We start from the raw sequence: 57,671 nt of genomic DNA, 5'->3' as shown, positions 1-57,671 counted from the left end.
CATTCACGCGGTGGATCGGCTCGCGGCCGCCGAGCGACTGGGCCAGCGACCTGACCTGGCAGCGAGTTTGGACGAGACCGACCGCGAATACCTCGCAGCGTGCCGCACGGCCGAGAACGACAGATTGGACGCCGAACAGCGACAGCGCGAAGCCGAGCTCGAAGCGGCCAAGAAATTGGCGGCCGCGGAAAGCAAGCGTGCGGCCGATGCGCAAGCTCACGCAGCGGCCCTGCGCAAGGGGTCCCGCGTGCTGCGTGCCGTGCTCGCATGCACGGTCGTCGTCGCTCTGGTGGCGGTGGGCCTGCTGATCTGGGCGCGCCATCAGCAACTTCTGGCCCAGCGGAACGCCCAGGACGACGTCGCTCAGAAGCTGGTCTCCGACGCACAGGCGATCCTGGCCCGGGCGGGCAACGCCACCACAGCGACCACTGCGAACACCGGTGACGATGTGCGAGCGTTCCAGGAGTTGTTGGCGGCCAACAAGATAGCAACAAAACCGAACGACGAACCCCTGCTGGATGCTCTGGTCAAGAGATGGAGCACCGATCTGATCGCGAACGTCGGCGCTCCGGTGGTCGGCGTGGCGTTCGCCGAGGTCGGCCACCGTTTGGCGGTGGCCGACAGCGATGGCTTGCGCATATGGGACACCAATTCGCCGAATTGGCTGGAAAAACTGCGCAACAGCGCGTGTGCGGCGGGCCCAGTCCAGGCCAAATCCGATTCGGGCTGCCTGTCATTCCCCATGAGGCCAACCCATCTCACCAATGTGGCGATCAGTGCCGACGGTCAAGTGGTCGCCGCGGGCAGCGAAGAAGGGACCGTGCAGGTCTGGAACCTCAACGACCAACCGCCCGTTGCGAAGACCCTCCCGCGACCCCATCAGGGTCGGGTGACCTCCGTTGCATTGAGCCGCGACGGCCAGCGCCTCGTCTCGGCCGGTGTCGACGGGTTCATCGACCTTTCGCGACCGGACGGAAACGACCTGCGCACGATCGCCAACAACCCCGCCGGAGCGATCTTCACGGTGGCCTTCAATCATGCGGGGGACAGGTTGGCGGCCGGCGGAGCCGACGGGGCCATCCGGATCTGGAATCTCAACACTTTGCCGGCCGGTGACAACCCGCCGGCGGACCCCGTCCAACCGGACGCCCACCGCGGCGGCGTCATGAGCGTGACTTTCAGCCCGCACGACGACCTTGTCGCATCCGGCGGCGCGGACAACCTGGTGCGGTTCTGGGACAGCGGAAAGCTGAGCACGGCGGGGCAATTGCCGACGCCGGGAGGTCGGGGCCACACGGCACCGGTGACCAGCGTCGCCTTCAGCGCGGGCGGCACCCGCCTGGTGTCTGGAAGCAATGACAAGACCGTTCAACTGTGGGACGTTGCGCAGCGGCAGCGCATCGGTGACCCCTTGATCGGACACCAGGGCTTGGTACTCAGCGTCGCTATCGTCGATAACGAAATCATCAGTGGCGGAAACGAACACGCGTTGCGATTCTGGAATGCTGTGGTAGGGCAACCTCTTAAAGAGCCCCTGGGTGGCCATCAAGGTCCCGTGACGAGCGTGGCAACGGGTCCGGTGGGGCACCAGATCGCGTCGGGGGGCGTGGACGGGACGGTACGGCTATGGGACTCCTACACCGGAGCACAGACCAGGAGCATGCCCGAACCCGCGGGCGTCGTCACCCGGGTTGCGTTCAACTGGACGGGAGAGGAGGTCGCCTCCGCGAGCACGGACGGCAACGTCCGATTGTGGAACCTGACCACCAATACGGTCAGGAAGATCCCGACGGAACGGCCGGTGACGGCGATCGCGATGAGTCCCGTCGCCGACATCCTGGCCTCAGCGGGCATCGACGGGCAGATCACCCTCTGGGACGTGTCGTCGTCGACCCCACGAGCGACGCCGCTGGAAAACAAGGATCACGCGATCGTTTTCGATCTGTCCTTCAACCCGCACGGTGATCGATTGGCATCGGGCGGCGTGGCCGGGATCGTGCGCTTGTGGGACCTCACCGGCCGGGAGGTGTGGGAGGCCGACGCTGCCGCCAGGCTGCCTAAATCGTTCAGCGGACAATCGCACCTGGCGGCCGGTCGCCCGGCCGAGGTTCTCGGCATCGCCTTCAGCCCCGACGGCCGCCGGCTGGCGTCCGGCAGCACCGACTGGGGCACCGCCAGGCTGAAGTCGGCCGTCGGCGTGATCCAGCGCTGGGATGTCAACACCGGCAACCCTTTAGGGGATCCGGCCGAAATCGGTGACGCAGTGATGGGCCTGGCCTTCAGTTCCCAGTCGACCGACCCATCACAGGATCGCATCGTTGCGGGAAGCTTCGACCCCTACACCGTGCAGCTGTGGAGCGCAGCCAATGGGCGCCAGTACACCTTCACCGGTCACCAAGCCCAAGTCGTCAGCGTCGCGGTCAGCCCCGACCCCACCCTGTTCGTCTCCGGTAGCGTCGATGGAACGATCCGGATCTGGCCGAACCCGCACCCACGTGGGGTTGCCCCCGCGGATGCGGTGTGCGCCAAACTGACTACAACGATGAGCCGCAACAACTGGGCCGCGTGGGTTTCACCACAGATCCGTGCCCGGGAACTGTGCCCGGGACTACCCCCCACCCCCGACGAGCCGCAGAGTTGACCGCGGGCTTTGGCTGTCACGCACCGGGTTTGTTGTACAGGTAAACGACGGCCGCCGCCCCGCCTGTGCACGTGACATAGGCGCCCGAGTTGAAGCAGGCAACTCTGTACCACCTGAAAGTTGCGGGACTGACCACGTCCAATTCGGACGGACCGGAGGTGGGTGTGCTGTGAATCGCATACTCCTTGCGCACTTGCTCGACGAACCCGCAACTGGTCGCCGGCGTGCCACGCGCGCCCGAGTTGAAAGGCTTTTGAACGTCCGTCTGTACCCGTTTGCAAGCCGCCGCGCCCGGCGGCAGGCCGGGGACCTGATCGGGACCGGCCGCGGTGGACAGCGATGTGTTCGGCGATGGATGCGACAGCAGCGCGTCAACACCGAAATAGCCGCTCACTGCGATAGCGGCGAGAACGAGGACCGCGCCGACCCTCCCTATCGGCCGTTTCCACCAGGGCTGCTTGCCGGGGGCGGGTGGCGCCGAATCCCGCCCCGAGGGACCGTCCGCCATGCCTGGGGAATCAGTCACCGTGCATCCCGGTACATCCGGTCAGTATCACCCGGATGGCGGGCCAACCGGTTCGTTTTCACCGGGCTGCGGCCCCCGCCCGTGCGGACAGCGAGCGCTCGGCAACATCACGAGGTGCTCCGATAGCCATTCAGCGATCTGGTCGAGCGCTCGGATGCCGTCGGCGAATGTGCCCGAATCCGGCTGCGCGGCGACCGCGACCGCGCTCGTGCCGGCCAGGGTGCTGATCAGCCCCAACTGCCGCACCAGGTATGCCCGGGCGGGTGACGGGCCCCACCCTCCCTTGAACCGCGTGCCGGCGATGGTGCCCAGGCCCCAGCGCTGGCCGCGCTCGATCTGGCCCATCAGCATCAGAACCGGGGTGTTTCTGCGGTCGCACGCTGCCACGGAGAGGAACCGCACCTGCTCGACCAGGGGCCAGTCCGTCTGCCCGAACGCGCTGAACTCCGGGCGTATTTTTCGGTACTGCACGCGGGTGGGGTCACCCGTTTCCGCCAGCACGGAGTCGACCTTGGCAGCGGCGGTCACCGGATCCCCCAGGCCGGACCAAATCGCTTCGGCCGCAGTATTATCCGATTCGGTGATCGCCGCGGTCATCTGGTCGCTGATGCGGGACGCTTGCGCTTCGCGGAGCGCTGCAATGACCAACGGCACCTTCATCGTTGACCAGGCCGGACCGTTGTGCCACCCGCCCAGGCTGAGCGGTGTTGCCGAGTCACCCACGGGAGCCAGCGCGATTCCGATCGTTGCCTTCACCCTGCGTTGCAGCTGGGCGAAGTCCTTGATGAGCCACGCCGCGTTGGCGGGGCGGAGCTGGATATCGGTCACGATCGTCGCGCACACGACGCAAACCCCGAACACTGCCGACACAAATCGAACGATGCGCGGCCGCTTGCTGGACCCTCGGGATGCCGTCAGCGGCTGGAGGCAGTCGCCGCGTTCACGCGACGTGTCGGATCGCGGCGCGTCTTCCCCATCGGCTATATGTCGCGACATCGGCGGCACGCGCGGAAACTGCTGTGCTGCAACATCAACCGGGCCGGCGGCCCAGTATCGCGCGGGTCATCCTGACGGGTTGTCCCTCGGCCATCTCGACGACCTCCAACCAGCCCCCGGGAGCGACGTAGTGCCGCTCGACGTCCTCGCGGTGCATGTTGATGATCAGCACCCCCGCGTCGGTGACCTCGTAGCTGTCGAAGGCACCGTAGTCGCGCGGTTCGCCGTTGCTGAACACCACCGTGAAGGCCACGGGCAAAGCTTAGCCGTCGAGCGCCAGGTCCTTGCGGAAGCGCTGCATGCCGTCGATCTTGTCGGCCGACGTGGCGTCGGGCCCCTGCGTAGAACATCCACGGCATCGTGATGATGCCGGTGATGCCGGCATCGGCGGCGCGCCGGTAGTCGGCGGTGGTGAAGGCGTCGGTCAGCGGCGTCAGGACGGTGAAATCCTCCATGGAGAGCGCGTTTTCGCCCGCAGTTCGCGCAGCCGGCCCACCGCCTCGATGGCGCGGTCGGTCTTGATCAGGTCGCCGATCCAGCCGTCGGTGCGTTTGCCCCGCGCGCAGGACTGCTCGCCCATCGCGCGAATTCCTCGCGGCACCGGCCCGACGCCAGAGCCGCAGCGGTGTCTGGTCGGCCATCAGCAGGAACCGCTTTCGGTCACTTCTCACGTGCGGCATCAACCGTGTGTCGCCACAGGTGCGATGCGCCAGGATCGCACCGTCGAAGGCTACCGTCGATGATTCGGTGAAACCCTCTTCCGCCGAAGGGAGTTGGCAATCCGGTTCGAAAAGCATGTCGATACCACCGAGGACGCTGGTAGCCGGGCCACCACGAGTGGCTCGCGGATTTGTCGCCGATCTTCGCCACCGAGGTGTGTCCGGGATGTGACCTTTCCGCGACAGCGGCAAAGGACGCTCATCTCATGGCAGCGCTTGCCGTTATCTCGGCGCTCGGGACAGCCCTGTGTCTCGGCTATTACCTGGGGCGGCGCGCCGGCCCGAGGCCGTCGACCTGGAGGCGGCGAACGAGCCGCGTCGCGCTGGGCCGGCTCGCGTTCAACCTGGTCGTATTGATGGCCGCACGCCGCGTCCTGGCGCTCAGAGTCGTTGAACCGCTTGGGCTTTTGCGCGGCGGCGTCGCGCGGCTGCGGTAGGTCAACCCGGCCGGCGGCCCAGGATCCCGCGGGTCATCCTGATGGGTTGTCCCTCGGCCATCTCGACGACCTCCAGCCACCCGGAGCGACCCCCCGGAGCGACGTAGCGCCGCTCGACATTCTTAACGGTGCATTCGGATGATTGGCATGTGGTGTAGCTGTCACCTGCTGAAGGGTCCTCGCCGTGGTGATGCCGGGCGATCGTTGCCGACGTGATTGCTTGCTCTTTGGACTCGATCCTGAATTCGCTCAAACTTCGGGATCTTCGAGTGCCGCGTCCGACGTCATTTACACCGAGCTTGAACCGCGAGGTTCTATTCTCCGAGAGTGGATCATGCAAGTGCGCGCGGCGCCGGGGCCGGTGCGCGCCGACCCGGAGGACCGGGGCTTTCTCGGATCCTGCGGCAAAACACGGCGCAAGCACACCGGGCCGCCGAGGCGGCAATGCGTCTCGACTTCCGCCGCCCCGATGCGTCGGAATACCTGGCCGTGCTCAACGGCTTGCTGATCTTCCACACCGTCGTGGCGGAGTTCAGCCGGGAAACGGTCGCCAGGGAACTCGGGCCGGACGTCACCCTGCTGAACCGGGAGCAGGCGCTGCGCGCAGATATCAGGTCGATGTCGGAGCGCCTGCCGACCGCGGCTGATGACGGCTGCGCTGTTCAGAGCAAGCCCGTCGCGACTCGGCTCCGCGGAGGCCGCGAGGAGCGGATCGGGGCGGCATACGTCGCGGCCGGATCCGTCCTCGGCGGCCGCGTGATCGCCGCCCAGCTCGCCGCTTCCGGGTGCGGTGATTTTCCGCGATCCTTCTTCGCCTCCGACACGCTCGACCTCGGCCGGCTCTGGCGTCATTTCAAGACTGCGTTGGATGCCTTCGGCGAATCCGGAGCGGACTCCGCCCGGGTCGTTGCGGGTGCGCTGACGGCGTTCGCGCTGATCCGCGACATCCTGAGCGGGCCGGACAACTCGCGGGAAGCGATCCGATGACTGCCGGCCCACACCCGAGCGCGCAGGCTCTGACCGATTGCGCGAGTGAACAGCTGCACCTGTCCGGCCGAATCCAAGCCCATGGCGCCCTGGTCGCCGCCGATCTGCACGATCGCCGCATCACGTACGCCAGCGCCAACACTTCCGAGTTCGTCGGGGCAACGCCGGATCAGCTTTTCGATTCTGCGGTGATGAGCATCTTCTCCCCCGATGAACACGAGCGGCTTGAGCATGCGATCGAGCAGACCGGCTACCGGCCTTCGTCGCCCGATCTGTATGGGATGCGCCTGTCAGCTCCGTTCGACGGCAAGGTCGATGTGATTCTGCACCAAGCCGACGGGCAGATCGTCATTGAGCTCGAGCGGGCCCAGGGGGACGATCAGGCCAACCTCGTCCCGGTTCTCTATGCCTCACAGGCGATCGGCGAGGCGACGAGCGCACCCGATGTTGAGGCCGCCATCGCGAGCGCAACGCGCGCGCTGACCGGGTTCGACCGCGCGATGGTCTACCGATTCCATGACGACGAGCACGGAGAGATCGTCGCCGAGGATCGCCTTCCAGGACTGGTCCGCTACCTCGGGCACCATTTCCCGGCGAGCGACGTTCCGCCCCAAGCCCGCCAGATCTACACGCGCAAAGCCTCGCGCTACATACCCGACGTCGACGAAGGCGACGTCGCCTTGATCGCCTCCCCGCGCATGGCCGGCGCGAGCCTCGACCTGAGCCGCGCCGCGTTGCGCAGCGTTTCCCCCTTCCACCTCGAATACATGCGCAATATGAAGACGGCGGCGAGCGTTTCGTTCTCCATGGCCGAGGGAGGACGGCTGACCAGGCTCGTCTCGTGCATTTCCGGAAGCCCTCGATGGCTGTCGCGCTCGATGCGCAGGTCGTGTGAACTGCTCGTCCTGCAGGCGAAACTTCAAGTCTCTGCGGCCGAACAGATCTCCCGACTGAACGATGCGGCGGGCCGTGAATCCATCCGGGCGCGGCTCAGGGCAGCGATGCGGGACGCGCCCGCCATTGCCGAGGGACTGACGTCGGCTTCCGGTGACCTGCTGGAGCTCTGCGGGGCAGACGGCGCGGCCGCATGCGCGGACGGGCAATATCGGTCGGTTGGCGCAGCGGCGTCGGAGGACGTCGTGCGCGGAATCGCTGGCGAAATCCGCGCCGCCCGGTCCGCGGACGCTCCCTGGGCCACCGACCGCTTGCCGGAACCGACTGCTCATGCCCTCGGGGCGGCCGGCTGCTTGTTCGTCTCGCTCGGCGGACCGGATGACTTCGTGATCTGGTTCCGGCAAGACCGCCCGAAGCAGCTCCGCTGGCTGGGGGATCCGCACGTCCCCTCCACCGGATTGATCAATCCGAGGAAGTCGTTCGACACCTGGCTGGAGCAAGTCAGCGGCTCGAGCGCGCCCTGGACAGCTGCCGACCTGCACGCGGCGCAAGTGCTGGCATACGACGTCGAATCGGCCCAGCTCAGCCGAGCCCAGGCCGAACTTGCGTACCTCGGCCTGCACGACTCGCTGACTGGGCTACGAAACCGCCACAATCTGACCAGCGTCATGGCCACGATGCTGGCGCAAGCAACACCCGATGATCCGGTGGCCGCCATCTTCATCGATCTCGACCGCATCAAGGAAGTCAACGATCAGTACGGGCACGAAGCGGGCGACCGCGTGCTGCGCGAGGCCGCCCGGCGCGTCGTCGAGGTAACCCGCGCTCGTCATGACGTGATGGGGCGGGCCGTAGCGGAGCCGCTCGCGGCCAGGCTCGGCGGTGACGAGTTCGTCGTGCTGCTGCCGGGGACGGATGCGCAGGGCGCCGCGCTGGTGGTCGACCGGATCCGTCAGTCTCTGCTCGAGCCGATGGCACTCAGCCCCGACCTCCAGCTGACCATAAGCGCGGCAATGGGAGTGGCGCTGGCGACGGAGCCCGAAGAACCGCACCACTTGCTGAAACGGGCCGACGCGGCCATGTACGAGGACAAGCGGCGGCGCGCGTTGCCCGCCACCGAATTCGAATGACCGGCCAGCTCTTTATCGATCAGCCGTCGAGCGCCAGGTCCTTGCGGAAGCGCTGCATGCCGTCGATCTTGTCGTCCAGCGCGGCGTCGGGCCCCGCGTAGAACATCCACGGCATCGTGATGATGCCGGTGATCCCGGCGTCGGCGGCGCGCCGGTAGTCGGCGGTGGTGAAGGCGTCGGTCAGCGGCGTCAGGATGGTGAAATCGTCCATAGAAAGCCCGTTTTCGGCCCGCAGTTCGCGCAGCCGGCCCACCGCCTCGATGGCGCGGTCGGTCTTGATCAGGTCGCCGATCCAGCCGTTGTTGCGGGCGGCGCGTCGCAGCGCGACGTCGCTGAGCCCGCCGACGTACACCGGTATCGGCGGCGGCGTCGGCTCCATCTCGAGCCGCGGCGCGCGGTAGAACTCGCCTTCGAATTCCGTCCAGCCCGGCCGCCACAGCGCGCGCATCAGGTCGATGATCTCGTCGGTGCGTTTGCCGCGCGCGCCGAACTGCTCGCCCATGAGCGCGAATTCCTCGCGGCACCAGCCGACGCCGATGCCGAGCTCCACCCGGCCCGACGCCAAAACCGCAGCGGTCCCAATGGCTTTCGCCGCCGAGTAGGGGTTGCGCATCGCCGGGATGTAAACGGTGGTGACGAACCGCAGCCGCGTCGTGACCTGGGCGAGCGCGCCGACCAGGACCCACGGGTCGGGCCAGTCGGTGAACGGCTGCCAGCGGCGCTGCCCGTCCTTGGTGTACGGGTACGGGGTCTGCAGGGTCTCCAGGTTGACGACGTGGTCGGGGATGCCGATGCCGTCGTAGCCGAGTTCGTCGGCGGCCTTGGCGATCTCGATGATCTCCCGGGTGTTGAGGAAGGCGCTGCTGACGTAGAACCTCATTGCGCTTCCCGCACCCAGGACGGCTCGATGAAGACGCCGTCGGCCTCGACGGTGACCCCGGAGGCGTCCGAAATGGTGCCGCGCGCAAAGACTTTCACACCCTCTTTGCCCTCGATCCAGGCCTCGGACCGAAGCGGGCCCAGGGGGGTGCCGCGCAGGTACTTCACCGTGATGGTTCCGGTGAACCGCGGCTTGGACAACCCCTCGCTGGCCGCCTCGCCCAGCATGTGGTCGAGCACCAGGGCGCTCACCCCGCCGTGTACGAGCTTGGGTGGACCCTCGTAGGCCAACCCGAGGACGAACTCGCTCCAGCACCGGCCGCCGCCGTCATGGTGGATGATGAGAGGCGGGGCGATCGGATTGCCCAGGCCGATCGCGGCATTTCCCAACGTCAGCGGGCGGCCGCCGTCGACGCGGTAGCTCACCCCGATCGGCCGGGTCCGTTGCCGCAACGACTGGGTGACGGCCTCGATCGCGGACCGCGCGTCGGCGACGACGTCGTCGTCGGCGCCGGTGCGGATGGTGGCGTCGATGAGTTCCCGGACCGCGTCGGCCAGCGGGGTATACCTGGCCGTCGCCCGTTGCGCCTCCTCCGCGCTGAGCACCTCGAAAATGGCATCCAACGCGCCGGCCTCCTGACTCAACTCCCGAACACCTTCCGCACGACCGCCTTCGCGCGTCGCGTCACCCGAAGATAGTTGTCCAGGAATTCGCCGCCGTCGTCGGTCGGCCAGCCCGCGGCGACGGCGACCGCGTTGAGCTGGCGCCCGGGCCCCGGCAGCTGGTCGGTGGGCTTGCCGCGGACCAGCACCAGCGCGTTGCGTGCCCGGGTGGCGGTCAGCCACGCCTGCCGCAGCAGGTCGACCTCCTCGGCGGGCACCAGGTTCGCCGCGGCGATCGCGTCCAGGGATTGCAACGTCGAGGTGTTGTGCAGCGCCGGGACCTCGTGCGCGTGCCGCAGCTGCATCAGTTGCACCGTCCACTCGATGTCGGCCAGCCCCCCGCGGCCCAGCTTTGTGTGGGTGTTGGGGTCGGCGCCGCGCGGCAACCGCTCGGCCTCCACGCGGGCCTTGATGCGGCGGATCTCCCGCACGGCCTCGGCGGACACGCCGTCGGGCGGATAGCGGGTCCGGTCGGCCATCAGCAGAAAACGCTGGCCCAGCTCGGCGTCGCCCGCGACCGCGTGCGCCCGCAGCAGCGCCTGGATCTCCCAGGGCTGCGCCCACTGGTCGTAGTAGGCGGTGTACGAACTCAGCGTGCGGACCAGCGGGCCCTGCCGGCCCTCCGGCCGCAGGTTGGCGTCGACCTCCAGCGGCGGGTCGACACTGGGGGTGCCCAGCAGTGCCCGTATCTGCTCGGCGATCGTCGTCGACCACCGCACCGCCCGGGAATCCTCCACCCCGGGGGCCGGCTCGCAGACGAACATCACGTCGGCGTCCGACCCGTAGCCCAGCTCCGAGCCGCCCAGCCTGCCCATGCCGATGACGGCGATGGCCGCCGGCGCCCGGCCGTCCTCGGGCAGGTTGGCCCTGATCATCGCCTCCAGGGCGGCCTGCAGCACGGCCACCCACACCGACGTCAGCGCCCGGCACACGTCGGTCACCTCGAGGAAGCCGAGCAGGTCGGCGGAACCGACGCGGGCCAGTTCCCGGCGCCGCAGCGTGCGCGCCGCGGCGATCGCGCGCACCGGGTCGGCGTGGCGGCACGCCGACGCGACCAGCGCGCGGGCCACCGTCGCGGGCTCGGTCTCGAGCAGTTTGGGGCCGGCGGTGCCGTCGCTGTAGTCCTGGATCACCCTGGGCGCGCGCAACAACAGGTCCGGCACATAGGCGGAGGTGCCCAGCACGTGCATGAGCCGCCGGGCCACCGCGGGCTTGTCCCGCAGCGTCGACAGGTACCAGTTCTCCCCCGCCAGCGCCTCGGACAGCCGCCGGTAGGCCAGCAGCCCGCCGTCCGGGTCGGGCGCGTAGGACATCCAGTTGAGCAGCCGGGGCAGCAGCACCGACTGCACCCGCCCGCGGCGGCCGCTCTGGTTGACCAGCGCCGACATGTGCTTGAGCGCGGTCTGTGGCCCCTCGTAGCCCAGCGCGGCCAGTTGGCGCTCGGCGCCCTCCGAGGTCATGCCGTGCGCGATCTCCAGGCCGGCCGGCCCGATCGACTCCAGCAGCGGCTGGTAGAAGAGCTTGGCGTGCAGCTCGGACACCCGCACGTTCTGGTGCCGCAGCTCCTCGCGCAGCACCCCCGCCGCGTCGTGCCGGCCGTCGGGCCGGATGTGCGCCGCCCGCGCCAGCCAGCGCACCGCCTCCTCGTCGTCGGCCTCCGGCAGCAGGTGCGTGCGCTTGAGCCGCTGCAGCTGCAGCCGGTGCTCGAGCAGCCGGAGGAACTCGTAGGAGGCGGTCAGGTTCGCCGCGTCCTCGCGCCCGATGTAGCCGCCCTGACCCAGCGCGTCCAGCGCGTCCACCGTGGAGGCCACGTGCAGTGAGTCATCGCTGCGGCCGTGCACCAGCTGCAGCAGCTGCACCGCGAACTCCACGTCCCGCAGGCCGCCGCTGCCGAGTTTGAGCTCGCGGCCGCGGACCTCGGCGGGCACCAGCTGCTCCACCCGGCGCCGCATCGCCTGCACCTCGACGACGAAATCCTCGCGCTCGCAGGCGATCCAGACCATCGGCATCAGCGCGGCCAGGTAGCGTTCGCCGAGTTCGGCGTCGCCGACGGCCGCGCGGGCCTTCAGCAGCGCCTGGAATTCCCACGTCTTGGCCCAGCGCTGGTAGTAGGCGACGTGCGACTCGAGGGTACGCACCAGCTCACCGCTGCGGCCCTCCGGCCGAAGCCCGGCGTCCACCTGAAAGAAGGCCTCTGAGGCCACCTTCATCATTTCGCCGGCCACCCGTGCGCTCTGCGCGTCGGCGCGCTCGGCGACGAAGATGACGTCGACGTCGCTGACGTAGTTCAGTTCGCGGGCACCGCATTTGCCCATCGCGATCACCGCCAGCCGCGGCGGCGTCCGTTCGCCGCACACACTGACCTGGGCCACCCGCAACGCCGCCGCCAGGGCGGCGTCGGCCAAATCCGACAGCTGGGCGGCGACCAGCTTGAACGGCAGCACCGGCTCGTCCTCGACGGTCGCGGCCAGGTCCAGCGCCGCCAGCACCAGCAGCTGGTCGCGGTACAGCACCCGCAGGCGCGACAGCGCCGAGCCCGGGCCGGCCAGCGCCTCGTCGACGCACTCGAGGAACGTCGCGAGCAGCTCATCGCGCGACGGCAGGTGCGCCTTGCCCCGCAACAGCTTCCAGGATTTCGGGTTGGCGGCCAGGTGATCGCCGAGCGCCAGCGACGAGCCGAGCACCGCGAACAGCCGCCCGCGCAGCCCGCGCTCGGTCAGCAGCGCGGCGTTCAGCTCATCCCAGTCGCTGTCGGGGTTCTCCGCCAGCCGGATCAGGACCCGCAGGGCGGCGTCGGGATCCGGCGCGCGCGACAGCGACCACAACCGGTCGACGTAGTCCTGGTCGTCGCGCTCGTACCAACCGAGCTGCGCCAGGCGGTCGCCCGCCGGGGGGTCGACCAACCCGAGCCGGCCCACGCTGGGCAGCCTGGGGCGCTCCGTCGCGGGTTTGGTCACGACCACGACCGTAGCGCAACCGGCCGATCTCTCAGACCGATCGGCGGCCGACGTGAGCTACAGCGACAGGTAGGTGCTCAACTCGTACGGGGTGACGTGGCTGCGGTAGTTGGCCCACTCCGTGCGCTTGTTGCGCAGGAAGAAGTCAAAGACGTGCTCCCCCAACGTTTCCGCGACGAGCTCGGAGGCCTCCATCGCCTTGAGCGCGGCGTCGAGGCTGGTGGGCAGCTCGCGGTAGCCCATCGTGAGCCGTTCCTCGGGCGTGAGGTCCCAGACGTTGTCCTCGGCCTGCGGTCCCAGCACGTAGCCCTTCTCCACCCCGCGCAGCCCGGCGGCCAGCAGCACGGCGAACGCCAGGTACGGGTTGCACGCCGAGTCGGGGCTGCGCACCTCGATGCGCCGCGACGAGGTTTTGTGCGGCGTGTACATCGGCACCCGCACCAATGCCGACCGGTTGGCCGCCCCCCAGGAGGCGGCCGTGGGCGCCTCGCCGCCCTGCACCAGCCGCTTGTAGGAGTTGACCCATTGATTGGTGACCGCGCTGATCTCCGAGGCGTGCTCGAGGATCCCGGCGATGAAGGACTTGCCCACGTCGGACAGCTGCAGCGGGTCGTCGGTGCTGTGGAAGGCATTGACGTCGCCCTCGAACAGGCTCATGTGGGTGTGCATGGCCGAGCCGGGATGCTCGGCGAACGGCTTCGGCATGAACGACGCCCGCGCGCCGTTTTCGATCGCGACTTCCTTGATGACGTAGCGGAACGTCATCACGTTGTCGGCCATCGACAGCGCGTCGGCGAAGCGCAGGTCGATCTCCTGCTGTCCGGGCGCGCCCTCGTGATGGCTGAACTCGACCGAGATGCCCATGAACTCGAGCGACTCGATCGCCATCCGGCGGAAGTTGGACGCCGAGTCGTGCACGGCCTGGTCGAAGTAGCCGGCGCTGTCGATGGGCACGGGCCGCGACCCGTCATCGGCACCGGGCTCCAACAGGAAGAATTCGATTTCGGGGTGCACGTAGCAGGAAAAACCGAGGTCGTTGGCCTTCTGCAGCTGGCGCCGCAACACGTGCCGGGGGTCGGCCCACGACGGCGAGCCGTCGGGCATGGTGATGTCGCAGAACATCCGGGCGGAGTGGTGGTGTCCCGACGAGGTGGCCCAGGGCAGCACCTGGAACGTCGACGGGTCGGGGTTGGCGACCGTGTCGGATTCCGAGACGCGCGCGAAGCCCTCGATCGACGATCCGTCGAAACCGATGCCCTCCTCGAAGGCGCCCTCGAGTTCGGCCGGGGCGATCGCGACCGACTTGAGGTAGCCGAGCACGTCGGTGAACCAGAGCCGAACGAAGCGGATGTCCCGCTCCTCGAGCGTGCGCAGGACGAATTCCTTCTGTCGATCCATGACCCGACAGTATGCGTCCGCTGTTAAATCGGTGTTACCACCGCAGTTCAAAAGGCCGCTCAGGGCCGGCACTGCAGCGACGCGGGCGGCACGGTCCCGGCGACGAAGTAGCGGACCACCGCGGTGTCCACGCACTGGTCGCCGTTGAACACCGCGGTGTGCTGGGTTCCGTCGTAGGTGATCAGCGGGGCGCCCAGTTGGCGGGCCAGGTTCACGCCGGCCTGATACGGGGTGGCCGGGTCGTGCGTCGTGGAGACGACGACGACCTTGCCCGGCGGGGCGGGCGGCGCGGCGTGCGGCCGCGACGTGGCGGGCACCGGCCACAGCGCGCACAGGTCGCGCGGCGCGTTGCCGGTGAACTGCCCGTAGCTCAGGAACGGGGCGAGCTGGCGCATCTTCTGGTCGGCGGCCGCCCACGTCGCCGGGTCCGTCGGCGTCGGCGCGTCGACGCAACGCACGCCGTTGAACGCGTCCTGGTCGTTGGTGTAGTGCCCGTTTTGGTCGCGGCCTTCGTAGTCGTCGGCCAGCAACAGCAGGTCCCCGGCGTCGGTGCCGCGGGCCAGCCCGAGCAGGCCACTGGTCAGGTACTTCCAATGCTGCGGCGTGTACAGCGCGTTGATGGTGCCGGTGGTCGCGTCGGCGTAGCTCAGGCCGCGCGGATCCTTCGTCCGGCCCGGCTTGGCGACCAGCGGGTCGATCAGGGCGTGGTAGCGGTTGACGAACTGGGCCGGATCGGTGCCCAGCGGGCAGCCCGCCGAGCGGGCGCAGTCGGTGGCGTAGTCGTTGAAAGCCGTTTGGAATCCGGCCATTTGGTTGATGTTTTCGGTCACCGGGTCCACGGTCGGGTCGATGGCACCGTCGAGCACCATCGTCCGCACGTGGCTGCCGAACCCCTCGAGGTAGGCGGTGCCGATCTCGGTGCCGTAGCTGTAGCCGAGGTAGTTGATCTGGTCGTCCCCCAGCGCCTGGCGGACCACGTCCATGTCGCGCGCGACGGACGCCGTGCCGACGTTGGCGAGGAACCCGTTGCCCATCCGGCTCGCGCACTCCTGGGCAAGCTGGCGGTAGACCTGCTCGATGTGCGCCACGCCGGCCGGGCTGTAGTCGACCATCGGGTCGCGCCGGAACGCGTCGAATTCGGAGTCGCTGCGGCACCGCAACTGCGGGGTGGAGTGGCCCACCCCGCGCGGGTCGAACCCGATCAGGTCGAAATTGCGGGTGATGTCGCTGTTCGCCAGGTCCGAGGCCATGCCGGCGACCATCTCGACCGCGGACGCGCCGGGGCCGCCCGGGTTGATGAACAGCGCTCCCGCCCGCCGGCCGGTCGCGGGAACCCGGATGACCGCCAGCTTGGCTTGTGCCCCACCCGGATTGGCGTAGTCGATCGGGACCGACACGGTGGTGCACTGGGCGGTGGGAAGGTCGCTGGTGTCGGTCAGGAATTGGCTGCAGCTGCCCCAGTTCTGCGGGCGCACCGCGGCGGCCGGCGGGGCCGGGCTCGGCGTCTGGCCGGCGCCGGGCTCGGGCGTCGCGGCGGCCACCGGCAATGGCAGCTGCGAACCCGCAACCAACAATCCGAACGACAGCAGCGCCGAGCTCAACGGTCTCCGGCGCGACATGGCTGTAGATATTCGCAGCCTCGGATACCCGTCACAGCGCGAAAAGGTCACGCCTTGGTCTCGCCTCCGCGTGTCGCCGCCAGTCCGTCGAGACTGCGCTCAGCGCCAAGAATCCGCCGGATTCTCGCGCTGGGCGCAGTCTCGGCGAAGCCTCACCGCACTAGCACTTGGCGCCGCTCGGCGGCGTGTCGCCACCGATCAGATACTCCGTCACGTAGTTGTCGATGCAACTGTCGCCCTGGAAGACGACCGTGTGCTGGGTTCCGTTGAAGGTCAGCAGGGACCCGCGCAGCTCGTTCGCCAGATCGACCCCGGCCTTGTAGGGCGTCGCGGGGTCGTGCGTGGTCGACACCACCACCGTCGGCGCCAGGCCGGGCGCCGAGATCTCGTGCGGCTTGCTCGTCGGCGGCACCGGCCAGAACGCGCACGTGCCCAGCGGCGCGTCGCCGGTGAACTGCCCGTAGCTCATGAAGGGGGCGATCTCCCGCGACCGGCGGTCTTCGTCGATCACCTTCGTGCGGTCCGTAATCGGCGGCTGGTCAACGCAATTGATGGCGACCCGCGCGTCGGTGGCGTTGGTGTAGTGACCGTGCGGATCGCGCCGCATGTACATGTCGGCCAGCGCAAGCATGGTGTCCCCGCGGTGGTTCACCAACTCGGACAGGCCGTCGGTCAGGTGGTGCCACAGCGACGGCGAGTACAACGCCATGATGGTGCCCACGATCGCGTCGGCGTAGCTCAGCCCGCGCGGGTCCTTCGTCGGGATCGGCCTGCCCACCATCGTGTTGTTCGGGTCGACCATCGGGTCGACGAGGCTGTGGTAGACGTCGACGGCCTTGGCCGGGTCGGTGCCCAGTGGGCAGGTCGGCTGCTTGGCGCAGTCGGCGGCGTAGTCGTTGAACGCGTCCTGAAAACCCTTGGCCTGCCGCAGGTCTGCCTCGATCTGGTCGGCGTTGGGGTCGACGGCGCCGTCGAGGATCATCGCCCGCACCTTGGTCGGGTAGGCCTCGGCGTAGGCGGAGCCGATCCGGGTGCCGTACGAGTAGCCGAGATAGGTCAGCTTGTCGTCGCCCAGCGCCGCGCGGATCGCGTCGAGGTCGCGGGCGACGTTGACCGTGCCCGCGTTGGCCAGGAAGTTCTTGCCCATCTTGTCGACGCAGCGGGCGACGAACTGCTTGGTCTCGTCCTCCATGTGGGCCACCCCGGCGGGGCTGTAGTCGACGTTCGGCTCGGTGCGCAGGCGGTCGTTGTCGGCGTCCGAGTTGCACCAGATCGCCGGCCGCGAGTTGCCCACCCCGCGCGGGTCGAAGCCGACCAGGTCGAACCGTTCCCGGATACGTTTGGGCAGCGACTGAACGACGCTCAACGCGGCCTCGATGCCGGACTCCCCGGGGCCGCCGGGATTGACCACCAGCGAGCCGATCTTGTCACCCGTCGCGGGAAAGCGGATCATGGCCAGGGTCGCGACGTCGCCGTCGAGGTGGTCGTAGTCGACGGGCACGGCCAGCCGGCCGCACATCGCGCCGCTGGGAATCTTGGCCTTGGGGTTGGACGAGCGGCAGGGTGTCCATTCGATCGGCTGGCCGAGCTTGGGCCCCTTCATGAGGGCGCGGCCGTTGACCACGCGGAGGCAGCCAGCCACCGTAAGCGCCACGGCAGCAATCACCGTCCAGATCAGCAGCGTGCGCGCGATCCTGTCGCGGCGAAACACTCTCATGCCCACCTATGCTGCCAGAGCCAACCTGAGATTCAGATGAGCGCCTCGGGCCCCGCCTACCCGGCGGACGCGAGCAGTTCTTCCATCGCGACCGCGAAGTCGTCGGCCATCTCCCAGAGGTCCGGCAGCAAATCCGGGCACGAGATGAGCCCGACGTTCAACGTGCCGCTCAGCGACATCACCGTGACGTTGAGCCCCGAGCCGTGAAAGATCGGCCCCAGCGGATACATCGCCTTGACCTCACACCCCAGCAGGTACAGGGGATCCTGCGGACCCGGGACGTTGGAGACCACCAGGTTGTGCACCGGCATGCTCTCGGTCAACCGCGTCCTAGCGTAGAGCCGCATCGCGACGCCGAACACGGCGGGCCCGGCGAACTGGGACCAGTCCTGCAGCAGGGAGGCCCCGATCGCCGAACTATGTTGCTTGGCAACAGAATTCGCCTCGGCGATGGCCTTCAGGCGCTCGACCGGGTCCGCGATGTCGGTGTGCAGGCTGGAGAACATGGCCGACACCTGATTGCGGCCGGGGCGATCGGACTTGCCGTGCACCGACACCGGCACCGAAGCCACCAGCGGCGCTTCGGGCAAGGAATTGCGCTCGGCCAGGTACTGCCGCAGCACCCCCGACACCAGGGCCATCACCACGTCGTTGACCTTGACGCCGAAGTGGTTCTTCACCGTCTTGACGTCCTCGAGGTCCAACTGTGCGTAGGCGATGTTGCGGCGACCGGTGATGCTGGCGTTGAAGGCGGTCCGCGGCGCGGCGAACGGGCGCGCCATCGCCCGGCCCTCGACGGCCTTGCGCATCGTCGCGACCACCGAGGACACGGTTTGGGGCACGACGTTGGCCAATCGCAGCGGGCGGCCGGCGAAGCGGATCAGGCCGCCCGCGGCGATCTGCCACCCGCTGCCGCCGCCGACGCCGTCCACCGGCTCGGGGGCGGGCGCGTCGGGTTCGGTGGCGCACAGCTGCGACATCAAGTTGGCGCCGGTGACGCCGTCGACGCCGGAGTGGTGCACCTTGGTCATCACCGCCAGCCGATCGGAATTGGCGCCGGCCACCCCTTCGATGACCCACATCTCCCACAGCGGCCGGCCCCGGTCCAGCGGCAGCGACGCGATGTGGCCGCAGATTTCCGACAGCTCGGTGCGCCCGCCGGGCGGCGGCAACCCGATGCGGTGCAGGTGGCGGTCGACGTCGAAGTGCTCGTCGTCCACCCACACCGGGTGGTCGAGGTTCAGCGGGCTGTTGGCGAGCTTCTCGCGGAACTGCGGCATCGCCTTCAGGCGCAGCGACAACGCGTCGCGCAGCCGGTCGAAGGTGTAGCCGCCCGGCATCGTCGAGGTGTCCAACTCCATGATCGAGCAAACATGCATGGGCTGGGAGGCGGTCTCGAGGTACAGGAAACTGGCGTCGAGCCCACTGAGCCGCTGCATGCGGAGAATGGTATGTCTCACATCACACGGGCGGTGCAACCGCGCACCAGAGATGGCAGAATGGCGGGAGTCAGCGAACCCGGGGACCTGAATGGCCACGAGGATCGATCCGACCACTACCAGGGACAATGATGTCTGCGATGCCTGACCAGAACCCTTATGGTGCCAATCCGTCGGCGCAAGCCAAGCCACTGACGCGCATCCGCACCCACCACTTGCAGAAAATGAAGGCCGAGGGCCACAAGTGGGCCATGCTGACGGCCTACGACTATTCGACCGCGCGGGTCTTCGACGAGGCCGGCATCCCGGTGCTGCTGGTCGGCGATTCGGCCGCCAACGTCGTGTACGGCTACGACACCACGGTGCCCGTCTCGATCGACGAACTCATCCCGCTCGTCCGCGGCGTGGTCCGCGGCGCGCAGCACGCGATGGTCGTCGCCGACCTGCCGTTCGGCAGCTACGAGGCAGGCCCGGCAGCGGCGCTGGCCGCCGCCACCCGCTTCATGAAGGAGGGCGGCGCGCACGCCGTGAAGCTCGAGGGCGGTGAGCGGGTGGCCGAGCAGATCGCCTGCCTGACCGCGGCCGGCATCCCGGTGATGGCACACATCGGCTTCACACCGCAAAGCGTGAACAGCCTCGGCGGCTTCCGGGTGCAGGGCCGCGGCGACGCCGCCGAGCAGACGGTCCACGACGCCATCGCCGTCGCCGAAGCGGGGGCGTTCTCGGTCGTGATGGAAATGGTGCCGGCCGAATTGGCCACCCAGATCACCGGCAAGCTCACCATCCCGACCATCGGGATCGGCGCCGGTCCCAACTGCGACGCCCAGGTGCTGGTCTGGCAGGACATGGCCGGCCTGAGCGGCGGCAGGCCCGCCCGCTTCGTCAAGCGGTTCGCCGACATCGGCGGCGAGTTGCGCCGGGCCGCAGTGCAATACGCGGAGGAAGTGGCCGCCGGCGCCTTCCCCGCCGACGAGCACTGCTTCTGACCCCCGCCGCGGTTCCGCCACCACCACTCCCCCGCCGGAGCTTCGCCAACGGCTAGCGGTCGCGGGCTTCTGCGCGCTTGCAAAGTCGATCCGGTCCAGACTGGGTTTTGCTGAAATCCCTTGCGTGGCAGGGCGTGTACGATTTCTTCTGTACACAATGGCGACTCCGCGGGCGGGGGGTTGAACACATAGTCGGCACTTTCGGTGGCTTCGTGCACCGCCGGACGGTCTTGAAGTTGCCGCTGCTTTTGGCAGGAGGCGCCGCCCTGGCCCGCGCACCGCGCGCCGCCGCGCAACCGCCCGTCGGCTCGCCCGACTCAAGTCGATGGTCGCCCGATCGCGCCGACCGCTGGTACCAGGCGCAAGGCTGGCTCCTCGGCGCGAACTTCGTGACGTCGAACGCCATCAACCAGCTGGAGATGTTTCAGGCCGACACCTTCGACCCGCGGCGCATCGACACCGAGCTGGGCTGGGCCCAGCAGCACGGGTTCAACACGGTGCGGGTTTTCCTGCACGATCAGCTCTGGACCCAGGATTCCCGGGGATTCCAGGGCCGCCTCGCCCAGTTCGTCGACATCGCGGCGGCGCACGACATCAAACCGCTGTTCGTCTTTTTCGACTCCTGCTGGGATCCGTTCCCCCGCGCGGGCAAGCAGCGCGATCCCAGGCCCGGTGTGCACAACTCCGGCTGGGTGCAGAGCCCGGGCGCAGACCGCCTGGGCGACGGGGCTTACGGCCGCGTCCTGCGCGGCTACGTCACGGCGGTGCTGACCCAATTCCGCAACGACGACCGCGTTTTGGGCTGGGACCTGTGGAACGAGCCCGACAATCCCTCCCGCTACTACCGCTCTGTCGAGAGGGCCGACAAGCTGAACCTGGTCGCCGAGCTGCTTCCGCAGGTATTCGCCTGGGCTCGCTCGGTCGATCCGCGGCAACCGTTGACGAGCGGCGTGTGGGACGGTGAACCCGAAGAGGACTCCGATCTGCGCAGCACCATCAGGGGCATTCAGCTCGACAACTCCGACGTCATCACGTTCCACAGCTACGGCGGCCCCGCCGACTTCGAGGCCCGCATCGCGGAGCTTGCCCCGCAGGGACGCCCGATCCTGTGCACCGAGTACCTGGCCCGATCGCTCGGCAGCACCGTGGAGGGCGTTTTGCCAATTGCCAAGTCGCACAACGTCGGTGCGATCAACTGGGGCCTGGTCGCCGGGAAGACCCAAACCTACTTCCCCTGGGACTCGTGGGAGCACCCGTACGCGGCGCCGCCCGACGTCTGGTTCCACGATCTGCTCCTCCCCGACGGGCGGCCGTACCGCGACAGCGAAAGCCAGACGATTCGTCGGCTGGCGGGCCTGGCGATGCACCTCAGCCCCTAGGGAGGGGAACGGCCGCGTGACCGCACCCGGCGATGTGGCACCCTATGGGTGCCCGTCCTGCCGCCTCAATGGAGTCGAAAATGCCGGTAAAAGCGCCCAAAACCTCGCGACATCTCGAGGTGGAGCGCAAGTTCGACGTCGTGGAGTCCACGGTGTCGCCGTCGTTCGAAGGCATCGCCGCGGTCGACCACGTCGACAAGTCGCCGACCGAATCGCTGGACGCGACGTACTTCGACACCCCGGCCCATGACCTGGCGCGCAACAAGATCACCCTCCGGCGCCGCACCGGCGGCCACGACGCGGGTTGGCATCTGAAGCTACCGGCCGGCCCCGAAGCCCGCACCGAGGTGCGCGCACCACTGGACGCTGGGGAATCCGGGGACAAAGACACCGTGCCCGACGAGTTGCGCGACATCGTGCTGGCGATCGTGCGCGAAAAGCCGCTCGAACCCGTCGCCCGCATCAGCACCGAACGCGAAACGCAGGTGCTCTACGGCGCCGACGGGGCGGCGTTGGCGGAATTCAGCAACGACCACGTCACCGCGTGGGCGGCCGGGAACTCCGACGCACCACCCGCCGAACAGGAGTGGCGGGAGTGGGAACTCGAGTTGGTCGAGGGCAACGGCGCGGCCGACGCCGAACTGTTGGGCCGGCTGAGCAATCGGCTGCTCGACGCTGGCGCCGCACCCGCCGGTCACGCCTCCAAACTGGCGCGGGTGCTGGGCGCGACGGCCCAGCCGGACGAGACGCGGGAGCCCGCCGACCCGGTGCACCGGGCGGTGGCGGAGCAGGTGGCCGAGCTGCTCGTGTGGGATCGCGCCGTGCGGGCCGACGCCTACGACGCCGTGCACCAGATGCGGGTGACCATCCGGAAGATCCGCAGCCTGCTGGCCGATTCCCAGGACGCGTCCGAATCGTCCGACATCGCCTTCATCCAGGACGAGCTGCGCGAACTCGGCAACGTGCTGGGCGTGGCCCGCGACGCCGAGGTGCTGGCCGAGCGCTACCAGCAGGCGCTGGACAGGCTGCCGCCGGAGCTGGTGCGCGGGCGCATCCGCGAACGCCTCGTCGACGGGGCCCGACGCCGCTACCAGACGGGGCTGCGGCGGTCCCTGATCGCGATGCGCTCGCAACGCTACTTTCGCCTGCTCGACGCCCTCGACGCGTGGGTCGCCGAAGTCCCCGCCGCCGCTGCGGGCCACGAGCCGGAGCCGGTCACGCTCGAAGCCGCCTACCAGAAGGTCCGCAAGGCCGCGAAGGCCGCCGCCGAGGTGCAGCCGGGGGCAGAACACGACCTGGACCTCGCTCTGCATCGAATTCGCAAGCGCGCCAAGCGGCTTCGGTACACCGCCGCGGCCACCGGCGCCACGCGGGTGTCCGAGCAGGCGAAGGTCATCCAGACGCTGCTGGGCGACCACCAGGACAGCGTGGTCAGCCGCGAGCACCTGAGTCACCAGGCCGAGGCCGCGCACACCGCCGGCGAGGACACCTTCAGCTACGGCCTGCTCTACCAGCAGGAGGCCGACCTGGCCGAGCGGTGCCGTCAGCAGCTCGACGAGGCGCTGCGCAAGCTGGCCAAGGCGGTGCGCTGAGCGCGGGCCGTTCCACCCGGGGCGGGGCGGACGAGTTGGCCTGTAAGCCGGATTCTGTTCCCCGCCGCCGCGGCATGGCAACGGCGGCGGGGCGGCGACCATCCATCTGGACACACCGTCACCGGGTGCCTCGAGCGGCCTACCCGCAGGCTCGGGCGAGCAGCCCTCGAACGCCTGCGCGGCCGCACCGGGTGCGGCCTTCTTGGCCTTGCTTCGGGTGGGGTTTGCCTAGCCACTCCGGTCACCCGGAATGCTGGTGCGCTCTTACCGCACCGTTTCACCCTTACCACCGCGAGGGTGGCGGTTTGATTTCTGTGGCACTTTCCCGCGAGTCACCTCGGATTGCCGTTAGCAATCACCCTGCTCTGTGAAGTCCGGACTTTCCTCGAACCGCCTCGCGACGGTCCGCGGCCGCCCGGCCAACTCGTCCGCGACGATCCACGGTACTCGCTCCGCAATCCGCTGACCAGCACCTCGCTAGCGACTTTGACGATTGAGCAACTTACCAATCATTGCTAAATAAGTGTAATGGTGCCACGCTGACCGCATGACAGATACCGAAGGATTTGTCGATCAGTCGGTGACGGGTCTCGCTGAGCCGCAACCGATGTACAAGGCGCTGCGCGAAACGACCCCGGTGTTCCGTTCCCCGCAGGCGGTGGTCCTCACCCGCCTTGCCGACATCGAGATGGCGCTCAAGCGCACCGAACTGTTCTCGTCGAACATGGACGCCGTCGACCTGGGCAACATTCGGCCGATGATCCCTTTGCAGATCGACCCGCCCGAGCACGCGAAGTACCGCCGCATCCTGGACCCGCTGTTCACCCCCCGCGAGATGGCCCGGCGCGAACCCGGCGTCACCGAGCTGGTGAACCGGGCGATCGACCGCTTCGCCGGCCGGGGCGAGTGTGACTTCCACGAGGAGTTCGCGGTGCCCCTGCCCTGCACCGTCTTTCTGCAGTTGCTCGGCCTGCCGCTCGAAGACCTCGAACAGTTCCTGGTGTGGAAGGACCACATCATCCGCCCGGAGGGCGACTCGGGCTTCGACCGCCGCCACGAGACCGGCGCTCCCACAGCGGAACAGATCTACGACTACTTCGACCGCGCCATCGACGACCACATCGCCAGCCCGCGCGATGACGTGCTGTCGGCGATGATCGCGGCCACCATCGAGGGCCAGCCGCTGTCGCGCGAGGAGCTGCTCGACATCTGCTTCCTTTTCCTGATCGCCGGCCTCGACACGGTCACCGACTCGCTGGACTGCTTCTTCGTGTACCTGGCCCGCCATCCCGACCACCGCCACCAGCTCGTCGAGCAGCCCGACATCCTGCCCAGCGCCATCGAGGAGTTGTTGCGCTGGGAGACACCGGTTCCCGGGGTCGCCCGGGTCGCGATGCAGGACACCGAGGTGGGCGGATGCCCCATCAGCAAGGGCGAACGGGTCAGCCCGCTGCTCGGCGCGGCCAACACCGATCCCGCCGAGTTCCCCGACCCGGAGCTCGTCGACTTCCGCCGAAACCCCAACCGGCACCGCGCGTTCGGTGGCGGCCCGCACCGCTGCCTGGGTTCGCACCTGGCGCGGATGGAGTTGCGGGTGGCGCTGCGCGAATTCCACCGGCGCATCCCGGATTACGAGATCAAGCCCGGTACGCAGCTCACCTACACCGCGGCGCTGCGTTCGGTGGAGTCGCTGCCGCTGGTGTTCCCGGTGTCGTGATGCGCATCTCGATCGACGCCGAACGCTGCACCGGCCACGGGCGCTGCTACACCCTGGCGCCCGACGTGTTCGACGCCGACGAGGTCGGTCACTGCGTCGTGCTCGTCGAGGACGTCCCGGGCGACCTCGAGGCGCAGGCCGTCGCCGGCGAGCAGAACTGCCCGGAGCAGGCAATCACGCTGTCACGCTGAGGGTTCCGCGAAGCACACCACGCTGCGCGCCCCGCGGCCCGCCTGCATATCCGCGAACGCCGCCTCGACGTCGTCGATGCCGATCCGCCGCGTCACCAGCGCTTCCAGGTCGAGCTTGCCGCGTTGGGCGAGCTCGGCGAGTACCGGGATGTCGCGGGCGGGGTCGCTGGCGCCGTACACGCTGCCCTGAACCGTCTTGCCGTCGGCCATCAGCGACAGCGCCGGGAACGTCACCTCCTCCGCGATTCCGGCGGCCCCCACCAGGGTGACCTTGCCGCCGCGGCGGGTGGCCTCGTAAGCCAGCCGCATCGTGGCGGGCTTGCCGACCACCTCGATCCCGTGATCGACGCCGGCGCCGCCGGTGAGGTCGCGCACCGCGGCGACGAGGTCGGCCTCGCCGGCGTCGACGGTGTCGGTCGCCCCGTTGGCCGCCGCGGCCGGAAGTTGGCCGGCCACCCGGTCGGCGGCGATGATCCGCGCCGCGCCTGCCAGCCGCGCCCCCTGGATGGCGGCCAAACCGACGCCGCCGCAGCCGATCACGAGCACGCTGTCCCCCGGCCGCACGGCCGCGGTGCGCATCACCGCACCGACGCCGGTGGTGACGCCGCAACCCAGCAGGGCGGCGTGGTCGAGCGGCAGCGACTCGTCGACCGGCACCACGGCCGCGGCCGGCAGCAGCGTCTCCTCGGCCAGCGACCCGACACCCATGCCCGGCCACACCGGGCCGGCGCCGCTCTCGGCGTAAGGACCGCCGTAGGCATGGTCGTAGCCGTGCACGCACAGCTGGGCCTCGCCGCGCAGGCAATGCGGGCAGGACCGGCAGGGCACGTTCCACGTCAGCACGACGTGATCACCCGGGGCAACCGTGGTGACGCCGGCGCCCACCTCGGCGACGATCCCGGCGCCCTCGTGCCCCAGCGTCGACGGCAGCAGGGTCGGGATGGAGCCGTCGCGCAGCGACAGGTCGCTGTGGCACACGCCGCTGGCGCGCAGCCGCACCCGTACCTCGGTGTTGCCGAGGGGCCGCAGCGCGAGCTCCTCCACCGCCGTGGGCTGCCCGACCTCGCGCAGCACGATGGCTTTCATCGGACCAAAAATGTGATCGGCGTCATAGCGACCTACGATGGCTGGACAACCGGACCGGGTCAAGGGAGACGGTGATGACGGGGTCAACGACGATCACGCAGAACAGCCAAACTGCCGATGACGAGCCGATGCTCACGATCGGCGGCAAGCAGCAGGTCGGCGCGGCCGGAAGCTACGCCGTGCACAATCCCGCGCGGCCGGCCGAGGTCGTGGGCCACGCCCCGGCCGCCGACCGCCCCCAGCTCGACGCCGCGGTGTCGGCCGCGAGGCGGGCCGCAGCCGGATGGCGGGCGCTGGGCGTCGCCGAGCGGGTCGCCGCCCTCATGGCCGCGGCGGCGACCGCCGCGGAGGGGCTGGCCGCCCGCGACGGCGCGCGGCTGTACACCCGCGAGCACGGAAAGGTGTTGAGCGAGGCCAACTTCGAGATCAGCACCGGCCCGGGCCTGGCCGCGCTCATCGGGTCGATGGCCGAGGCCGCGGTGGCGCCCGAGCAGGTCGACCCGAATGCGCCCTACCCACGCCTGCATCGGGAGCCGTTCGGCGTGGCCGCGCTGGTGTTGCCGTTCAACTGGCCGCTCGCGCTGACGATGACCAAGCTCGCGTCGGCGCTGAGCGCGGGCAACACCGCCGTCGTCAAGGTGCCGCCCACGTGCCCGCTGGCGGCGCTGCGGCTCGCCGGCGCTTTCGCGGAGGTGCTGCCGACGGGCGTGGTCAACGTGCTCTCGGGCCCCGGCAGCGAGCTCGCCCAGGCGCTGGTCACCCACCCGGGCGTCGACCTGATTTCGCTGACTGGCGGCGTCGCCACCGGGCGCTCCGTCATGGCGGCCGCGGCGGCGCGCCTGACGCCGGTGCTCCTCGAGCTCGGCGGCAACGACGCCGCGATCATCGCCCCCGACATCGAGGTCACCGACGAGCTGGTCGAGCGGCTGGTGACGGCGACCTACACCACCGGCGGCCAGGTCTGCATGGCGATCAAGCGGCTGTACGCGCCCGCGGCGCGGGTCGGCGAGCTGGCCGAGGCGGTGCTCGCGCGCTGCGAGAAGGAGGTGGTCGGCGACGGCCTCGCCGCCGAGACCACGCTCGGCCCGCTGCACACCGCCGCCGGCCGCGACCGGGTCGCCGCGCTGGTCGGCGAGGCCGAGGCCCGGGGCGCGACCGTGCGCACCGGCGGACGCATCCGCGACGAGGACGCCGACTCGGGTGGCTACTTCGCTTTGCCGACCGTCGTCACCGACCTGGCCGCGGACTCGCGGCTGGCCACCGAGGAGCAGTTCGGCCCGGTGCTGCCGATCTTCGGCTACGACGACATCGACGACGCCGTGACCGCCGCCAACGCAACGGAATTCGGCCTCACGGCCTCGGTCTGGACGGGCGACGACGCCCTGGCCGACCGGATCACCGGCGAGCTCGTCGCGGGCACGGTCAGCGTCAACTGCCACGGCCTGGCCGCCCAGGACCCGCGCCTGCCGTTCGGCGGGTGCGGCCAGTCCGGCCTCGGCCGCGAGCTCGGCGTCGACGGCATCCGCGCGTTCACCCAGCCGCGCACGTTCGTCCGGCACCCCGTGCCGAATTAGCGAACCTTCGAGTGTGCACTGACGGCTTTGAATGTGCACTCCGGGCCGAAAATCCGTCGAATCTGCACCCTGGGCTCACACCGAAAGCCCAGAACGCTCACTCGTGACGAAACCCCAGACGGAGTAAGCGTTGCGAAGGCGGCCGCATCCGAACATCTTGGGCCGCACAGCTTTTAAGGGCCGGCGAAATCCCCGACGGCGGTCATTTTGTCGCCGTTCCAGGCGGTGGCGAAGCCGGCCGTGGTGAAGGCACAGTTCAGGATGATCGAGCGGTGTGGGGGACTCCCCATCCACGCGTCGAGCGCGGCGCCCGGGGTTGCGGCGGACCCGGTGCCCCAGTAGACGATCTCACCGGTGTAGCCGGTCCGGGTGTAGCCCGCGTCCGCGATGCGCGCCTGTGGCGACGAGCCGTCCGATCCGATGTGCCCGTTCACACCGTGCGTGAGCATGTCGTCGGCGTGCCGCTGCGCGGCCGAGGTCAGGCGCGGGTCGTCGCCGATCCCGCACGTCGGGCGAAGCCGGTTGACGAAGCTGTACACGGCGGTCGCCGAATCGTCCGGGCCGGCAACAGCGCCGCCGGCCGCGCCGAGAATCGTGATGAGCACAGCGCAGCTCGAGAAGAAGGCGACGATCTTCACTTTCCTCGTCATAGTGCCTCTTACCCACCCGCTCACTTCGCTGTTGCCAGCAAACAAAGCCTAATCAGCTTCGGCGGTGACGGGTTGAGAATCGCGATTCCGGTTGCGAGGTCGACACCGTACGTTCGGCGCCCCTTGACGCTGCCGGATGGCGGTGGCACAACTGGCGGTATGGCTCGCATCGTCGACTCCGACCAGCACCTCTACGAGAGCCGTTCGCTGTGGACCGACCACATCGACCCCGCCGCCCGTGCCGACGCGCTGAACCTGGTCGACGACGAGCTGGGCTACACCTGGCTGAGCTGGCGCGGCGCTCCGCTCGCGCTCGCCGACGTCCACCTGCCCGGCAACACCGCATCCTGCGGCGAGCACCGCAACCGTCGCCGGGCCGCCGAGCCGCCCGCCTATCGGTACGACGAAGCGTTGCCCGCCGCCTACTGGGAGCCGGGGTCGCGGCTTCGCTGGCTCGACGATGCGGGACTCGACGAGGCGGTCCTGTTTCCCAATTTCGGCCTGCTCTGGGAGCGCCACCTGTCGCCGTCCCTTCCGGCGATGACCGCGAACATGGCGGCGTGGAACCGGTGGTGTGCCAACGTGCGAACGGACGGCGATGGGCGGCTGCATCCGGTGGCACATCTGACACTGCGCGATCCGGAGTGGCTCGAGGCCGAGCTGGATGTGTTGGCGCGCTCCGGCATCACGCTGGCCATGGTCGCCGCGGGGCCGGTCGACGGGCGGGAACTTTCCCATCCCGAGCACGACCGGATCTGGTCGGCATTCGTCGACCACGCCGTCACGCCGGTGTTCCACGTCGCGGATCAGGTGCGGGTCTTGGACGATTGCTGGTACCACGACGATCCGGCGCAGGACCTGGTGCCCGCCACCGAAGCCGTATTTCTCTGGGTCCCACCGGCATTGGCGTTGTCCGACCTCATCCTGCACGGGGTCTTCGACCGTCATCCCGGTCTGCGCTTCGGTGTGGTCGAGCTCAGCTCCGCCTGGGTCCCGCAATTTCTGCTGATGTTGGACGGTGCGTTCGACTTCACCACCAAGCTCAACGGCAGGCCCACAACGAACCTGGCGCGGCGACCGAGCCAATACTTCCTCGACCACGTTCGGGTGTCCTCCTTCTCCTACGAGAACCCCAAGCAGCTGGCCGAGCTGACCGGCGACGTGTTCATGTTCTGCAGCGACTATCCGCACTCCGAGGGCACGGCGACGCCGCTGAACGACTACGGGAAGATGGGCTGCCGGGAGCCGGAAATGCCCGGCCTCTTTCACGCCAACGTCGACTCGCTGCTGAACCGATGACGCCCCTATTCCGCCATTCACCTGGGCAGACATTGGTTAAACCGCGGCGACCTGGTTACTCTCACTTCTGTCATGTCAGGCGATGGTGCGGCGGGTTCGCCGACGGGCGGGCCCCGGCATCGCTCGCGCGGCAGGCACCGCATTCCGGGTGGAGTGAAGGTGCTCGCCGCGCTGATATCGACGGCCGTGATTGCCGTCACCGCCATCGGGTGGATCACCTACCGCGCCGCGACGGCCGGCATCACCACGTCCGAGGCGCTGTCCGGTGAACCCGCCTCGGCCGGAAGCGATCAGAACATCCTGATCATGGGGCTGGACAGCCGCCGCGACCAGCACGGCCGGCCGCTGGCGCCCGAACTTTACGATGCGCTGCACGCGGGCAACGAGGACTCCGCCGACGGCGATGCCGACGCGCTGATCGTCGTGCACCTGCCCGCCGGCGGCGCCCCCGCGACGGCGATCTCGATCCCCCGCGACGACTACGTGGATCTGGCCGGATGCCAGGGCTCGGATTGCCGCGGCAAGGTCAAGCAGGCCTACAGCTTCGCGTATCAACGCGTGATGCAATCCGGTTCGTCCTCCACGGCAGGCCAGGACCCCGCGGCGAAGGAACAGGCCGCGAGGGAGGCCGGGCGCAAGGCCGAGATCGGCACGGTCCGGCGCCTGCTGCAGATCCCGATCGACCACTTCATCGAGGTCACCCTGGTCGGGTTTTTTCAGCTCGCCCGCGTCGTCGAACCCATCACGGTGTGCCTGAACGAGGACACCTCGGACCGCTACTACTCGGGCGCGGACTTTCACAAGGGCACCCAGCAGATCAGTGCGTCCCAGGCGATGGCATTCGTGCGCCAACGCCGCGACGCCAACGACGCGGCGTTCACCGACCTCGACCGCAGCCGCCGCCAGCAGGCCTTCCTCGTTTCGGTGGTCAGCGCTCTCCGCCATGGCGGGGTGTTGTCATCCCCTGGCCGGCTGCGCGCCCTGCTCGACGTCGCCAAGCAAAACGTCGCCGTGGACGCCGGTTTCGACCTGGACGAGTTGGTGCGTGACGCTTCGGCATTCCCCGACCGGCCGGTCGCGCTCTACACGCTGCCGGTCACCGAGTTCGGCAAAATCTCCGACGGAGAAGACGTCAACTTCATCGACGTGTCCACCATCCGCTCCATCGTGCACAGCCTGGTGGCCGCCGATTCGCCGGCGACGAGCCCCCTCAACACGGCCGCCGAGACGGCCGAAGCCGGGCAGCCGGCGGTGGGCGGCGTCGTGCTCGACGTGGTCAACGCGTCGGGCCAGCAGGGCGAGGCGGTGCACCTCGAAAAGCTCTTGGCGACAGGGCGATTCGACAAGGGCAACGTCAGCACCGCCGACTCCACGAGCCGAACGAGCAGCATCGCCTACGGGCCCGGTGCGCAGGCGGCCGCCGACGAACTCGGCGACGACTTCGGCATCACCGCGACCCCATCGGACAGCGTCGCCCGCAACACGGTGCAGTTGACCGTCGGCACCGACTACTCCCGGTTCGACAGCCCCAATCGGACGTCGGAATCACCGACCACGACGTCCGCGGTCCCCGTCACCACCGTGCCGGCCACCGGCACCGGCACGCAGGAACCGGCACCCACCAACCTCACGCGCATGGCCGCCGACGGCATTCCGTGCGTCAAATGACAACGCGCTGAAGCATTGAGAGTCCGGAACCCGGAGCTCATGAGCCAGTGACCCGCAGCGTGGGCGACTACACGAACGACAGACCCAGAAGGAGCAGTGCGAGCGCGACTTCGGGCCCGTTGGCCTGTACGTCGGGAATGATGCCGCCGACCTCGAACCCCGTCGGGACGCTGAGCGGCGGGTTCCCACCGGCCGTCACGGTGACCGTGAGGGGCTGAAGGGGAGCCAGCAACCCACCAAAGGGAATGTTGAGCGCCACCGACTGCACGCCCGGAATCGACCCCGGCAACGGTATGGATACCGGGGCCTGGCCATAGAGGATCGCGCTCCCGACGCCGGGGCCGACGTCGGCGAGCGCCGCCATGGCCGCCGCCTGGTCCCCAGCCTGCACGGCATTGACGAATACCGTCGCGCTCTGGCCTAGCGCCCCGGTCGCGGCGACCACCGGGCCCGCCAAATCGAGGGGCAGTTCGATCTCCTGAAGACCGCTGCCCTCGAATGCGGACAGGAATTCGCCGCCGATGGACTGGACGACGCCGCCGGACGCGGCGACAGCCGTGTTGGTGATCTCGGTGCCGAGATACGAAGCCGCGCCGGTTCTCAGCAAGTTCGTGAACTCGGTGTGGAACGCCGCAGCCTGGGCATTGAGCGCCTGATACTCCCGGGCGTGGCTGGAAAACAGCGAGGCGATCCCCGCCGACACCTCGTCGCCCGCGGCAGCCACCAGGTTGGTCGTCGGACGCACCGACGCGGCGTGGGCGGCGGTCAAGGCCGAGCCGATGTTCTCCAGCTGCCCGGCCGCCTGCCCAACAAATTCCGGCACGACCGTCACAAAGGACATAGCCATCTCCTAGCCCGACAGCGATCTCGAGGAAAAGCCTACCGCGGGGCGGGCTTTCGGTCCCGGGTTCCGCGAAAAGGGACCGCCCACATGAGGGTCGACGGCAGCGTGCCCATATCGGCGGTTCGCCTGCGGTGCAAGGCGTTTGCGGTCCCCATGCAAATGGGGAAACCCGGGTACAGTGGTCCGGGTGGCCGTCGCCCCGTCCAATGAGCGGATGATCGCCGGGGTCGCGGCCGCGTCCGTCTCGCTCGGGGTGGCCCAGTTGGTGGGCATCACGTTCGGTGCGCGGGCCGATGCGCGTGCCGCCATCGGCGCGGTCGCGGTCGACCTGACACCGGGACCCGTCAAGGAGTGGGGGATTCAGACCCTCGGTTCCCTGGACAAGCTTTTCGTGGCCGTCGTGGTGCTGGTGGCGATCGCCGCGATCGCCGCGATCGGCGGGACCCTCGAGACCCGCCGCCGACCGCTTGGCAGCGCCGTGATCGCCGCGGCGGGCGTCCTCGGGTGCATTGCGGTGCTGTCGCGGCACGGTGCGACGGCACTCGACACGATCCCCACCGTCGCGGGCGCCGCCTGCGGTGTGGCGACGCTGCGCTGGCTCACCCGCCGGTTCTGGCCCGGCACGGAAGACGAGGGCGAGCCGGATGCCGGCAGGCGCAGGTTGGTCATCTACGGACTGCTCGGGTTCGGAGTGGTGAGTGGCGTCGCGGGCGCGGTCATCACGCGGATGGTGCATTCGGTGGCCGCCGACCGCACCGGCGTCGCGCTTCCCCGGCCGCGCACGCCGGCGCAACCGATACCCGCCGGCGTGCAACCGAACGGCGTTGCGCTGCCACGGTTTATCACCCCCAGCGCCGACTTCTACCGGGTGGACACCGCGCTGGTCGTTCCCCAACTCAGCCACCGCGACTGGCGGCTGCGCATTCACGGCATGGTGGACCACGAAGCCACCTACACCTTCGACGACCTCGGCCGCTTCGACGCCGTCGAAACGGTGACGACGTTGACGTGCGTGTCGAATCCCGTTGGTGGGGACCTGGTTTCGACCGGTGTGTGGACGGGCTACCGGCTGACCGATCTGCTGGCGGCGGCCGGCGTGCACGCGGACGCCGACATGGTGCTCTCGACGTCGATCGACGGGTTCACCGCCGGGACGCCGGTGCAGGCGCTCACCGACGGCCGGGAAGCGGTCCTGGCCGTCGGTCTCAACGGTCAGCCGCTGCCGGTCGAGCACGGCTACCCGGCCCGATTGGTGGTGCCCGGGCTGTACGGGTATGTGTCGGCCACCAAATGGGTCGTCGATTTGGAGCTGACCCGCTTCGACAGGGCCCAGGCGTACTGGACGCGGCAGGGCTGGGCAGCGCGTGCACCCATAAAGACCGAGTCGCGGATCGATGTGCCGAAAGACGGCCAGCAGGTTCCGGTGGGGCCCGTGGTGTTCGGCGGTGTCGCATGGGCGCAGAATCGCGGCGTGCGCGCGGTGGAGGTCCGCATCGACGACGGCGGGTGGCAGCCGGCGCAACCGGGCGCGGCCTATTCCAACGAGACGTGGCGGTTGTGGAGCTTTCCCTGGCAAGCGAAAAGCATTGGGAAACACACCATTACGGTGCGCGCCATCGACAACACCGAAGCCACGCAGACGGCGGATCGGGTTGGTCCCGTGCCCGACGGCGCCACCGGTTGGCACACGGTGCAGTTCACCGTGCAGGCGTGAGGCACTACCGCAGGGTTATTTCGCCGAGAGCTTCCGCCAGCTGAATGCCGCGATCCCGATGCCGATCAGCGCCGTGATCGGGCCGATGATGGACCAGGTCGTGGTGTTGCTCATCGGGCTACCCCCGAGGACGCCGAATCCCTGCAGCGCCCAGATCAGGCCGAACAGCGCGATGATCAACCCGAACGCGAGCGTGACGACGAATGTCCTTTTCATGAGGCGATGCTAGGCGCCCTGACTATCGCGCGGTACGGATGACAAAGGAGTCGGTGTTCTCGTCGTATTCGACGGTTTCGTCCACGAACAGCTCGCCGACGGTGTGGCCGTCTTCGGCGACCGCGAGGAAGGTCGCCTCCTCCGCGTCGTAGGTCACCGATCCCTGCACGAACATCGCCGCGACCTGGTGCCCGTCGGCCCCGAAGACGACCAGCTTCAGGCCGCCGGCGTCCTTGACGTACTGCGCCGCCTCGGCACGTGTGATGACCATCGCTGGAATTCCTTTCTGATGCTTTCGTTGCAGCGCAGTATTCCGGAGGGGCGAAGCCAGTGCGCTCGGGACGGGCCCAAACCGGTCGTCGGCTATGCCTGCCGGCGTCACGCCACCGGTCGCATTCGATCTGGAGCATCAGGGCATCTCCTGGGCGCATTTGATGTGGCCCGCGAAGCCCAGGCAGATAGCCATGGCCCGGTAGCGGTCTCGGTGGTCGCGGTAGACCGCCTCGTCGTCGCGGGCACGCGCGACCAGTGCCCGCATGCGCAGCAACGACAATTCGTTGAGGACGAATCCCGGCTCGACCGACACGGCTGCCAGCCGGTCGATTGCCGCCTGCGCCTCGTCGACGTCGGTGTCGTTGCCGCGCAAGGACAGCGCGGCCACCAGCGCAGCATCGGCGGCACCGCGTAGGAGCATCTCACCGGATTCGGTCAGCTCGTTCGCGGTGGCCCGGGCGATCTCGATGGCCTCCGCTACGTCTCCGGCCTCAGCCTTCAATTCAGCGAGGCGAATGTCTGCGGTTGCCGCGTCGAGCAAGTTGCGCTGCCGCAGCAGAGCTGCGCGCGCCTCGGAAATCAACTTCGACCCGGTTTGAGAAGCCGCGGGGTCGACGTGAGTCAACAGAAGCCCATGTGCTACCTGGGCGAGCGCCAAAGCGACATCGTCGCCTGACTTCTCGGCATCTTCAAGCACCTCGGCCGTCTCGGAAAGCGCGGCTGAATCCGGCAAGAGCAAGCCGTTCGTGGCGGCGATGGTGTAACCGTAGGTGACCACGATCACCACACCGGAGGGCCCGCGCAGGTCTTGCTGGATAGCGATAGCGCGCTTGAAATCGGTGCGCCACGATCGGTCACCGAGAGCAGCGCGCGCGTGTGCGCGGTACAGGAGGCCAACTGCCAAAGGAGATCCGAGACCGGAGACGTTGCCTTTCGAGCCGTCGTCACCCAGCAGATCAACCACCTTCTGCGCCACGCGCAGCGCCTCGGCAACCTCCCCGACATGCAGCTTGGCGAACATCGCCGCGGACATGACCGCGAAGACAGTCATCGGATCAACGGAATCGAACAGGGCTATCTGCTCGGAAGCCAGGCGGGCTGATTCGCGATGGCGATTGGCCATGCTCAACGACAACATCGCGCCCGATAACCCAGCCGCCAGTAACACGTGGTTACCGGATGCGGTGCACAGGTCACGCAGATCCTCGAGGCCGGTGTCGTCGGCGCTGCCGCCCACCCGCCAAGTGGTGAAGCACAACATCGCCCTGGGATGAATGCGCAACCCGGTGCGGTCCGGGAACTCGATGGGCAACGCGTCGGCCATCTGCCGGGCGCGTTCCCAACTTCGGCGGGCGGCAACGATGTCCCTTGTCATCAACCAAAAACCGGCCCGCAAGTATTGTGCGTATGCACCGGGCAAGTCCCCGGCAGCCTCCAGATGTTGGGCGATCAACGCGGCGTTCTCGTCCGCCGATGCGGGGTCACGTTGTTCGATCGCTACGCCCAACCGACGGTGCAGCGCGGCGCGGTCCGCCTTCAACTGTGATTCGTAAGCCACCGCACGGATTAGCGGGTGGCGAAACGCGTACTCGCCGCGGGGGCTGGCCGCCAGTTGCTCGATGAAGTCGGCCTCGATCAGCGGTGCCACCTGCGCAGCGTCCACAACCCGGGCCAAGAGTTCGGCGTCGAGGCGGGATCCGATCACGGCCGCCGCGTTCAGGGTCTGCTTCGCCGCGGCGCTGAGCCGGTCGATGCGGGCGGCCAGCGCGGCGTGCAGGGTCGCCGGCACCGTCACTTCGGCGACGTCGGTGGTGCATCGGTAGCTGCCGCGCTCGCCGTCGAGCGCGCCCCGCTCAGCCAGGTCACGAACCATCTCCTGCGCGAAAAACGGGTTGCCGCCGGCGTGTCCCAAGATGAGCGCCGTAATGCCTCTGAGGGACGGATGGGACCCCAATAGGTGGTTGAGCAGCGCCGCGGTTTCTGCATCACTCAGCCCGGCGAGTGAAATAGTTTGCGCTCCAACCACATTCGTCAGTGATCCCGTGTACTCGGGTCGGTAGGTGATCACAACCGCGGAACGCGTTGCGGGAATGACCGTCAGAAGCTCACTGAACATCGACTCACTGACGGAGTCGATCCAGTGTGCATCCTCGATGATGCACAGCGCCGGCGTGGTCTGGGCGAGCCACAGCGAGTGGATCAGGGCGATCAACCGTCGCCGGCGAGCATCGGGGGCGATGTCCGGCAAGACTGCCTCGGGGTGCCGAACGCCCAACAGGTCATCGAGCAGCAGCAGATCTTCGGGGTTGCCGTGGGGCATGCGAGCACGGACGCGCTCCCGCGCGGCGCCGCCGTCGAGATCGTTGAGTCCCAGCTGGGCCCGCAGCAACCCCGTCACCGCGTGAAACGGCACATCGCTCGTATGGGATTCGCAGTAGGTGGTGAACACCTCCGCACCGCGGTTGCCGGCCAGTTTGGCCGACTCCCGAGCGATGCGGCTCTTCCCGATACCCGGGGCGCCAACGACACCGATCACACCGCCGGCGCCGCCGCAGGCCTCATCGAGTATCCCGGCGATGGCGTTCAACTGGGATGTCCGCCCTACCAGGGTCGGGTCATGGTGCTTGCTGCGCCGACGTGGAGGAATGCTGATCAACCGAAATCCGGCCACCGGGTCGTTCGAGCCCTTGACGTGCACCATTTCCGGTGCGCTCAGCGCCACGACGTTCTCGACCAGCCGAGCAGTGGACGAGCTCAGCATGACGCCGCCCGGAGGCGCCACCGATTCCATCCGCTGGGCCATGCCGACCTGTTCACCGATCGCCGTGTAACCGAAGGCGCTCGAACCGATCGCGCCCGCGATGACCTGGCCGGAGTTGAGGCCCACCCGCAGCCTCAAATTCACACCGTCGCGACGGCTGACCGCCACGGCGAGTTGTGCGGCCGCGTCCTGGATACCCAGTGCGGCAACACATGCACGAAACGCGTGGTCCTCCAACGCCACTGGGGCACCGAACAGCGCCATGATGCCGTCGCCGGTGAACTTGTCCACTGTGCCGCCGTAGCGCCGCACCACTCCTGCTGCACGGGTCACCAGCTCAGTCATGACCTCTCGCAGCCGCTCTGGACCGACGGTCGCTGCGATGTCCATCGAGTGGACCACGTCGGCGAAGAGGACCGTGACCTGCTTGTACTCCGGGCGGATAGTCGGGTCGTTTACCGGTGAGCCGCAACTGTGGCAAAACCGCGCATCCTGCAGAGGTTCGGTGCCGCACCTGCTGCAGGCCGTTACGGCCGTCATCCGACCCTCCGCTTATCCCGGCTTCCAGCATTGTCGTGGTCCCCAAAGGATAGGCCTCGACATGATTGCGGACATACAGGTTGTCGCTCATAGGTGGAGAACGAGCCGGGTGCCTCCCGGCCCGGGGCCAATGGTGCCGATGTGACCGGAGATGATGATGGGGTCGCCAGCCCCGATCTTTGCATTGATTGCATAGATAGCATTGACACGGCAGGAAATCCGACCATAGTCGAAAGGTATGGCGCTGCTGCCAGACCCTGATCCCCGGCAGCGGCAGCACGTCGTGATCTCGGTCGACGACCACGTCATCGAGCCGCCCGACCTGTTCGTGGGGCGGCTGCCGGCCGCGCTGGCCGAGCGCGCACCGAGGGTCGTCGAGACCGACGACGGGCGGCAGGTATGGCGCTACGAGGGCCGCGAGTACCCCAACATCGGCCTCAACGCCGTGATCGGCCGGCCGCGCGAGGAGTGGAGCATGGAAGCCGCCCGCTTCGACGAAATGCGGCGCGGCTGTTGGGATATCGACGCGCGAATCGACGACATGGACCTCGCCGGCATCTGGGCATCGGTCAACTTCCCGTCGCTGATCGCCGGGTTCGCCGGCACCGTGTTCTGGAAAAGCGACGACCTCGAGCTGGGCCTGGCCACCTTGCGGGCCTGGAACGACTGGCACCTCGAGGTGTGGGCCGGCAGCTACCCGGACCGCATCATCCCGCTGCAGCTGCCCTGGCTCGCCGACCCGCGGCTCGCCCCCGACGAGGTACGCCGCAACGCCGCGCGCGGATTCAAGGCGGTCAGCTTCCCCGAGCTGCCCGCGCAATGCGGGCTGCCGAGCCTGCACAGCGGTGCCTGGGAGCCGTTCTTCGCCGCCTGCGAGGACACCGGGACGGTGGTGTGCTTGCACACCGGCTCTGCGCAGTGGGCGCCAATCCCCGCCCCGGACACGCCATTCGAGACCATCACCACCCTGTTTCCGGTGAACGGCCTGGTCGCCTGCGCCGACATGCTCTGGTCGGGCATCCCGGTGCGGTACCCGAAGCTGAAAATCACCCTGGCCGAGGGCGGCCTGGGTTGGGCGGCCATGCTCGGCGACCGCGCCGATTACGTTCTGGCGCACTCGGCTTCGGGCCACGAGGGCGGCGCGTGGAAGAGTGACCTGCTGCCCAGCGAGGTGCTGCGGCGCAACTTCTGGTTCTGTTCGATCGACGACCCGCACGCGTTCGGCGCCCTCGACGCGATCGGCGCCGACCGCATCCTCGTCGAAAGCGACTACCCGCACGCCGATTCGACCTGGCCCGACACCCAAGAGGTGGTGGCCCGCAACGTCGCGGGTCTGCCGGCGGACGACGTGGCGCGGATCACCCACCTCAACGCGGCTCAGCTGTTCCGCCACCCGTTGCCGGACGAAAGCTGGCTGGCCACAGCGTAGGAGGCCTGAAATGCTCGACCTGCTCATCCGCGACGCCCAGATCGTCGACGGCACCGGCGCGCCCGCCCGCCACGGCGACGTCGGCGTCACCAACGGCCGCATCGTCGCGGTCGGCCAGGTCGACGACCCGGCCTCGAAAACCGTTGACGCCCATGGCCGGACGCTGGCCCCGGGCTTCGTCGACCTGCACACCCACTACGACGCGCAACTGTTCTGGGACCCGACCGCGAGCCCGTCGGTGCAGCACGGCGTCACCACGGTCTTCGGCGGCAACTGCGGCTTCACGCTGGCGCCGGCGGCCGCCGAGCAGCACGACTACCTCACCCGGATGCTGGCGCGGGTGGAAGGGATGCCGCTCGACGCGCTGCGGGCCGGACTCGACTGGGGCTGGGCGTCGTTCGGCGAGTGGCTGGGCCGCCTCGACGGCCGCATCGCCGTGAATGCCGGTTTTCTGGTGGGTCATTCGGCGCTGCGACTGGCCGCGATGGGCGGCGACGCCGTCGGCGGCGAGGCCACCGCCGAACAGGTCGACAAGATGGTCGCGGTGCTGCACGACGCGCTGGCCGCCGGCGCGCTCGGGTTGTCGACGAGCCAGTCCCCGACCCACAACGACGGCTCCGGCCAGCCGGTCCCGTCACGCAGCGCGACAAAGCAAGAACTCGTCGCGCTGGCGGGCGCTCTCCGCGACCACCCCGGCACCACCCTGGAGGGGATCATCGCCGGCTGCCTGTCCGGCTTCACCGACGAGGACATCGCGCTGCTCACCGACATGTCCGTGGCCGCCGACCGGCCGCTGAACTGGAACCTGCTGGGCGTCTCGGCGGCCAACCCCGCCGGGCACGAACGACAGCTGCGCGCCTACGACGCCTCGGCGCGACGCGGCGGCCGGGTGGTGGCGCTCACCTTGCCGCAAGCCATGAAGATCCGGCTGTCGTTCCTGTCCGGCTTCGTCCTCGACGGGCTGCCGGGCTGGCGCGACACGATGCACCTGCCGGTGCCGGAACGCCTTACCGCACTGGCCGATCCGCAAGTTCGCCGGCGCCTTGCCGAGGGCGCCGCCGCCAAAGAAGCGGGCATGCTGCGCGGCCTGGCGCAGTGGGACCGCCTGGTCATCGTCGAGACGTTCGCCCCCGAGAACGCCGACGCGACGGGCCGCAGCGTCGGCGAGGTCGCCGCCGCCCGCGGTAGCCAGCCGTTCGACACCCTGCTGGACGTCGTCATCGCCGACGAGTTGCGCACCGGCCTCTCCCCTCCGCTGACGGGCGACGACGCGGCCGACTGGAAGATGCGCGCGGAGGTGTGGCGGCACCCGGGGGCGGTGATCGGCGGCTCCGACGCGGGCGCCCACCTCGACATGATGTGCGGCGCGATCTACACGACTGCGCTGCTCAGCAAGGGCGTGCGCGAGCACCGGGTCGTCACGCTCGAGGAAGCCGTCCGGCTGATCACCGACGTGCCGGCCCGGTTCTACGGCCTGACCGAACGCGGCCGCATCACACCCGGCTGGCACGCCGATCTGGTGCTGTTCGACCCCGCGACCGTCGGCCACGGGCCGGAGCGCACCCGCTACGACCTGCCGTCGGGCGCGCCCCGGTTGGTCGCCGACGCCTACGGGATCGGCTCGGTGTGGGTCGGCGGCGTCGAGGTCTGCCGCGACGGCGCCGCCACCGGCGCCCTGCCCGGCAGGGTGCTGCGGTCGGGCCGCGACACCCAGACGGTGCCGGCCTCGTGACGGTCGACGGATTCGACCCCGCCGAGCTGCAGAGTGGCCTGCTCATGCAGGTCGAAAACGTGCACGAGCGGCTGCGCGAGGCGCGGGCCCGCCACCGGGTGATGGTCGGGAACCCTTTCGCCGAGGTCAGCTCCGGGCAGGTCGGCGACCTCGGGGTGACCGTGCTCGGATACGACGAGTGCCAAACGGTGCTCACCCACCCGGACGCGTTCTCGTCGTCGATCTACGACCAGATCATGGGCCCCGTGATGGGCCGCACCCTGCTCGAACTCGAGGGCGCCGAGCACCGGGCCGGCCGGGCCCTGGTGTCCCCGTCGTTCCGCACGGCGCTGCTGGAGCGCTGGCGCGCCGAGCTGGTGGAGGTGGTGGTCCACGAGCTCATCGACCGGTTCGCGCCGCGCGGGCGCGCCGAGCTGGCCCGCGAGTTCACCTTCGCGTTCCCGGTCCAGGTCATCGCGCGGATCATGGGCCTCCCACGCCGGGATTACCCGCGCTTCCAGCGGCTGTCGATCGAGTTGCTCAACGTGGTCTACGACTGGGACCGCGGCATCGCGGCGTCCCGGGAGCTGAAGAGCTACCTCGCGGAGATCCTGGCCCAACGGCGGCGTCGCCCCCAGGACGACCTGATCAGCACGCTGGCCGAGTCGGAGATCGACGGCGCGCGCCTGACCGACGACGCGATCTTCGCGTTTTTGCTGCTGATCCTGCCCGCCGGCGTCGAGACGACCTACCGCGCGTCGGGCAACCTGCTGGTCGCCCTGCTGTGCGAGCCCGGGCTGGTCGAGGCGCTGCGCTCCGATCGCGGCCTGGTGCGCGGCGCCTTCGAGGAGGCGCTGCGCTGGGAACCGCCGATCACCACGGTGGTGCGGCGGGCGGTCCGCGACTGCGAGCTCGGCGGCGTCGCGATCCCGGCCGGCACCAACGTCAGCGTCAGCGTCGCGGCGGCCAACCGCGACCCGGCGCGCTACCCCGACCCGGACCGCTTCGACCCCACCCGCAAGAACATCGCGCACCTGACCTTCGGCGGTGGCCCACACCTGTGCCTGGGCATGCACTTGGCGCGGATGGAGGGAACGGTGGCCATCAACGCGCTGCTCGACCGGCTGGGCGACCTGCGGCTCGACCCGAGCGCCCCGGCACCGCACGTCGTCGGTGTGGCGTTCCGCTCGCCGGCGGCGCTGCCGGTCGAGTTCGCCGCGACCTGAGGTCGGCTATTTTCGCGCCAGCGCGTGCCATGCCATATCGGCTACCGCCTCGCAATAGCGGTCGTCGACCGGGACATCGGAGTAGAGGGCGCGAACGTTCAACGGCGCCAGGACGATCTGCACGGCGGCCAGGGTGTTGACGCCGTCACGCAGATCGCCACGCTTCCTGGCCCGGTCAACGACCTCGCGCACGACGGCAAAACGAGCCTCCCACACCATCATTCGCGCCTCTTCGTCGTGTGGTCCGCGACGGTCCATGACCAGCGCCCGCATGAACGCGCGGCCCGCCTTGCTGTTGATCCGATCGGACAGCTTCCGGGTCAACGCCAGCAGGTCGCCGCGCAACGAGCCGGTGTCGGCTATCGAGCTGTAGGCCTCCGCATCGGCCAGGGCCGCGGCAACGATGAGTTGCTGCCGGCTGCCCCAGAAACGGTAGATCATCTCGCGGTCGAGATTGTGGCGCTCCGCCAGGGCCTCGATGCTGAACCGCTCGACACCCCAGAGGGTCAGCTCATCGAGCGCCGCCGCCATCACCCGCGCCCGGATGTCCGCGGGAACAGCTTCAACGGGTGGCTGAGACGGCTGCATCGGTGCCCCCTTATACCCGCCTAAAGATAACCCGTCTGGTTCACCAGCCGCACCGACGATGCTCCGTCCGAATAAAACTCTGCGATGCTCAACGATGCCAGATCAAGATGCAATCGGTACAGGATCCCCGGGCCGGCGTCCAGCGCGAGCCGCAACAGCATCTTGATCGGGGTCACATGTGACACCACCAGCACCGTGGCGCCCCGGTGCGCGGCGATCACCCGCTCGCGCACCCTGAGCACCCGATCGAGCACCGCATCGAAGCTTTCACCGCCCGGCGGGGCGGTGCTGGTGTCGCGCAGCCAGCGCCGGTGCAGTTCCGGATCTCGTTCGGCCGCTTCGGCAAACGTCAACCCCTCCCACGCCCCGAAGTCGGTCTCGATCAAGTCCTCGTCCACGGTCACGTCCAGCCCGAGCGCCTTGGCGGCGGTGGCCGCGGTGTCGTAGGCGCGCTGCAGCGGCGACGAGATCACCGCGGCGATCCCGCCCCGCTGCGCCATGTAGCGCGCCGCGGCCCCCGCCTGTTGGCGCCCGGCGTCGGTCAGCGCCGGGTTGCCGCGCCCCGAGTAGCGGCGCTGCGCCGACAGCTCGGTCTGCCCGTGCCGCAGCAACAGCAGCCGGGTCGGGGTGCCGCGCGCGCCGGTCCAGCCGGGCGACGTCTTGGCCTCCACCGCTGCGGTTTTCTCCGGCTCGACGACCGGCGGATCGGATTGCGCCACCGGCTCGGCGGCGCCGGCGGCGGCGTCCATCGCCTCGTTGGCCAGCCGATCGGCGTGCGAGTTGCGGTCGCGCGGAACCCACCGGTAGCCGATCCGGTCGAACCGCGATGCCAGCTCGCGCGCCTGGGCGTGGAGCTTGATGAGGTCGGGATGTTTGACCTTCCACCGCCCGGACATCTGCTCGACCAACAGCTTGGAATCCAGGAAGACCTCGGCCTCGGTGGCGCCCGCCCGCAGGGCGTCGTCCAAACCGGCTATCAGCCCGCGGTATTCGGCGACGTTGTTGGTCGCGATGCCGATGGCCTGCTTGGCCTCGGCCAGCACGGTCTCGCGGTCCGCGCTGCGCACCACCGCGCCGTACCCGGCCGGCCCGGGGTTGCCGCGCGAGCCGCCGTCGGCCTCGATGACGACCTTCACTTGTCGAATCCCTTGACCCGCAGCAGGATTGCTCCGCATTCCGGGCAACGCACCAGCTCGTCCTCGGGGGCGGCGGAAATGCGGGACAGTTCACCGCGGCCGATCTCGATCCGGCAGGCCCCGCACCGATGCCCGAGCAACGGCCCGGCGCCCGGGCCGCCGCCGGCGCGCTGGCGCTCGTACAGGGCGGACAGGGCGGGATCCAGCGCCGCGGACAGCGCGTCGCGCCGCGACGAGTGCTGCTGGCGGGCCTCGTCGATTTCGGCGGCCGCGGCGTCGAGGGCCCGCTGGGCGTCGGCCAGCTCGGACTGCAGCGCCTCGACCGCCGCCTCGTCGGCGGCCAGCCGGGCCTGCAGCTCCTCGCGGCGCTCCATCACCTCCAGCAGGGAGTCCTCCAGGCTGGTCTGACGCCGCAGCAGGGTCTCCAGCTCGTGCTGAAGGTCCGCCAGCTGCTTGGCATCCGTGGCGCCCGATTGAAGCATCGCGCGGTCCCGGTCCTCACGCTGCCGCACCGCCTCGATCTCCGCCTCGAAGCGTGACACCTGGGCGTCCAAGTCTTCCAGGGCGATTCGCACCGCGCCCAGCCGGTCGGCGGCGGCGTTGTGGTCGGCGCGGATCCGATCGACCGCCTCTTGCTGCGGCAGGTGGGCGGCCCGGTGCTCGATGCGCGACAGCTCCGCGTCCAGCTTCGACAATTCGAGCAGCGAAAGTTGCTGTGTCACCTCGGCTTTCATGGCGGTCCTCCCCCGTCGTCGTAACCCAGATGCCCGACATTCCAAGGGTCGGTGCGGATGGTGCACACGTGCACGGGCAGCGCCGACCCGAAACGCGACCGCAGCACGCCGGCGGCCTGCTCGCACCAGGGGAATTCGCTTGCCCAGTGCGCCACGTCGACCAGGGCCACACTCGAGGCCCGGCGGTGCTCGTCGGCCGGATGGTGGCGCAGATCGGCGGTGACGTAGGCCTGCACGTCCGCGGCGGCCGCGGCGGCCAGCAGCGAGTCCCCGGCGCCGCCGCACACGGCGACCCGCGACACCGGCAGGTCGGGGTCCCCCGCCGCGCGCACGCCCCACGAGGTCCGCGGCAACGCGGCCCCGACGCGGGAGACGAAGTCGCGCAGCGGCTCCGGCCGCGGCAGCCTGCCGACGCGGCCGAGCCCGGCGTCGCTTGGCGGGGGCACCAGCGCGAAGATGTCGAACGCGGGCTCCTCGTAGGGATGGGCGGCGCGCATCGCCGCCAGCACCGCGCGCCGGGCGCGGGCGGGAGCGACGACCTCGAAGCGGTCCTCGGCCACCCGCTCGACGCTGCCGACGCTGCCGATCGCGGGAGAGGCACCCTCGTGCGGCAGGAACTGCCCGATGCCGCTGACGGTCCAGCTGCAGTGCGAGTAATCGCCGATGTGGCCGGCGCCGGCCTCGAACACGGCGTCCTGCACCGCCGCGGCGTTCTCGCGCGGCACGTAGACGACCCACTTCTCGAGATCGGCTGCGGCCGAGACCGGTTCGAGGGCGGCCTCGACGGTGAGGCCGAGGGCGTCGGCGAGCGCGTCGGACACACCCGGCGACGCGGAGTCGGCGTTGGTGTGCGCGGTGAACAGCGAACGCCGCGTTCGGATCAGGCGGTGCACCAGCGCGCCCTTCGGCGTGCTGGCGGCCACGGTGTCGACCCCGCGCAGCAGCAGCGGGTGATGGGCCAGCAGCAGGCCGGCTTCGGGCACCTCGTCGACGACGGCCGGGGTCGCGTCGACCGCGACGGTCACCGAGTCCACCGCGTCGTCGGGGTCGCCGCACACCAGCCCGACCGAATCCCACGACTGGGCCAGGCGCGGCGGGTACGCCTCGTCGAGCACGGCGATCACGTCGGCCAGCGGCACGGTCACCGCGACACCCCGGCGATCGCGTCGACCAGCAGCGGCCACTCGGGGCGCACCGCGGCCCGCAGGTACCTCTCGTCGAGGCCGACGAAGGTGTCGCACCGGCGCACGGCAATCCCCTTGCGCTCCAAATTGTTTCGCAGCGAGGCGGCGTCCGGATGCCGGAACAGGACGAACGGCGCCCGCCCGTCGACCACGTCTGCGCCCACCGACGCCAGGCCGGCCACCATCTCGGCACGCAACCGCGTCAACCGCAGCGCACCGGCCGCCGCCTCCGCCACGGCCCACGGCTCGCAGCAGGCCGCGATGGCGGTCAGCTGCAGCGTCCCCACCGGCCAGTGGGCGCGCCGCGCCGTCAACCGCGCCAGCACCTCCGGCGCGCCCAGCGCATAACCCACCCGCAGGCCGGCCAACGCCCACGTCTTGGTCAGGCTGCGCAGCACCAGCACGTCGGGCAGGGAGTCGCCGGCCAGCGACGCCGGCTCGCCGGGAACCGAATCGGCGAACGCCTCGTCGACCACCAGGATCCGGCCGGGCCGGCGCAGCGCGATCAGCTGCTCCCTGGTGTGCAGAACCGAGGTGGGGTTGGTCGGGTTGCCGACCACCACCAGGTCGGCGTCGTCGGGCACCCGCGCGCCGTCGAGGCGAAACGGCGGCTCGAGCACGACATGCTCGACGGGAACCCCGGCCGCGCCCAGCGCCACGGCCGGTTCGGTGAACGACGGCGCGACGAGCGCCGCGCGCGCCGGGCGCAGGTTGGGCAGCAGCCCGAACCCCTCGGCCGCCCCGGCCAGCGGCAGCACCTCGTCGCGGGCGCGGCCGTGTCGCGCGGCGGCCGCGTCCTGGGCCCTGTGCACGTCGCGCAGGCTCGGGTAGCTCGCCAGGTCTCCCAGCCGCTCGGCCAGTCGCCGCGTCAGCCACTCCGGCGGCCGCGGCTGCCGGACGTTGACGGCGAAATCGAGCATCCCGGGCGCGACCGCCTGATCACCGTGATAGCGGTCCGCCGCAGGCGGGCTCGGGTTCAGAGTCGCCATCCGAGAAACACTAGTGGGCCCCCGCGAGCGCGTGGCGGGAACGCCGTCGCACCAGGAAACCGGCCATCGAGGACAATAGTGAGGTGACAGGCACAGCCGCCCATTGCCCGCCTCCAGCTCACCGCGCCGCGCGTCGCGCTCCGTCGGGCGGCGCCCAGGTGGCGGACCTGGTGATCTTCGATCTCGACGGCACACTGACCGACTCGGCGGAAGGGATCGTCGCCAGCTTCCTGCACGCGCTGGGCCACATCGGGGCGGCGGTGCCCGAGGGCGATCTGGCCGCTCAGATCGTCGGCCCGCCGATGGACGACACCTTCCGCTCTCTGCTGGGCGACTCGGCCGAGGAGGCGATCGCGGCCTTTCGGGCCGAGTACGGCGCCCGCGGCTGGGCGATGAACACGCTGTTCGACGGGATCGAGCAGCTGCTGGCCGACCTGCGCGCCGCCGGCGTGCGGCTGGCGGTGGCCACCTCCAAGCTGGAGCCGACCGCCCGGCGCATCCTCGCCCATTTCGGGCTGGACCGATATTTCGAGGTCATCGCGGGCGCGGCGCCCGACGGCTCGCGCAAGAGCAAGGAAGAGGTGCTGGCCCACGCGCTGGCACAGCTGCGGCCGCTGCCCGAGCGGGTGCTCATGGTCGGCGACCGCAGTCACGACGTGCACGGCGCGGCCGCGCACGGCATCGACACCGTGGTGGTCGGCTGGGGCTACGGGCGCGACGACTTCGGCGACGCGAACAGCGCCGGGATCACGCACGCCGCGACGATCGACGACCTGCGGAGGGCCCTGGGTGTCTGAAACTCTGCACGTTACCTTCGTCTGCACCGGCAACATCTGCCGCTCCCCGATGGCCGAGAAGATGTTCGCCGACCAGCTGCAGCGGCGCGGCCTGGGTGACGCGGTGCGGGTGACCAGCGCCGGCACCGGCAATTGGCACGTCGGCAGCTGCGCCGACGACAGGGCCGCCCGGGTGCTGCGCGCCCACGGCTATTCCACCGCCCACTGCGCCGCCCAGCTCAACGATGACCACCTCGCGGCCGACCTGGTGGTGGCCTTGGGGCGCAACCACGTTCGGATGTTGCGCCAGCTCGGCGTCGACGAGGAGCGGATCCGGATGCTGCGGTCGTTCGACCCACGCTCGGGCGCCCACGCCCCCGACGTCGAGGACCCCTACTACGGCGACCCCGAGGACTTCGAGGAGGTGCTGGCCGTCATCGAGGCCGCGCTGCCCGGCCTGCACGACTGGGTCGACGAACGGCTCGCGGAGAACGGGCACGGCTGATGCGCCGCTGGGCATTTCTGCTGCGGCCGGGCTGGATAGCGCTGGCCCTGGTGGTCGTCGCCTTCACCTACCTGTGCTTCATGGTGCTCGCGCCGTGGCAGCTGGGGAAGAACACCAGGACCTCCCGGGAGAACCGCCAGATCGAGTACTCCCTCAACACCGCGCCTGTTCCCCTGAAAACGCTGCTGCCCCAGCAGGATTCGTCGGCGCCGGGCGCACAGTGGCGCCGGGTCACGGCGACCGGCCATTACCTGCCCGACGTTCAAGTCCTGGCCCGACTGCGGGTCGTCGAGGGTGACCCGGCGTTCGAAGTGCTGGCGCCGTTCGTCGTCGACGGCGGGCCCACCGTGCTGGTGGACCGCGGGTACGTGCGGCCCCAGCAGGGCTCACACGTGCCCCCGATCGCCCGCCCGCCGGCGGAGCCGGTCACCCTGACGGCCCGGCTGCGTGACTCGGAGCCCACCGCGCCGGGCAAGGATCCCTTCGTCGCAGACGGCGTGCGACAGGTGTATTCGATCAACACCGAGCAGGTCGCGGCGCTGACCAGGGTGCCGCTGGCCGGGTCGTATCTGCAGTTGGTCGAGAACCAGCCCGGCGGGCTGGGCGTGATCGGCATCCCGCACCTCGACGCCGGACCGTTCCTGTCGTACGGCATCCAGTGGATTTCGTTCGGCATCCTGGCGCCGATCGGGTTGGGCTACTTCATTTACTCCGAGATCCGCGTCCGCCGCCGGGAGAAGCACGCGGCGCCGGAGGCCCCGACGACGGTCGAGGAGAAACTCGCCGACCGCTACGGCCGCCGGCGATAGCGACGATCAGTGTGCGCTGAGGGCTTTCAGTGTGCGCTGAGGGCGCGAAAATTGCGATGATCCCGCCCTACACGCACTCTCAACGCCATCGATGCACACTCAACGCCCCGAAAAGCCCGATCAACAGCGCCGCGGCCGCCTGCACCGCCCGCGACAAGGCCACCGCGCGGCGCAGGTCGGCCACCTCGGGCTGCCGGCCGTCTCCGAGCGTCGGCCGGATCTGCAGCTCGTGGTGATACTGGGTGGGACCGCCGAGCCGGACGCCCAGCGCCCCGGCGAAGGCCGCCTCGACCACACCGGCGTTGGGGCTGGGATGCCGGGCCGCGTCGCGGCGCCAGGCGCGCAGCGCGGCCGCCGGGGATCCGTCGACGACGGGCGCGCAGAGCACCACCAGCGCCGCGGTCGCGCGCGCCGCGACATAGTTGGCCGTGTCGTCCAATCGCGCTGCGGCCCAACCGAATCGGAGATAACGTGGAGACCGGTGGCCGATCATCGAGTCCAGCGTGTTGATCGCGCGGTAGGCCAGCACCGCGGGCGCCCCGCCGGCCGCCGCCCACAGCAGCGGCGCCACCTGGGCGTCGGAGGTGTTCTCCGCGACCGATTCCAGCGCCGCGCGGGTCAGGCCGGCGGCGTCCAGCCGCGCCGGGTCGCGCCCACACAGCGACGGCAGCAGCCGTCGCGCGGCCGCGACGTCGTCCCGCTCGAGCAGCCGCGACATCTCCAGTCCCGTGCGCGCCAATGAAGTTCCGCCCAGGCATATCCACGTGGCCGCGCCGGTGGCGGCGGCGGACCGGCGGGCGACGGCCGCGGCCGGCACCGTCACCGCGCCGACCAGCAGGCCCGCGTGCAGCGCGCCGGCGGCCTTGCCGTCGCGGTAGGTGACGCGCTCGAGCGCCGCGGCCGCGCGGCCGAACAGGGCGACCGGATGGCCGCGTTGCGGGTCGCCCAGGGCGAGGTCGCCCAGGTACCCGGCCAGCACGCCCGCGATCCGGGGCCGCGTCGCAGACACCCCGGCAGCGTCTCACACGCGCCGCGGCGTCGGCCGCGCTAGATGGCCAGTACGGCGGCCACGATCACGACAATGATCAGCAGGCCCACCACCCACCACAGCAAGGCGTCGGGGTCGGCCGTCGGTGCCAGGTTAGGCGGGCGGGCGAGTGGCCGCGGGTTACCGGGTTGAGTACTCATCGTCCTCGACTGCCCATTTTCCGGCGGAAATAACGCCCTGCCGTGGTGTACTCGACGCCATGAGGGGTAATCCGCGATGATGCGGCCGGCGACCCGGATCGCCGATTTGCTGAACCCGGCGGCGGTGTTGTTGCCCGCCGCGAACGTGATCATGCAGCTGTCCTTGCCCGGCGTGGGTTACGGCGTGCTGGAAAGCCCGGTGGACAGCGGCAACGTCTACAAGCATCCGTTCAAGCGGGCCCGCACCACCGGGACCTACCTGGCGGTGGCGGCCATCGGGACCGAGTCCGACCGGGCGTTGATCCGCGGCGCCGTGGACGTCGCGCACCGGCAGGTCCGCTCGACATCGTCAAGTCCGGTGTCCTACAACGCCTTCGACCCGAAGTTGCAGCTGTGGGTGGCGTCGTGCCTGTACCGCTACTTCGTGGATCAGCACGAGTTCTTGCACGGTCCACTCGACGACTCCACCGCCGACACGGTCTACCGCGACGCCAAGCGGTTGGGGACCACGCTGCAGGTGCCCGAGCGCATGTGGCCGCCGAACCGCGCCGCGTTCGACGAGTACTGGAAGCGCTCCCTCGACGAGCTGCGCATCGACCCGCCGGTGCGCGAGCACCTGCGCGGGGTGGCCTCGCTGGCCTTTCTGCCGTGGCCGCTGCGGGCCCTGGGGCCGTTCAACATGTTCGCGACGACGGGCTTCCTGGCCCCCGAGTTCCGGGCGATGATGCGGCTGGACTGGTCCGAGGGACAGCAGCGCCGCTTCGAGTGGCTGCTGGCCGCCTTGAGGCTGGCCGACCGGCTCATCCCGCGCCGTGCGTGGATCTTCAGCTATCAGATTTACCTGTGGGACATGCGCTTTCGGGCCCGCAGGGGCTGGCGGATCGTCTAGCGCACCGTCGCGAAGAACGCGCGCACGTCGTCGACGAACAGCTCCGGCCGCTCGAACGCGGCGAAGTGCCCGCCCCGCGGCATGTCCGTCCAGTGGGTGATGTTGTACACCGGCTCACACCAGCTCCGCGGCGCCTTGAGCAGCTCGCCCGGGAAAGCGCTGACGCCGGTGGGCAATTCGACCCGGCCCAGCTGACCAAAGACCCGGAAGCTTTCCCAGTACAGCCGGGCCGACGATGCTCCGGTCGCGGTCACCCAGTACACCATCACGTTGTCCAGCAGCTCGTCGCGGCTGAACACGTTCTCGGGGTGCCCGTCGCAATCGGACCACGCCCAGAACTTCTCGACGATCCACGCCAGCTGCCCCACCGGCGAATCGACCAGCCCGTAGCCCAGCGTCTGCGGACGGGTGGACTGCTGCTTGGAATAACCGGTGCCCCACTTGCGGTGCTCGGCCATCGCGGCCAGGGCGCGTTGCTCCTCGGCGGTCGGATTCGCCAGGGATTCCTTGGTGGGCCGCCCGATCGGCATGTTCAGGTGAATGGCCGCGCAGTGCCCCCGGTTTCGGCCCATCTGGGTGGTGACGGCGGCGCCCCAGTCGCCGCCCTGCGCGCCGTAGCGGTCGTAGCCCAGGCGCAGCATGAGCGTCTCCCACGCCTCGGCTATCCTTTCGACGCCCCAACCGGTGCGGGTGGGCTTGCCGGAGAACCCGTACCCCGGCAGCGACGGGCACACGACGTGAAAGGCGTCCTCGGCGCGCCCGGACGCCGGGTTGGTCAGCGGCTCGATCACCTTGTGGAACTCCACGATCGAGCCCGGCCAGCCGTGGGTGATCACCAGTGGGAAGGCGTCGTCGTGCGGCGAACGTTGGTGGATGAAATGAATGTCGAGCCCGTCGATGTCGGTGACGAACTGGTCGAAGCGGTTGAGCGCGGCCTCACGGGAGCGCCAGTCGTACTCGGTGGCCCAGTAGCCGGCCAGCTCGCGGGTGTAGCCCAACGGGATGCCCTGGCTCCAGTCGTCGACGCACTCGGCCTCGGGCCAGCGGGTGCGCTCCAGCCGCGACCGCAGGTCCACCAGGACGTCGTCGAAGACGTCGATGCGAAACGGTCTCACGCCGATCACCATTCGTCGTCGTCGATGTGATGCCGCGGAGCGGTGTCTGCGGCGCGGCGATCCGCGCCGGCGATCAGGGTGCGGACCTCGTCGAGCAGATGGCGCATGTCGGCGCGCAGCGCATCGACGGCGGCGTACAGATCGGCCTTGGTGGCGGGCTGCTGGTCGGCCGGCAGTGGCCCGACGGGCGGCGCGGTGCGTCCGGCGCCGGCGCCGTGAAAATCGGGGTGCTCGCCCACGCCCCCAGACCTTGCCATACCGGTAGATCAGCGGCAACGCGCGGCGGCACCCGAGGGGTCCAAGGGCCCTTGTGGCCGGGGCACCTATCGTCTGTACTGCACTGGCATCGTTCCCTTCAGCGGAGGAGAAGAGGCCATGGGCCGCTACCGCGACCTGCACCGAGGCAGCCTTGCAGACCCGGCACAGTTCTGGGGGGACGCGGCGCGCGAGGTGACGTGGACCCGCCCACCGCGGCAGATCCTCGACGACAGTCGACCGCCGTTTTACCGCTGGTTTCCCGACGCCGAGCTGAACACGTGCGCCAACGCGTTGGACCGGCACGTCGAGGCCGGTCGGGGCGACCAAGCCGCGCTCGTCTACGACTCGCCGGTGACCGCAACGAAGCGCACGATCACCTACGCCGAACTGCTCGACGTCACTTCACGTTTCGCGGGCGTCCTGCGCACGCTCGGCGTTGAGAAGGGTGATCGGGTGGTGATCTACATGCCGATGATCCCCGAGGCGCTCGTCGCCATGTTGGCGTGCGCACGGATCGGGGCGGTGCACTCCGTGGTGTTCGGGGGATTCGCGGCCCATGAGCTGGCCACGCGCATCGACGACGCCCGCCCCGCCGTGGTCGTGACGGCGTCCTGCGGCATCGAGCCGACACGGGTCGTGCAGTACAAACCAATGCTCGACGCGGCGATCGACGCCAGCGTGCACCCGCCGCGGCACTGCATCATCGTTCAACGGGATCGCCTGCGCTGCAAGCTAATTGACGGCCGCGACCATGACTGGGACGCGCTGATGTCCGATGCGCAGCCCACGCCTGCCGTGCCGGTCGCGGCGACGGATCCGCTCTACATCCTGTACACCTCAGGCACGACCGGCAAGCCGAAGGGCGTCGTGCGTGACAACGGCGGTCACGCGGTGGCCCTGTTGTGGAGCATGCGCCACATTTATGGCGTATGCCCCGGGGACGTGTTCTGGGCGGCATCCGACGTCGGCTGGGTGGTTGGGCACTCCTATATCGTCTACGGGCCGCTGCTGGCCGGCGCGACCACCGTGCTGTACGAGGGCAAGCCGGTCGGAACGCCCGATGCCGGCGCGTTTTGGCGCGTGGTGGCCGAACACGGTGTCAACGTGCTCTTCACCGCCCCGACGGCCATCCGCGCGATTCGGAAGGAGGACCCGCTCGGCAGGTGGCTGGCCCGCTACGACCGCGCCTCGCTGCGATCGCTGTTCCTCGCCGGCGAGCGGCTCGACCCCGGCACCTATCACTGGGCGTCGCAGAAGCTGGACGTCCCGGTCATCGACCATTGGTGGCAGACCGAGACCGGGTGGGCAATCGCCGCCAATCCGGTTGGCATCGAAGCTCTCCCGATCAAAGCAGGGTCACCCGGGGTGGCGATGCCGGGCTACGACGTCGCCATCCTGCACCCCGACGGCAGCGGATGCCGGCCCGGGGAGGAAGGTGCGATCTGTCTCAGCCTCCCACTGCCGCCGGGCACTTTCCCGACGTTGTGGCAGGACGACGCGCGGTTCGAGTCGTCGTACCTGTGCGAGCATCCCGGCTACTACCTCACCGGCGACGGCGGATTCGTCGACGAGGACGGATACCTGTTCGTCATGGGCCGCATCGACGACGTCATCAACGTGGCCGGGCACCGGTTGTCGACCGGTGAGATCGAGGCGGTCCTGGCGTCTCATCCGGCAGTGGCCGAATGCGCCGTGATCGGGGTCGCCGACGAAATCAAGGGCCAGATTCCGCGGGGATTCGTCGTCCTGAACGCCGGCGCGGCGCCGGACGGGATCGCGGCCGAGTTGGTCGATCTGGTCCGCGAAGAGATCGGCCCGGTCGCGTGCCTGAAACAGGTCGACATCGTCGCGGCGTTGCCAAAGACCCGGTCGGGCAAGATCTTACGCAAGTCGATGCGCGCGATCGCCCATGGTCATGACGAGCCGCCCCCCTCCACCATCGAAGATCCCGACGTGCTGCATCAGCTGCGCCCCGTGCTGCGCCGATAGGGCGGGAAGCGCTCAGCCGCGATGACTTGCGCGAGCCCGCAAGCGTAACCTCACTGCGAAACTCGGAGCACAATATCGCCGTGCCGTTACGCTCGCGGCGCCGGCCAAGTCTCCGCAGGCGTAGCCGATGCCGGTAGGCAACGCTCATCCGCATGCACATCGGTGGGCGCGGACGGTATCGAACCGCCGACCGCTGGTGTGTAAAACCAGAGCTCTACCACTGAGCTACGCGCCCCTGAAACGTCCGCAGCAGGCTACACGCCGACGGGCCGAGCACCCAAACATCAGGCGTGCAGAGCCGCCAGCGCCTCGCGCCAGAGCCGCTGGTCGCGTGACTCACCGGGCTGCTTCATCTCGGCGAAACGGATTATCCCCGACCGGTCGACGACAAAGGTACCGCGATTGGGATAGCCGGCGTCGGCGTTGAACACCCCGTAGGCCTGGCTGACCTCGCCGTGCGGCCAGAAATCCGAGAGCACCGGAAACATGAACCCGCTCTCGAGCGACCAGATCTTGTGCGTGGGTGGCGGACCCACCGAGATCGCCATGGCCACGCTCTCGTCGTTTTCGAACTCGGGCAGGTGGTCGCGCAGCTGATCCAGCTCGCCCTGGCAGATCCCGGTGAACGCCAGCGGGAAGAACACCAGCAGGACGTTCTTGGCGCCGCGGAAGGAGCTCAGGGTGACGGGCTGCTGGTTCTGGTCGCGCAAGGTGAAGTCGGGGGCGGCGGTGCCGACGGACAGCATCAACGCTTCCCGGTCCGCGACTTGGGCTGCACGAGCCGGCTGGCGCTCCAATCGCCGAGGTTGACCGACGAGGTCGGCATCAGGCCGGCGGTGGGGGCCGCCTCGGCGATCTCCGCGGGCAGCACGTGTCCCGGCTTGCCGGTCTTGGGCGTCAACACCCAGATCACCCCGTCCTCGGCCAGCGGGCTGATCGCGTCCATCAGGGTGTCCACCAAGTCGCCGTCGCCGTCGCGCCACCACAACAACACGACGTCGATGACCTCGTCGGTGTCCTCGTCGAGCAGCTCGCTGCCGCACGCTTCCTCGACCGCGGCCCGGATGTCGTCGTTGGAGTCCTCGTCCCAGCCCCATTCCTGGACGACCTGGTCCCGTTGGATGCCCAGTTTGCGAGCGAAGCTCGAGGCGTCATCCGCCGCGACCACCGTGAAACCTCCCTAGACCGTCCGCGCACCGTGCGATGGGAATTATCGTCGCACAGCAGTAACGCGGTCCATAGCCGTGCCTCGTCGGGCGCCTCAGAAGGATGCCAGGCAAAGTTTCAGCGCCTTGGTCTTGGTGTCGTTGAGCTGGTCGACCCGCCGGTTGAACTCCGCGATCGACGCGTGCGTGCCGATGGCATTGGCCACCCCGCGGGCCGCGTCCACATAGGCGTTGAAGGCGTCCTTCAACTGCTGCGACAGCGCATCGTTGAAGCTGTTGGACACCGTGGTGGCGCTGTCGTTCAGCGCCCCGATCGCCGGGCCCTCGGCCGGGCCGGTGCTGCGGCCGGCGTTGAACGCCGAGACGTAGTCGTTCACCTTGTCGATCGCGTCCTTGCTGGAGGTGGCCAGCGTGTCGCAGGAGGTGCGCACCGCCCTGGTCGTCAGCGATTGCTGCCGCTGCGACTCCTTCACGCGCGACGTGGCCGAGGATGCCGACACCGACGCGGACACCGACTGCCGGTAGGCCGGGGCGACATTGGTGTCGGGTGTGGCCGTGCCGTTGGTGACGCTGGTACACCCGACGATCCCCATGACCAGCGCCGCGACACAGCCGAGCGCCAGCGCGCCTCGCCTGGGGAGATCCCCCACCTGCGCGCGAGGGACGGCACGCCATCCGATGAGCACGATTGCTGACGTTACCGGGTGCCGATTGCAGCCGCGGCTACCCGCCCGCGACGTCGGTGCGGCACGATAGGAGGACAAGACGCAGCCGACTACAGGAGTAGTGAGTTGACCACGGAGTTCGCGCGCCACGATCTGGCCAAATCCCCCAGCAGCGCAAGCGAACCCGATCGCGTTCGGGTGATCCGCGAAGGTGTGGCTTCCTATCTGCCCGACATCGATCCCGACGAGACCTCGGAGTGGCTGGAGTCCTTCGACGAACTGCTGGAGCGCTCCGGGCCGGCCCGGGCGCGCTACCTGATGCTGCGCTTGCTGGAACGGGCCGGCGAGCAGCGGGTGGCCATCCCCTCGCTGACGTCGACCGACTATGTCAACACCATCCCGACCGAGCTGGAACCGTGGTTCCCCGGCGACGAGGACGTCGAGCGCCGCTTCCGGGCGTGGATCAGGTGGAACGCGGCGATCATGGTGCACCGCGCCCAGCGCCCGGGAATCGGTGTGGGGGGCCACATTTCGACCTACGCCTCGTCCGCGGCGCTGTATGAGGTCGGGTTCAACCACTTCTTCCGCGGCAAGTCCCATCCCGGCGGCGGGGACCAGGTGTTCATCCAGGGCCACGCCTCCCCCGGCATCTACGCCCGCGCCTTCCTCGAGGGCCGGCTCAGTGAGGACCGGCTCGACGGCTTCCGCCAGGAACACAGCCACGCCGGCGGCGGGCTGCCGTCGTACCCGCACCCGCGGCTGATGCCCGACTTCTGGGAGTTCCCCACCGTGTCGATGGGCCTGGGCCCGCTCAACGCGATCTATCAGGCCCGGTTCAACCACTACCTGCACGACCGCGGCATCAAGGACACCTCCGACCAGCATGTCTGGTGCTTTTTGGGCGACGGCGAGATGGACGAGCCGGAGAGCCGCGGGCTGGCGCACGTCGGGGCGCTCGAGGGCCTGGACAACCTGACCTTCGTGATCAACTGCAACCTGCAGCGCCTCGACGGCCCGGTGCGCGGCAACGGCAAGATCATCCAGGAGCTGGAGTCGTTCTTCCGGGGCGCCGGCTGGAACGTCATCAAGGTGGTCTGGGGCCGCGAGTGGGACGCACTGTTGCACGCCGACAAGGACGGCGCCCTGGTCAACCTGATGAACACGACGCCCGACGGCGACTACCAGACCTATAAGGCCAACGACGGCGCCTACGTGCGCGACCACTTCTTCGGCCGCGATCCGCGCACCAAGGCGCTCGTCGAGCACATGACCGACTCCGAGATCTGGAACCTCAAGCGCGGCGGCCACGACTACCGCAAGGTCTACGCCGCCTACCGCGCCGCCGTCGACCACAAGGGGCAGCCGACGGTGATCCTGGCCAAGACCATCAAGGGCTACTCGCTGGGCGCGCACTTCCAGGGCCGCAACGCCACCCACCAGATGAAAAAGCTTGCGCTGGAAGACCTCAAGTGGTTCCGCGACTCGATGCGGATCCCGATCAGCGACGCGCAGCTGGACGAGAACCCCTACCTGCCGCCCTACTACCACCCCGGCCCCGACGCCCCGGAGATCCGCTACATGCTCGACCGGCGCCGCACGCTGGGCGGCTTCCTGCCGGAACGGCGGACGAAGGCCAAGGCGCTCTCACTGCCCGGCCGCGACACCTACGCCGCGCTGCGGAAGGGATCGGGCAACCAGGAGGTCGCCACCACGATGGCGACCGTGCGGACATTCAAGGAAGTGTTGCGGCACAAGGAGATTGGGCCGCGCATAGTGCCGATCATTCCCGACGAGGCACGCACGTTCGGGATGGACTCGTGGT

50 protein-coding genes, 1 tRNA gene, 1 other RNA gene and 1 pseudogene (2 of these 53 running past the window's edge) are annotated in these 57,671 nt (G+C 69.3%); 22 read left to right on the top strand and 31 right to left on the bottom strand.

Annotation, left to right across the window (positions count from 1 at the left end):
* A protein-coding gene (locus A5696_RS05145) for a TIR domain-containing protein (protein WP_067874359.1) crosses the window boundary here: on the top strand, positions 1-2,641 show its 3' portion. 1,811 nt of this gene lie to the left of the window's left edge; the window shows 2,641 of its 4,452 coding nt (coding positions 1,812-4,452); the start codon falls outside the window, past its left edge; its stop codon occupies positions 2,639-2,641.
* 16 nt (positions 2,642-2,657) lie between these two features.
* Here A5696_RS05145 and A5696_RS05140 read toward each other — a convergent pair whose 3' ends face one another.
* From A5696_RS05140 to A5696_RS05125, 4 genes and pseudogenes are all read right to left on the bottom strand, one after another.
* Positions 2,658-3,035 carry a hypothetical protein gene (locus A5696_RS05140; protein WP_067874356.1) on the bottom strand — a complete coding sequence of 126 codons (378 nt, stop codon included), beginning with the start codon at positions 3,033-3,035 and terminating at the stop codon, positions 2,658-2,660.
* Positions 3,036-3,194: 159 nt separating this feature from the next.
* Positions 3,195-4,163, bottom strand: coding sequence for a hypothetical protein (locus A5696_RS05135; protein ID WP_231964236.1), 969 nt, complete (start codon positions 4,161-4,163; stop codon positions 3,195-3,197).
* Positions 4,164-4,197: 34 nt separating this feature from the next.
* On the bottom strand, positions 4,198-4,416 hold the full coding sequence (locus A5696_RS05130; protein ID WP_067874353.1) for a hypothetical protein: 219 nt from the start codon (positions 4,414-4,416) through the stop codon (positions 4,198-4,200).
* Between the two features lie 9 nt (positions 4,417-4,425).
* Positions 4,426-4,716, bottom strand: a pseudogene (locus tag A5696_RS05125) (LLM class F420-dependent oxidoreductase); the annotation flags it as partial.
* A gap of 372 nt (positions 4,717-5,088) precedes the next feature.
* Here A5696_RS05125 and A5696_RS26905 point away from each other — a divergent pair.
* From A5696_RS26905 to A5696_RS05115, 3 genes are all read left to right on the top strand, one after another.
* Positions 5,089-5,319, top strand: a complete 231-nt coding sequence (locus A5696_RS26905; RefSeq protein WP_068275048.1) for a hypothetical protein — start codon at positions 5,089-5,091, stop codon at positions 5,317-5,319.
* Between the two features lie 327 nt (positions 5,320-5,646).
* The gene (locus A5696_RS05120; protein WP_082968914.1) at positions 5,647-6,306 is read left to right on the top strand and encodes a biliverdin-producing heme oxygenase; all 660 of its coding nucleotides are present in this window, start codon (positions 5,647-5,649) and stop codon (positions 6,304-6,306) included.
* Positions 6,303-8,330, top strand: coding sequence for a sensor domain-containing diguanylate cyclase (locus A5696_RS05115; protein ID WP_067874347.1), 2,028 nt, complete (start codon positions 6,303-6,305; stop codon positions 8,328-8,330). Before A5696_RS05120 ends, A5696_RS05115 begins: the two co-directional genes overlap by 4 nt.
* Positions 8,331-8,349: 19 nt before the next feature.
* Here the strand turns inward: A5696_RS05115 and A5696_RS05110 are convergent, their stop codons facing one another.
* From A5696_RS05110 to A5696_RS05080, 7 genes are all read right to left on the bottom strand, one after another.
* The gene (locus tag A5696_RS05110; RefSeq protein WP_067874345.1) at positions 8,350-9,210 is read right to left on the bottom strand and encodes a TIGR03619 family F420-dependent LLM class oxidoreductase; all 861 of its coding nucleotides are present in this window, start codon (positions 9,208-9,210) and stop codon (positions 8,350-8,352) included.
* Positions 9,207-9,854: a PaaI family thioesterase gene (locus A5696_RS05105; protein ID WP_082956247.1), complete on the bottom strand. Its 648-nt coding sequence runs from the start codon at positions 9,852-9,854 to the stop codon at positions 9,207-9,209. The genes A5696_RS05110 and A5696_RS05105 overlap by 4 nt, the downstream gene beginning before the upstream one ends.
* The gene (locus tag A5696_RS05100; RefSeq protein ID WP_067874343.1) at positions 9,851-12,835 is read right to left on the bottom strand and encodes a bifunctional [glutamine synthetase] adenylyltransferase/[glutamine synthetase]-adenylyl-L-tyrosine phosphorylase; all 2,985 of its coding nucleotides are present in this window, start codon (positions 12,833-12,835) and stop codon (positions 9,851-9,853) included. Before A5696_RS05100 ends, A5696_RS05105 begins: the two co-directional genes overlap by 4 nt.
* Positions 12,836-12,886: 51 nt before the next feature.
* Positions 12,887-14,227, bottom strand: a complete 1,341-nt coding sequence (glnA, locus tag A5696_RS05095) for a type I glutamate--ammonia ligase (protein WP_067874341.1) — start codon at positions 14,225-14,227, stop codon at positions 12,887-12,889.
* Between the two features lie 59 nt (positions 14,228-14,286).
* A complete protein-coding gene (locus A5696_RS05090; protein WP_067874338.1) occupies positions 14,287-15,846 on the bottom strand; it encodes an alpha/beta hydrolase in 1,560 nt (519 codons plus the stop codon).
* Between the two features lie 160 nt (positions 15,847-16,006).
* The gene (locus A5696_RS05085) at positions 16,007-17,569 is read right to left on the bottom strand and encodes an alpha/beta hydrolase (protein ID WP_156738250.1); all 1,563 of its coding nucleotides are present in this window, start codon (positions 17,567-17,569) and stop codon (positions 16,007-16,009) included.
* Between the two features lie 50 nt (positions 17,570-17,619).
* Positions 17,620-19,002, bottom strand: a complete 1,383-nt coding sequence (locus tag A5696_RS05080) for a wax ester/triacylglycerol synthase family O-acyltransferase (RefSeq protein ID WP_067874333.1) — start codon at positions 19,000-19,002, stop codon at positions 17,620-17,622.
* A 140-nt stretch (positions 19,003-19,142) separates the two neighbouring features.
* On the opposite strand from A5696_RS05080, the gene panB reads away from it, so the two are divergent.
* From panB to A5696_RS05065, 3 genes are all read left to right on the top strand, one after another.
* Positions 19,143-19,988 (top strand): 3-methyl-2-oxobutanoate hydroxymethyltransferase, encoded by an 846-nt coding sequence (gene panB / locus A5696_RS05075; RefSeq protein ID WP_067874330.1) that lies wholly within the window; start codon positions 19,143-19,145, stop codon positions 19,986-19,988.
* Positions 19,989-20,200: 212 nt separating this feature from the next.
* The gene (locus A5696_RS05070) at positions 20,201-21,367 is read left to right on the top strand and encodes a cellulase family glycosylhydrolase (protein WP_067874327.1); all 1,167 of its coding nucleotides are present in this window, start codon (positions 20,201-20,203) and stop codon (positions 21,365-21,367) included.
* Positions 21,368-21,447: 80 nt separating this feature from the next.
* Positions 21,448-22,959, top strand: coding sequence for a CYTH and CHAD domain-containing protein (locus A5696_RS05065; protein WP_067874324.1), 1,512 nt, complete (start codon positions 21,448-21,450; stop codon positions 22,957-22,959).
* Positions 22,960-22,986: 27 nt separating this feature from the next.
* On the opposite strand, the gene rnpB is transcribed toward A5696_RS05065, so the two are convergent.
* Positions 22,987-23,386, bottom strand: an RNA gene (gene rnpB, locus A5696_RS05060) — RNase P RNA component class A.
* A gap of 120 nt (positions 23,387-23,506) precedes the next feature.
* On the opposite strand from rnpB, the gene A5696_RS05055 reads away from it, so the two are divergent.
* Positions 23,507-24,676: a cytochrome P450 gene (locus A5696_RS05055; protein WP_067874320.1), complete on the top strand. Its 1,170-nt coding sequence runs from the start codon at positions 23,507-23,509 to the stop codon at positions 24,674-24,676.
* Positions 24,676-24,867, top strand: coding sequence for a ferredoxin (locus tag A5696_RS05050; protein ID WP_231964231.1), 192 nt, complete (start codon positions 24,676-24,678; stop codon positions 24,865-24,867). Before A5696_RS05055 ends, A5696_RS05050 begins: the two co-directional genes overlap by 1 nt.
* Here A5696_RS05050 and A5696_RS05045 read toward each other — a convergent pair.
* On the bottom strand, positions 24,859-25,953 hold the full coding sequence (locus tag A5696_RS05045) for a Zn-dependent alcohol dehydrogenase (protein ID WP_067874315.1): 1,095 nt from the start codon (positions 25,951-25,953) through the stop codon (positions 24,859-24,861). The two genes, A5696_RS05050 and A5696_RS05045, sit on opposite strands and share 9 nt — an antisense overlap.
* A 74-nt stretch (positions 25,954-26,027) precedes the next feature.
* Here A5696_RS05045 and A5696_RS05040 point away from each other — a divergent pair, with 74 nt between their 5' ends.
* Positions 26,028-27,527 (top strand): aldehyde dehydrogenase family protein, encoded by a 1,500-nt coding sequence (locus A5696_RS05040; RefSeq protein ID WP_067874512.1) that lies wholly within the window; start codon positions 26,028-26,030, stop codon positions 27,525-27,527.
* A gap of 173 nt (positions 27,528-27,700) precedes the next feature.
* On the opposite strand, the gene A5696_RS05035 is transcribed toward A5696_RS05040, so the two are convergent.
* Positions 27,701-28,177, bottom strand: coding sequence for a CAP domain-containing protein (locus tag A5696_RS05035; protein ID WP_197516887.1), 477 nt, complete (start codon positions 28,175-28,177; stop codon positions 27,701-27,703).
* A 159-nt stretch (positions 28,178-28,336) separates the two neighbouring features.
* On the opposite strand from A5696_RS05035, the gene A5696_RS05030 reads away from it, so the two are divergent.
* Together A5696_RS05030 and A5696_RS05025 are read left to right on the top strand one after the other, a co-directional pair.
* A complete protein-coding gene (locus A5696_RS05030; RefSeq protein WP_067874312.1) occupies positions 28,337-29,476 on the top strand; it encodes an amidohydrolase family protein in 1,140 nt (379 codons plus the stop codon).
* Between the two features lie 72 nt (positions 29,477-29,548).
* Positions 29,549-31,144 (top strand): LCP family protein, encoded by a 1,596-nt coding sequence (locus tag A5696_RS05025; protein WP_067874309.1) that lies wholly within the window; start codon positions 29,549-29,551, stop codon positions 31,142-31,144.
* Between the two features lie 67 nt (positions 31,145-31,211).
* Here the strand turns inward: A5696_RS05025 and A5696_RS05020 are convergent, their stop codons facing one another.
* The gene (locus A5696_RS05020; protein ID WP_067874306.1) at positions 31,212-31,985 is read right to left on the bottom strand and encodes a PE family protein; all 774 of its coding nucleotides are present in this window, start codon (positions 31,983-31,985) and stop codon (positions 31,212-31,214) included.
* 217 nt (positions 31,986-32,202) lie between these two features.
* Here A5696_RS05020 and A5696_RS05015 point away from each other — a divergent pair, with 217 nt between their 5' ends.
* Positions 32,203-33,702, top strand: coding sequence for a molybdopterin-dependent oxidoreductase (locus A5696_RS05015; RefSeq protein WP_067874506.1), 1,500 nt, complete (start codon positions 32,203-32,205; stop codon positions 33,700-33,702).
* A 15-nt stretch (positions 33,703-33,717) separates the two neighbouring features.
* On the opposite strand, the gene A5696_RS05010 is transcribed toward A5696_RS05015, so the two are convergent.
* From A5696_RS05010 to A5696_RS05000, 3 genes are all read right to left on the bottom strand, one after another.
* The gene (locus A5696_RS05010) at positions 33,718-33,918 is read right to left on the bottom strand and encodes a hypothetical protein (protein WP_067874303.1); all 201 of its coding nucleotides are present in this window, start codon (positions 33,916-33,918) and stop codon (positions 33,718-33,720) included.
* Positions 33,919-33,940: 22 nt separating this feature from the next.
* On the bottom strand, positions 33,941-34,189 hold the full coding sequence (locus A5696_RS05005; protein WP_067874295.1) for a hypothetical protein: 249 nt from the start codon (positions 34,187-34,189) through the stop codon (positions 33,941-33,943).
* A gap of 138 nt (positions 34,190-34,327) precedes the next feature.
* Complete coding sequence (locus A5696_RS05000) at positions 34,328-37,492, bottom strand: adenylate/guanylate cyclase domain-containing protein (protein WP_067874292.1); 3,165 nt, start codon at positions 37,490-37,492, stop codon at positions 34,328-34,330.
* Positions 37,493-37,730: 238 nt separating this feature from the next.
* Here A5696_RS05000 and A5696_RS04995 point away from each other — a divergent pair, with 238 nt between their 5' ends.
* From A5696_RS04995 to A5696_RS04985, 3 genes are read left to right on the top strand one after another with little or no spacing between them, the layout of a single operon-like run.
* Complete coding sequence (locus A5696_RS04995; RefSeq protein ID WP_067874290.1) at positions 37,731-38,921, top strand: amidohydrolase family protein; 1,191 nt, start codon at positions 37,731-37,733, stop codon at positions 38,919-38,921.
* A 10-nt stretch (positions 38,922-38,931) separates the two neighbouring features.
* Positions 38,932-40,653, top strand: a complete 1,722-nt coding sequence (locus A5696_RS04990) for an amidohydrolase family protein (protein WP_067874288.1) — start codon at positions 38,932-38,934, stop codon at positions 40,651-40,653.
* Positions 40,650-41,858 (top strand): cytochrome P450, encoded by a 1,209-nt coding sequence (locus A5696_RS04985; protein WP_231964230.1) that lies wholly within the window; start codon positions 40,650-40,652, stop codon positions 41,856-41,858. Before A5696_RS04990 ends, A5696_RS04985 begins: the two co-directional genes overlap by 4 nt.
* A gap of 6 nt (positions 41,859-41,864) precedes the next feature.
* Here the strand turns inward: A5696_RS04985 and A5696_RS04980 are convergent, their stop codons facing one another.
* The 5 genes from A5696_RS04980 to cobC all read right to left on the bottom strand — a co-directional run bounded on the left by A5696_RS04980 (position 41,865) and on the right by cobC (position 46,684).
* Entirely contained in the window at positions 41,865-42,389 is a 525-nt protein-coding gene (locus A5696_RS04980; protein WP_231964229.1) for a TetR-like C-terminal domain-containing protein, read from the bottom strand.
* Between the two features lie 77 nt (positions 42,390-42,466).
* On the bottom strand, positions 42,467-43,582 hold the full coding sequence (locus A5696_RS04975) for a bifunctional RNase H/acid phosphatase (protein ID WP_067874282.1): 1,116 nt from the start codon (positions 43,580-43,582) through the stop codon (positions 42,467-42,469).
* Complete coding sequence (locus A5696_RS04970; protein WP_067874280.1) at positions 43,579-44,316, bottom strand: zinc ribbon domain-containing protein; 738 nt, start codon at positions 44,314-44,316, stop codon at positions 43,579-43,581. The genes A5696_RS04975 and A5696_RS04970 overlap by 4 nt, the downstream gene beginning before the upstream one ends.
* Positions 44,313-45,461: a Nif3-like dinuclear metal center hexameric protein gene (locus tag A5696_RS04965; protein ID WP_067874278.1), complete on the bottom strand. Its 1,149-nt coding sequence runs from the start codon at positions 45,459-45,461 to the stop codon at positions 44,313-44,315. The genes A5696_RS04970 and A5696_RS04965 overlap by 4 nt, the downstream gene beginning before the upstream one ends.
* A complete protein-coding gene (gene cobC, locus A5696_RS04960; protein ID WP_369803292.1) occupies positions 45,458-46,684 on the bottom strand; it encodes an Rv2231c family pyridoxal phosphate-dependent protein CobC in 1,227 nt (408 codons plus the stop codon). The genes A5696_RS04965 and cobC overlap by 4 nt, the downstream gene beginning before the upstream one ends.
* On the opposite strand from cobC, the gene A5696_RS04955 reads away from it, so the two are divergent.
* From A5696_RS04955 to A5696_RS04945, 3 genes are read left to right on the top strand one after another with little or no spacing between them, the layout of a single operon-like run.
* Positions 46,660-47,286: an HAD-IA family hydrolase gene (locus A5696_RS04955; RefSeq protein ID WP_067874494.1), complete on the top strand. Its 627-nt coding sequence runs from the start codon at positions 46,660-46,662 to the stop codon at positions 47,284-47,286. The two genes, cobC and A5696_RS04955, sit on opposite strands and share 25 nt — an antisense overlap.
* On the top strand, positions 47,279-47,770 hold the full coding sequence (locus A5696_RS04950; RefSeq protein WP_067874273.1) for a low molecular weight protein-tyrosine-phosphatase: 492 nt from the start codon (positions 47,279-47,281) through the stop codon (positions 47,768-47,770). Before A5696_RS04955 ends, A5696_RS04950 begins: the two co-directional genes overlap by 8 nt.
* Positions 47,770-48,579 carry an SURF1 family protein gene (locus tag A5696_RS04945; protein WP_067874270.1) on the top strand — a complete coding sequence of 270 codons (810 nt, stop codon included), beginning with the start codon at positions 47,770-47,772 and terminating at the stop codon, positions 48,577-48,579. Before A5696_RS04950 ends, A5696_RS04945 begins: the two co-directional genes overlap by 1 nt.
* A gap of 79 nt (positions 48,580-48,658) precedes the next feature.
* Here the strand turns inward: A5696_RS04945 and A5696_RS04940 are convergent, their stop codons facing one another.
* Together A5696_RS04940 and A5696_RS27570 are read right to left on the bottom strand one after the other, a co-directional pair.
* Entirely contained in the window at positions 48,659-49,588 is a 930-nt protein-coding gene (locus A5696_RS04940) for a cobalamin biosynthesis protein (RefSeq protein ID WP_067874267.1), read from the bottom strand.
* A gap of 38 nt (positions 49,589-49,626) precedes the next feature.
* Positions 49,627-49,767, bottom strand: coding sequence for a hypothetical protein (locus A5696_RS27570; protein WP_156738248.1), 141 nt, complete (start codon positions 49,765-49,767; stop codon positions 49,627-49,629).
* 76 nt (positions 49,768-49,843) lie between these two features.
* Between A5696_RS27570 and A5696_RS04935 the strand changes: the two genes are divergently transcribed.
* On the top strand, positions 49,844-50,656 hold the full coding sequence (locus A5696_RS04935; RefSeq protein WP_067874264.1) for an oxygenase MpaB family protein: 813 nt from the start codon (positions 49,844-49,846) through the stop codon (positions 50,654-50,656).
* Here A5696_RS04935 and A5696_RS04930 read toward each other — a convergent pair.
* Both A5696_RS04930 and A5696_RS04925 read right to left on the bottom strand, forming a co-directional pair.
* Positions 50,653-51,771 (bottom strand): epoxide hydrolase family protein, encoded by a 1,119-nt coding sequence (locus tag A5696_RS04930; RefSeq protein WP_082968923.1) that lies wholly within the window; start codon positions 51,769-51,771, stop codon positions 50,653-50,655. The genes A5696_RS04935 and A5696_RS04930 overlap by 4 nt on opposite strands.
* Before the next feature lie 5 nt (positions 51,772-51,776).
* Positions 51,777-52,010, bottom strand: coding sequence for a hypothetical protein (locus A5696_RS04925; protein ID WP_067874244.1), 234 nt, complete (start codon positions 52,008-52,010; stop codon positions 51,777-51,779).
* A 136-nt stretch (positions 52,011-52,146) separates the two neighbouring features.
* On the opposite strand from A5696_RS04925, the gene A5696_RS04920 reads away from it, so the two are divergent.
* The gene (locus A5696_RS04920) at positions 52,147-54,018 is read left to right on the top strand and encodes a propionyl-CoA synthetase (protein WP_067874241.1); all 1,872 of its coding nucleotides are present in this window, start codon (positions 52,147-52,149) and stop codon (positions 54,016-54,018) included.
* A gap of 163 nt (positions 54,019-54,181) precedes the next feature.
* On the opposite strand, the gene A5696_RS04915 is transcribed toward A5696_RS04920, so the two are convergent.
* The 4 genes from A5696_RS04915 to A5696_RS04900 all read right to left on the bottom strand — a co-directional run bounded on the left by A5696_RS04915 (position 54,182) and on the right by A5696_RS04900 (position 55,870).
* Positions 54,182-54,253: transfer RNA gene (locus A5696_RS04915), tRNA-Val, on the bottom strand.
* A gap of 49 nt (positions 54,254-54,302) precedes the next feature.
* A complete protein-coding gene (locus A5696_RS04910) occupies positions 54,303-54,764 on the bottom strand; it encodes a peroxiredoxin (RefSeq protein WP_067874238.1) in 462 nt (153 codons plus the stop codon).
* The gene (locus A5696_RS04905; RefSeq protein WP_067874235.1) at positions 54,764-55,186 is read right to left on the bottom strand and encodes a DUF3052 domain-containing protein; all 423 of its coding nucleotides are present in this window, start codon (positions 55,184-55,186) and stop codon (positions 54,764-54,766) included. The genes A5696_RS04910 and A5696_RS04905 overlap by 1 nt, the downstream gene beginning before the upstream one ends.
* Before the next feature lie 93 nt (positions 55,187-55,279).
* Complete coding sequence (locus A5696_RS04900) at positions 55,280-55,870, bottom strand: hypothetical protein (protein WP_067874232.1); 591 nt, start codon at positions 55,868-55,870, stop codon at positions 55,280-55,282.
* A gap of 105 nt (positions 55,871-55,975) precedes the next feature.
* Between A5696_RS04900 and aceE the strand changes: the two genes are divergently transcribed.
* On the top strand, positions 55,976-57,671 hold the 5' portion of the coding sequence (aceE, locus tag A5696_RS04895) for a pyruvate dehydrogenase (acetyl-transferring), homodimeric type (RefSeq protein WP_067874230.1). Its footprint extends 1,094 nt past the window's final position; 1,696 of the gene's 2,790 nt are visible here — the first part of the coding sequence; its start codon is at positions 55,976-55,978; the stop codon falls past the right edge of the window.

Source organism: Mycobacterium sp. E2699 (assembly GCF_001666745.1).
In the GTDB taxonomy this organism is placed as follows: domain Bacteria; phylum Actinomycetota; class Actinomycetes; order Mycobacteriales; family Mycobacteriaceae; genus Mycobacterium.
The sequence above is the reverse complement of the archived record's forward strand: the minus strand, read 5'-3'. Positions and strand labels throughout refer to the sequence as shown.

Bases quoted from the DNA above. Each gene is read 5' to 3' on its own strand.
- A5696_RS05005 (WP_067874295.1), bottom strand. From the start codon at position 34,189: ATGGTCATCACACGTGCCGAGGCGGCGCAGTACGTCAAGGACGCCGGC.
- A5696_RS05010 (WP_067874303.1), bottom strand. From the start codon at position 33,918: ATGAAAAGGACATTCGTCGTCACGCTCGCGTTCGGGTTGATCATCGCG.
- A5696_RS04995 (WP_067874290.1), top strand. From the start codon at position 37,731: ATGGCGCTGCTGCCAGACCCTGATCCCCGGCAGCGGCAGCACGTCGTG.
- A5696_RS05050 (WP_231964231.1), top strand. From the start codon at position 24,676: ATGCGCATCTCGATCGACGCCGAACGCTGCACCGGCCACGGGCGCTGC.
- A5696_RS04920 (WP_067874241.1), top strand. From the start codon at position 52,147: ATGGGCCGCTACCGCGACCTGCACCGAGGCAGCCTTGCAGACCCGGCA.
- A5696_RS05025 (WP_067874309.1), top strand. From the start codon at position 29,549: ATGTCAGGCGATGGTGCGGCGGGTTCGCCGACGGGCGGGCCCCGGCAT.
- A5696_RS04970 (WP_067874280.1), bottom strand. From the start codon at position 44,316: ATGAAAGCCGAGGTGACACAGCAACTTTCGCTGCTCGAATTGTCGAAG.
- A5696_RS05015 (WP_067874506.1), top strand. From the start codon at position 32,203: ATGATCGCCGGGGTCGCGGCCGCGTCCGTCTCGCTCGGGGTGGCCCAG.
- A5696_RS05035 (WP_197516887.1), bottom strand. From the start codon at position 28,177: ATGACGAGGAAAGTGAAGATCGTCGCCTTCTTCTCGAGCTGCGCTGTG.
- A5696_RS05030 (WP_067874312.1), top strand. From the start codon at position 28,337: ATGGCTCGCATCGTCGACTCCGACCAGCACCTCTACGAGAGCCGTTCG.
- A5696_RS05055 (WP_067874320.1), top strand. From the start codon at position 23,507: ATGACAGATACCGAAGGATTTGTCGATCAGTCGGTGACGGGTCTCGCT.
- A5696_RS04910 (WP_067874238.1), bottom strand. From the start codon at position 54,764: ATGCTGTCCGTCGGCACCGCCGCCCCCGACTTCACCTTGCGCGACCAG.
- A5696_RS27570 (WP_156738248.1), bottom strand. From the start codon at position 49,767: ATGAGTACTCAACCCGGTAACCCGCGGCCACTCGCCCGCCCGCCTAAC.
- A5696_RS05115 (WP_067874347.1), top strand. From the start codon at position 6,303: ATGACTGCCGGCCCACACCCGAGCGCGCAGGCTCTGACCGATTGCGCG.
- A5696_RS04945 (WP_067874270.1), top strand. From the start codon at position 47,770: ATGCGCCGCTGGGCATTTCTGCTGCGGCCGGGCTGGATAGCGCTGGCC.
- A5696_RS05080 (WP_067874333.1), bottom strand. From the start codon at position 19,002: ATGCAGCGGCTCAGTGGGCTCGACGCCAGTTTCCTGTACCTCGAGACC.
- A5696_RS04935 (WP_067874264.1), top strand. From the start codon at position 49,844: ATGATGCGGCCGGCGACCCGGATCGCCGATTTGCTGAACCCGGCGGCG.
- A5696_RS26905 (WP_068275048.1), top strand. From the start codon at position 5,089: ATGGCAGCGCTTGCCGTTATCTCGGCGCTCGGGACAGCCCTGTGTCTC.
- A5696_RS05110 (WP_067874345.1), bottom strand. From the start codon at position 9,210: ATGAGGTTCTACGTCAGCAGCGCCTTCCTCAACACCCGGGAGATCATC.
- A5696_RS05040 (WP_067874512.1), top strand. From the start codon at position 26,028: ATGACGGGGTCAACGACGATCACGCAGAACAGCCAAACTGCCGATGAC.
- A5696_RS05135 (WP_231964236.1), bottom strand. From the start codon at position 4,163: ATGTCGCGACATATAGCCGATGGGGAAGACGCGCCGCGATCCGACACG.
- A5696_RS05020 (WP_067874306.1), bottom strand. From the start codon at position 31,985: ATGTCCTTTGTGACGGTCGTGCCGGAATTTGTTGGGCAGGCGGCCGGG.
- A5696_RS04980 (WP_231964229.1), bottom strand. From the start codon at position 42,389: ATGGCGGCGGCGCTCGATGAGCTGACCCTCTGGGGTGTCGAGCGGTTC.
- panB (WP_067874330.1), top strand. From the start codon at position 19,143: ATGCCTGACCAGAACCCTTATGGTGCCAATCCGTCGGCGCAAGCCAAG.
- glnA (WP_067874341.1), bottom strand. From the start codon at position 14,227: ATGGATCGACAGAAGGAATTCGTCCTGCGCACGCTCGAGGAGCGGGAC.
- A5696_RS05000 (WP_067874292.1), bottom strand. From the start codon at position 37,492: ATGACGGCCGTAACGGCCTGCAGCAGGTGCGGCACCGAACCTCTGCAG.
- A5696_RS05090 (WP_067874338.1), bottom strand. From the start codon at position 15,846: ATGTCGCGCCGGAGACCGTTGAGCTCGGCGCTGCTGTCGTTCGGATTG.
- A5696_RS05065 (WP_067874324.1), top strand. From the start codon at position 21,448: ATGCCGGTAAAAGCGCCCAAAACCTCGCGACATCTCGAGGTGGAGCGC.
- A5696_RS05045 (WP_067874315.1), bottom strand. From the start codon at position 25,953: ATGAAAGCCATCGTGCTGCGCGAGGTCGGGCAGCCCACGGCGGTGGAG.
- A5696_RS04990 (WP_067874288.1), top strand. From the start codon at position 38,932: ATGCTCGACCTGCTCATCCGCGACGCCCAGATCGTCGACGGCACCGGC.